The sequence below is a fragment of the Neisseria sp. 74A18 genome, from assembly GCF_001308005.1.
In the GTDB taxonomy this organism is placed as follows: Bacteria; Pseudomonadota; Gammaproteobacteria; order Burkholderiales; family Neisseriaceae; genus Neisseria; species Neisseria dumasiana.
In genome coordinates this window covers 1-53,154 of sequence record NZ_LGZA01000016.1, presented here as the reverse complement: position 1 = coordinate 53,154, position 53,154 = coordinate 1, and the positions used below count along the sequence as shown (strand labels likewise).

General features: G+C 49.4%; 52 protein-coding genes and 2 pseudogenes. 27 read left to right on the top strand and 27 right to left on the bottom strand.

The features are described 5' to 3' along the window. Nucleotides 1-537 (top strand): hypothetical protein (locus AKG43_RS06525; protein ID WP_231718121.1); only part of this gene is annotated, 537 nt, incomplete at its 5' end. Between the two features lie 410 nt (nucleotides 538-947). On the opposite strand, the gene ychF is transcribed toward AKG43_RS06525, so the two are convergent. The 7 genes from ychF to AKG43_RS12760 all read right to left on the bottom strand — a co-directional run bounded on the left by ychF (nucleotide 948) and on the right by AKG43_RS12760 (nucleotide 6,763). Then, nucleotides 948-2,039: a redox-regulated ATPase YchF gene (ychF, locus tag AKG43_RS06520; protein WP_054599757.1), complete on the bottom strand. Its 1,092-nt coding sequence runs from the start codon at nucleotides 2,037-2,039 to the stop codon at nucleotides 948-950. A 432-nt stretch (nucleotides 2,040-2,471) separates the two neighbouring features. Continuing rightward, nucleotides 2,472-3,299, bottom strand: coding sequence for a symmetrical bis(5'-nucleosyl)-tetraphosphatase (locus tag AKG43_RS06515; protein ID WP_054599756.1), 828 nt, complete (start codon nucleotides 3,297-3,299; stop codon nucleotides 2,472-2,474). 80 nt (nucleotides 3,300-3,379) lie between these two features. Then, nucleotides 3,380-3,769 carry a RidA family protein gene (locus AKG43_RS06510; protein ID WP_054599755.1) on the bottom strand — a complete coding sequence of 130 codons (390 nt, stop codon included), beginning with the start codon at nucleotides 3,767-3,769 and terminating at the stop codon, nucleotides 3,380-3,382. Then, a complete protein-coding gene (locus AKG43_RS06505; protein WP_054599754.1) occupies nucleotides 3,762-4,445 on the bottom strand; it encodes a hypothetical protein in 684 nt (227 codons plus the stop codon). Before AKG43_RS06505 ends, AKG43_RS06510 begins: the two co-directional genes overlap by 8 nt. 198 nt (nucleotides 4,446-4,643) lie before the next feature. Continuing rightward, nucleotides 4,644-5,573 (bottom strand): bifunctional riboflavin kinase/FAD synthetase, encoded by a 930-nt coding sequence (gene ribF, locus AKG43_RS06500; RefSeq protein ID WP_054599753.1) that lies wholly within the window; start codon nucleotides 5,571-5,573, stop codon nucleotides 4,644-4,646. A 223-nt stretch (nucleotides 5,574-5,796) separates the two neighbouring features. Continuing rightward, entirely contained in the window at nucleotides 5,797-6,393 is a 597-nt protein-coding gene (locus AKG43_RS06495) for a hypothetical protein (RefSeq protein WP_054599752.1), read from the bottom strand. Between the two features lie 211 nt (nucleotides 6,394-6,604). Next, nucleotides 6,605-6,763 (bottom strand): hypothetical protein, encoded by a 159-nt coding sequence (locus AKG43_RS12760; RefSeq protein WP_156300630.1) that lies wholly within the window; start codon nucleotides 6,761-6,763, stop codon nucleotides 6,605-6,607. A 186-nt stretch (nucleotides 6,764-6,949) separates the two neighbouring features. Between AKG43_RS12760 and AKG43_RS13530 the strand changes: the two genes are divergently transcribed. Then, entirely contained in the window at nucleotides 6,950-7,291 is a 342-nt protein-coding gene (locus AKG43_RS13530; RefSeq protein ID WP_197273128.1) for an IS3 family transposase, read from the top strand. Between the two features lie 75 nt (nucleotides 7,292-7,366). On the opposite strand, the gene AKG43_RS06485 is transcribed toward AKG43_RS13530, so the two are convergent. Continuing rightward, nucleotides 7,367-7,750: a nuclear transport factor 2 family protein gene (locus AKG43_RS06485; RefSeq protein WP_054599751.1), complete on the bottom strand. Its 384-nt coding sequence runs from the start codon at nucleotides 7,748-7,750 to the stop codon at nucleotides 7,367-7,369. A 203-nt stretch (nucleotides 7,751-7,953) separates the two neighbouring features. Between AKG43_RS06485 and AKG43_RS06480 the strand changes: the two genes are divergently transcribed. The 3 genes from AKG43_RS06480 to pcaF are packed head-to-tail and all read left to right on the top strand — an operon-like array spanning nucleotide 7,954 to nucleotide 10,501. Continuing rightward, nucleotides 7,954-8,613 (top strand): 3-oxoacid CoA-transferase subunit A, encoded by a 660-nt coding sequence (locus AKG43_RS06480; RefSeq protein WP_054599750.1) that lies wholly within the window; start codon nucleotides 7,954-7,956, stop codon nucleotides 8,611-8,613. Between the two features lie 14 nt (nucleotides 8,614-8,627). Beyond that, complete coding sequence (locus AKG43_RS06475; protein WP_054599749.1) at nucleotides 8,628-9,290, top strand: 3-oxoacid CoA-transferase subunit B; 663 nt, start codon at nucleotides 8,628-8,630, stop codon at nucleotides 9,288-9,290. 2 nt (nucleotides 9,291-9,292) lie between these two features. Next, complete coding sequence (gene pcaF, locus AKG43_RS06470; RefSeq protein ID WP_197273129.1) at nucleotides 9,293-10,501, top strand: 3-oxoadipyl-CoA thiolase; 1,209 nt, start codon at nucleotides 9,293-9,295, stop codon at nucleotides 10,499-10,501. Here the strand turns inward: pcaF and AKG43_RS06465 are convergent. Further along, on the bottom strand, nucleotides 10,421-11,431 hold the full coding sequence (locus AKG43_RS06465; RefSeq protein ID WP_082403003.1) for a LysR family transcriptional regulator: 1,011 nt from the start codon (nucleotides 11,429-11,431) through the stop codon (nucleotides 10,421-10,423). The genes pcaF and AKG43_RS06465 overlap by 81 nt on opposite strands. A gap of 136 nt (nucleotides 11,432-11,567) precedes the next feature. After that, nucleotides 11,568-12,563 carry a PhoH family protein gene (locus AKG43_RS06460; RefSeq protein ID WP_054599747.1) on the bottom strand — a complete coding sequence of 332 codons (996 nt, stop codon included), beginning with the start codon at nucleotides 12,561-12,563 and terminating at the stop codon, nucleotides 11,568-11,570. Between the two features lie 329 nt (nucleotides 12,564-12,892). Here AKG43_RS06460 and AKG43_RS06455 point away from each other — a divergent pair, with 329 nt between their 5' ends. From AKG43_RS06455 to AKG43_RS06440, 4 genes are all read left to right on the top strand, one after another. Further along, nucleotides 12,893-15,100 (top strand): TonB-dependent hemoglobin/transferrin/lactoferrin family receptor, encoded by a 2,208-nt coding sequence (locus tag AKG43_RS06455; RefSeq protein WP_054599746.1) that lies wholly within the window; start codon nucleotides 12,893-12,895, stop codon nucleotides 15,098-15,100. Nucleotides 15,101-15,178: 78 nt separating this feature from the next. Next, nucleotides 15,179-15,835 (top strand): class I SAM-dependent methyltransferase, encoded by a 657-nt coding sequence (locus tag AKG43_RS06450; protein ID WP_054599745.1) that lies wholly within the window; start codon nucleotides 15,179-15,181, stop codon nucleotides 15,833-15,835. An 83-nt stretch (nucleotides 15,836-15,918) separates the two neighbouring features. Continuing rightward, nucleotides 15,919-16,956, top strand: a complete 1,038-nt coding sequence (locus tag AKG43_RS06445; protein ID WP_054599744.1) for a hemin-degrading factor — start codon at nucleotides 15,919-15,921, stop codon at nucleotides 16,954-16,956. A gap of 69 nt (nucleotides 16,957-17,025) precedes the next feature. Then, complete coding sequence (locus tag AKG43_RS06440; RefSeq protein WP_054599743.1) at nucleotides 17,026-17,817, top strand: hemin ABC transporter substrate-binding protein; 792 nt, start codon at nucleotides 17,026-17,028, stop codon at nucleotides 17,815-17,817. Nucleotides 17,818-18,299: 482 nt separating this feature from the next. On the opposite strand, the gene mutL is transcribed toward AKG43_RS06440, so the two are convergent. Continuing rightward, entirely contained in the window at nucleotides 18,300-20,282 is a 1,983-nt protein-coding gene (gene mutL, locus AKG43_RS06430; protein ID WP_054599741.1) for a DNA mismatch repair endonuclease MutL, read from the bottom strand. 481 nt (nucleotides 20,283-20,763) lie between these two features. On the opposite strand from mutL, the gene AKG43_RS06425 reads away from it, so the two are divergent. Further along, nucleotides 20,764-22,077 carry an anaerobic C4-dicarboxylate transporter gene (locus AKG43_RS06425; RefSeq protein ID WP_054599761.1) on the top strand — a complete coding sequence of 438 codons (1,314 nt, stop codon included), beginning with the start codon at nucleotides 20,764-20,766 and terminating at the stop codon, nucleotides 22,075-22,077. A 78-nt stretch (nucleotides 22,078-22,155) separates the two neighbouring features. After that, a pseudogene (locus AKG43_RS13275) lies at nucleotides 22,156-22,296 on the top strand (lipoprotein signal peptidase); the annotation flags it as partial. A 25-nt stretch (nucleotides 22,297-22,321) separates the two neighbouring features. Here AKG43_RS13275 and ribBA read toward each other — a convergent pair. From ribBA to AKG43_RS06410, 3 genes are all read right to left on the bottom strand, one after another. Then, nucleotides 22,322-23,689 carry a bifunctional 3,4-dihydroxy-2-butanone-4-phosphate synthase/GTP cyclohydrolase II gene (gene ribBA / locus AKG43_RS06420; RefSeq protein WP_054599740.1) on the bottom strand — a complete coding sequence of 456 codons (1,368 nt, stop codon included), beginning with the start codon at nucleotides 23,687-23,689 and terminating at the stop codon, nucleotides 22,322-22,324. A 128-nt stretch (nucleotides 23,690-23,817) separates the two neighbouring features. Further along, the gene (locus AKG43_RS06415) at nucleotides 23,818-24,276 is read right to left on the bottom strand and encodes a DMT family transporter (protein WP_054599739.1); all 459 of its coding nucleotides are present in this window, start codon (nucleotides 24,274-24,276) and stop codon (nucleotides 23,818-23,820) included. Between the two features lie 21 nt (nucleotides 24,277-24,297). Then, a complete protein-coding gene (locus AKG43_RS06410; RefSeq protein ID WP_054599738.1) occupies nucleotides 24,298-24,651 on the bottom strand; it encodes an arsenate reductase in 354 nt (117 codons plus the stop codon). A gap of 119 nt (nucleotides 24,652-24,770) precedes the next feature. Here AKG43_RS06410 and AKG43_RS06405 point away from each other — a divergent pair, with 119 nt between their 5' ends. Together AKG43_RS06405 and AKG43_RS06400 are read left to right on the top strand one after the other, a co-directional pair. Continuing rightward, nucleotides 24,771-25,406 (top strand): hypothetical protein, encoded by a 636-nt coding sequence (locus AKG43_RS06405; protein ID WP_054599737.1) that lies wholly within the window; start codon nucleotides 24,771-24,773, stop codon nucleotides 25,404-25,406. Nucleotides 25,407-25,472: 66 nt separating this feature from the next. Then, a complete protein-coding gene (locus AKG43_RS06400) occupies nucleotides 25,473-26,156 on the top strand; it encodes an energy-coupling factor ABC transporter permease (RefSeq protein WP_082403002.1) in 684 nt (227 codons plus the stop codon). A gap of 67 nt (nucleotides 26,157-26,223) precedes the next feature. Here AKG43_RS06400 and AKG43_RS06395 read toward each other — a convergent pair whose 3' ends face one another. The 3 genes from AKG43_RS06395 to AKG43_RS06385 form a co-directional block, all read right to left on the bottom strand. Continuing rightward, complete coding sequence (locus AKG43_RS06395; RefSeq protein WP_054599736.1) at nucleotides 26,224-27,069, bottom strand: 23S rRNA (adenine(2030)-N(6))-methyltransferase RlmJ; 846 nt, start codon at nucleotides 27,067-27,069, stop codon at nucleotides 26,224-26,226. 374 nt (nucleotides 27,070-27,443) lie between these two features. Then, a complete protein-coding gene (gene ubiE, locus AKG43_RS06390) occupies nucleotides 27,444-28,181 on the bottom strand; it encodes a bifunctional demethylmenaquinone methyltransferase/2-methoxy-6-polyprenyl-1,4-benzoquinol methylase UbiE (protein WP_054599735.1) in 738 nt (245 codons plus the stop codon). A 56-nt stretch (nucleotides 28,182-28,237) separates the two neighbouring features. After that, nucleotides 28,238-28,603: a gamma-butyrobetaine hydroxylase-like domain-containing protein gene (locus AKG43_RS06385; RefSeq protein ID WP_054599734.1), complete on the bottom strand. Its 366-nt coding sequence runs from the start codon at nucleotides 28,601-28,603 to the stop codon at nucleotides 28,238-28,240. A gap of 139 nt (nucleotides 28,604-28,742) precedes the next feature. Between AKG43_RS06385 and AKG43_RS06380 the strand changes: the two genes are divergently transcribed. The 3 genes from AKG43_RS06380 (at nucleotide 28,743) to AKG43_RS06370 (ending at nucleotide 30,939) form a co-directional block, all read left to right on the top strand. After that, nucleotides 28,743-29,303, top strand: coding sequence for a hypothetical protein (locus tag AKG43_RS06380; RefSeq protein WP_054599733.1), 561 nt, complete (start codon nucleotides 28,743-28,745; stop codon nucleotides 29,301-29,303). A 134-nt stretch (nucleotides 29,304-29,437) separates the two neighbouring features. Next, the gene (gene trxB / locus AKG43_RS06375) at nucleotides 29,438-30,385 is read left to right on the top strand and encodes a thioredoxin-disulfide reductase (protein ID WP_054599732.1); all 948 of its coding nucleotides are present in this window, start codon (nucleotides 29,438-29,440) and stop codon (nucleotides 30,383-30,385) included. 62 nt (nucleotides 30,386-30,447) lie between these two features. Beyond that, nucleotides 30,448-30,939, top strand: a complete 492-nt coding sequence (locus AKG43_RS06370; protein WP_054599731.1) for a peptidylprolyl isomerase — start codon at nucleotides 30,448-30,450, stop codon at nucleotides 30,937-30,939. A 119-nt stretch (nucleotides 30,940-31,058) separates the two neighbouring features. On the opposite strand, the gene htpX is transcribed toward AKG43_RS06370, so the two are convergent. Next, nucleotides 31,059-31,901, bottom strand: coding sequence for a protease HtpX (htpX, locus tag AKG43_RS06365; RefSeq protein ID WP_054599730.1), 843 nt, complete (start codon nucleotides 31,899-31,901; stop codon nucleotides 31,059-31,061). A 799-nt stretch (nucleotides 31,902-32,700) separates the two neighbouring features. Here htpX and AKG43_RS06360 point away from each other — a divergent pair. Beyond that, a complete protein-coding gene (locus AKG43_RS06360) occupies nucleotides 32,701-33,564 on the top strand; it encodes a folate-binding protein YgfZ (protein WP_054599729.1) in 864 nt (287 codons plus the stop codon). 89 nt (nucleotides 33,565-33,653) lie between these two features. Beyond that, on the top strand, nucleotides 33,654-34,148 hold the full coding sequence (locus AKG43_RS06355; protein WP_054599728.1) for a DUF4442 domain-containing protein: 495 nt from the start codon (nucleotides 33,654-33,656) through the stop codon (nucleotides 34,146-34,148). 82 nt (nucleotides 34,149-34,230) lie between these two features. On the opposite strand, the gene AKG43_RS06350 is transcribed toward AKG43_RS06355, so the two are convergent. Further along, nucleotides 34,231-35,913 carry an FMN-binding glutamate synthase family protein gene (locus AKG43_RS06350; protein WP_054599727.1) on the bottom strand — a complete coding sequence of 561 codons (1,683 nt, stop codon included), beginning with the start codon at nucleotides 35,911-35,913 and terminating at the stop codon, nucleotides 34,231-34,233. Nucleotides 35,914-36,145: 232 nt separating this feature from the next. On the opposite strand from AKG43_RS06350, the gene AKG43_RS06345 reads away from it, so the two are divergent. Next, complete coding sequence (locus AKG43_RS06345; RefSeq protein ID WP_054599726.1) at nucleotides 36,146-36,922, top strand: 1-acylglycerol-3-phosphate O-acyltransferase; 777 nt, start codon at nucleotides 36,146-36,148, stop codon at nucleotides 36,920-36,922. Nucleotides 36,923-37,003: 81 nt separating this feature from the next. Here AKG43_RS06345 and AKG43_RS06340 read toward each other — a convergent pair whose 3' ends face one another. Then, complete coding sequence (locus AKG43_RS06340; protein WP_054599725.1) at nucleotides 37,004-37,753, bottom strand: nitroreductase family protein; 750 nt, start codon at nucleotides 37,751-37,753, stop codon at nucleotides 37,004-37,006. Between the two features lie 252 nt (nucleotides 37,754-38,005). Between AKG43_RS06340 and AKG43_RS06335 the strand changes: the two genes are divergently transcribed. Beyond that, nucleotides 38,006-38,230 (top strand): YdcH family protein, encoded by a 225-nt coding sequence (locus AKG43_RS06335; RefSeq protein WP_054599724.1) that lies wholly within the window; start codon nucleotides 38,006-38,008, stop codon nucleotides 38,228-38,230. A 78-nt stretch (nucleotides 38,231-38,308) separates the two neighbouring features. On the opposite strand, the gene AKG43_RS06330 is transcribed toward AKG43_RS06335, so the two are convergent. Continuing rightward, complete coding sequence (locus AKG43_RS06330; RefSeq protein WP_156300631.1) at nucleotides 38,309-38,851, bottom strand: lipocalin family protein; 543 nt, start codon at nucleotides 38,849-38,851, stop codon at nucleotides 38,309-38,311. A 300-nt stretch (nucleotides 38,852-39,151) separates the two neighbouring features. Here AKG43_RS06330 and AKG43_RS06325 point away from each other — a divergent pair, with 300 nt between their 5' ends. Then, nucleotides 39,152-39,628, top strand: a complete 477-nt coding sequence (locus tag AKG43_RS06325; protein ID WP_054599722.1) for a hypothetical protein — start codon at nucleotides 39,152-39,154, stop codon at nucleotides 39,626-39,628. A gap of 351 nt (nucleotides 39,629-39,979) precedes the next feature. On the opposite strand, the gene argG is transcribed toward AKG43_RS06325, so the two are convergent. After that, nucleotides 39,980-41,329: an argininosuccinate synthase gene (argG, locus tag AKG43_RS06320; protein WP_054599721.1), complete on the bottom strand. Its 1,350-nt coding sequence runs from the start codon at nucleotides 41,327-41,329 to the stop codon at nucleotides 39,980-39,982. A gap of 261 nt (nucleotides 41,330-41,590) precedes the next feature. Here argG and AKG43_RS06315 point away from each other — a divergent pair, with 261 nt between their 5' ends. Beyond that, nucleotides 41,591-42,391 carry a molybdopterin-binding protein gene (locus AKG43_RS06315; protein WP_054599759.1) on the top strand — a complete coding sequence of 267 codons (801 nt, stop codon included), beginning with the start codon at nucleotides 41,591-41,593 and terminating at the stop codon, nucleotides 42,389-42,391. Nucleotides 42,392-42,710: 319 nt separating this feature from the next. Continuing rightward, nucleotides 42,711-43,256: a hypothetical protein gene (locus tag AKG43_RS06310; RefSeq protein WP_054599720.1), complete on the top strand. Its 546-nt coding sequence runs from the start codon at nucleotides 42,711-42,713 to the stop codon at nucleotides 43,254-43,256. 159 nt (nucleotides 43,257-43,415) lie between these two features. Here AKG43_RS06310 and AKG43_RS06305 read toward each other — a convergent pair whose 3' ends face one another. Then, nucleotides 43,416-44,861, bottom strand: coding sequence for a dihydrolipoyl dehydrogenase (locus AKG43_RS06305; protein WP_054599719.1), 1,446 nt, complete (start codon nucleotides 44,859-44,861; stop codon nucleotides 43,416-43,418). 272 nt (nucleotides 44,862-45,133) lie between these two features. After that, the gene (locus AKG43_RS06300; RefSeq protein ID WP_054599718.1) at nucleotides 45,134-45,871 is read right to left on the bottom strand and encodes a glutathione peroxidase; all 738 of its coding nucleotides are present in this window, start codon (nucleotides 45,869-45,871) and stop codon (nucleotides 45,134-45,136) included. A 357-nt stretch (nucleotides 45,872-46,228) separates the two neighbouring features. Between AKG43_RS06300 and AKG43_RS06295 the strand changes: the two genes are divergently transcribed. Both AKG43_RS06295 and metW read left to right on the top strand, forming a co-directional pair. Then, nucleotides 46,229-47,371, top strand: a complete 1,143-nt coding sequence (locus AKG43_RS06295) for a homoserine O-acetyltransferase (RefSeq protein WP_054599717.1) — start codon at nucleotides 46,229-46,231, stop codon at nucleotides 47,369-47,371. Further along, complete coding sequence (gene metW, locus AKG43_RS06290; protein ID WP_054599716.1) at nucleotides 47,364-47,948, top strand: methionine biosynthesis protein MetW; 585 nt, start codon at nucleotides 47,364-47,366, stop codon at nucleotides 47,946-47,948. The genes AKG43_RS06295 and metW overlap by 8 nt, the downstream gene beginning before the upstream one ends. A 65-nt stretch (nucleotides 47,949-48,013) precedes the next feature. Here metW and trmB read toward each other — a convergent pair whose 3' ends face one another. Beyond that, nucleotides 48,014-48,730 (bottom strand): tRNA (guanosine(46)-N7)-methyltransferase TrmB, encoded by a 717-nt coding sequence (gene trmB / locus AKG43_RS06285; RefSeq protein WP_054599715.1) that lies wholly within the window; start codon nucleotides 48,728-48,730, stop codon nucleotides 48,014-48,016. Between the two features lie 70 nt (nucleotides 48,731-48,800). Further along, the gene (gene gyrA, locus AKG43_RS06280; protein ID WP_054599714.1) at nucleotides 48,801-51,599 is read right to left on the bottom strand and encodes a DNA gyrase subunit A; all 2,799 of its coding nucleotides are present in this window, start codon (nucleotides 51,597-51,599) and stop codon (nucleotides 48,801-48,803) included. A 294-nt stretch (nucleotides 51,600-51,893) separates the two neighbouring features. On the opposite strand from gyrA, the gene AKG43_RS06275 reads away from it, so the two are divergent. Beyond that, the gene (locus AKG43_RS06275) at nucleotides 51,894-52,502 is read left to right on the top strand and encodes a CNP1-like family protein (protein WP_054599713.1); all 609 of its coding nucleotides are present in this window, start codon (nucleotides 51,894-51,896) and stop codon (nucleotides 52,500-52,502) included. 201 nt (nucleotides 52,503-52,703) lie between these two features. Further along, a complete protein-coding gene (locus tag AKG43_RS13270) occupies nucleotides 52,704-52,907 on the top strand; it encodes a signal peptidase (RefSeq protein ID WP_231718122.1) in 204 nt (67 codons plus the stop codon). Between the two features lie 140 nt (nucleotides 52,908-53,047). On the opposite strand, the pseudogene AKG43_RS12755 reads toward AKG43_RS13270, so the two are convergent. Then, nucleotides 53,048-53,154 (bottom strand): annotated as a pseudogene (locus AKG43_RS12755) (IS1595 family transposase); the annotation flags it as partial.

Below are 53,154 nucleotides of genomic sequence, written 5' to 3'. Positions count from 1 at the left end.
TATTTATTCTTATCTCTATTTTTTTATATAAGCGCATGTTCTCCAATGGAGATAGATAACTCTTATCCTAATCAAAAAATCGAAAATCCAAAACCTAAATTTGAACATTCTAAATTTTTCTTAAATGGAGTTGGTGATATTCATATTGGGGATACATTTAATAAAAAATCTTTTGTAAAAGCTGAGGAAGAAATTGAAGGATGTTTTCATGCTGAAAATAAGGAGTATCCAGATTTTTCTTTTAAATTTATAGATAATAAATTAGTAGAAATAGAATCGTATTCAAAAAATCAAGTCATTTCACCGTATGGGATAAAAATAGGAGATATGCCGAAATTAATATATCAAAAACATAAAGGAGAAAAAGAAGAAATAATGAATCATCCTTATGGTGATGAAAATGATAAAGTTATTTTTTATTGGTACAAAGTTAATGATGAAGATTTAGGTATTAAATATGTTATTATGAACAACAAAGTAGAGAGTATTAGTGTGGGTAAAAAAGAACAATTACCTTATATGGAAGGTTGTTTGTAATTTAGGATCTAATTTACAGATAATCAAGAGTTGAAGAAATATACTGATACATTGATGATATTTTGAAGCTAAAGGTAATTTACATAAAAATGTAAGTTACATGGTTCAAGATAATATTGTCACAAATGTTAGAATATCTGAAAGCAATGTTGCTTTGCCTTATGGTGTGAAGCGATATAGTTACTTATATTTCTATCGGTCTCAAAGATTCTCTATTGTTGATGGAAGGCTGCGCTTAATTGATCTCTATATGTTGATGCCGTCTGAAAGTATATTTCAGACGGCATTTACTTTTAGTCGATAGATATAGGAAAGTTTTTTTCTGATGAAGAGTTCAATATTTTTAGTTTAGCGGTTTGAAAAGCAAAATCACCAAACATGATGATAAGTGGATTTTGCTTCCAAGTGTCTTATACATTGAACAAGAAATGAATCACATCGCCATCCTGCACCACATATTCCTTGCCTTCGGCACGCATTTTGCCGGCTTCTTTGGCTTTGGCTTCGCCGCCTAAAGTAACGAAATCGTCGTAAGAAATCACTTGGGCGCGGATGAAGCCGCGTTCGAAATCGGTGTGGATCACGCCGGCGGCTTGCGGGGCGGTGTCTCCTTTGCGGATGGTCCAAGCGCGGACTTCTTTTACGCCGGCGGTGAAGTAGGTTTGCAGGCCGAGCAGGTCGTAGCCTGCGCGGATCAGGCGGTTGAGGCCGGGTTCTTCCAAGCCCATTTCGGCGAGAAATTCGGCTTTTTCTTCATCTTCGAGTTCGGCAATTTCGCTTTCCAGTGCGGCGCACACGGCAACTACGGGGGCGTTTTCTTTGGCGGCCAATTCTTTCAGGCGCTCTAAGTGCGGGTTGTTTTCAAAACCGTCTTCGGCCACATTACCTACATACATGGCGGGTTTGGCGGTGAGCAGAAACAGGGGGCGCAGCATGGCAAGTTCTTCTGCATCAAGGCCGAACGAGCGCACGGGTTTGCCTTCGTTGAGATGGGGCAGTAGTTTTTCGCACAGGGCAACGAGTTTTTGTGCGTCTTTATCGCCTGATTTGGCGCGTTTTCCTTCACGGGTGATGGCTTTTTCTACGCTGGCAAGGTCGGCCAATGCCAGCTCGGTGCCGATGGTTTCGATGTCGGCAATGGGATCGACTTTGCCGGAAACGTGCACGATATTGTCGTCGTCGAAGCAGCGAACCACGTTCACAATAGCATCGGTTTCGCGGATGTTGGCGAGAAACTGGTTGCCCAAACCTTCGCCTTTGCTCGCGCCTGCTACCAAGCCTGCGATGTCGACAAATTCGACAATGGCGGGTTGCATTTTTTGCGGATTAACGATTTTAGCCAGCTCGGCCATGCGTGGATCGGGCACTTCGACGATGCCGACGTTGGGTTCAATCGTACAGAAGGGATAGTTGGCCGCTTCGATACCGGATTGGGTTAAGGCGTTAAACAAGGTGGATTTGCCGACGTTGGGCAGGCCGACGATGCCGCATTTTAAGCTCATGGAGTTTCCTGAAATTGCTGAATATAATAAACGGGCGATTTTACCATATTTCAGACGGCCTCAAGCCGCTATCTTTGATAGGTTTTTAGGTGGAATAGGGTAACGCTTCGGCATCATGTACCGCAAATTCCGCTATATCCTGTCGGTCTGATTCGGTTTGCCAAAAGTGCCGGTACTGAGCCATCTGAAAGCGGTGTGCTTAAACCTGTTTCAAAACAGCCAAGAGGCTTATTGTAGCTGTTGCTGTTTAAAAGGCATCCGATTGCTTGAAAAACAGGCAATCCAAAAAGAAAACAGAAAAGCTTAGGCAAAACCGGTGTTTCTCAATATACGATATACGGATTTTAAAAGCTGTCGTTTGAATCTGATTGTTTTGAAAAAAGAAAAAGTATTCCCGCCGCAGCGGGAATACTAACGGATGATTGAATCTGTTCACAAAGCCGTTGCCCAATGCAGCTTGCTTTGGGAAGAGACTTGGGTAACTTCGTTGGTGTCTAAATTAATGGCGGTAAGTTGGCCGCCCCACAGCGCGCCGGTGTCGAGCGAGATGACGCGGTAGTTGTTGAGATAGCCGAGTGCCGACCAATGGCCGAATACGATGGTATGGCTCAAGTGTTGGCGTTCGGGTGCTTCAAACCACGGGCGCAGGTCGTCGGGCATGTCTTTAAGCCCGCCTTTGAAATCATAGTCGAGCTTGTTTTTGAAGGTGAGCGCGCGCATACGGGTAAAGACGTTGGTAATCATGCGTAGGCGGTCGTAGCCGGTGAGGCTGTTTTTCCATTTTTTAGGTTTGTCGCCGTACATGTTGAGAAAATAGTCTTTGGCGCGGTCGCTTTTCAATTCGGTTTCAACTTCGAGCGCGAGGCTTTCGGCTTTGTCGATATCCCATTTGGGCAGCAGCCCGGCGTGCACCAAAACATGCTTGTCGCCGCGGATCAAGAGCGGTTGGGCGCGCACCCAATCAAGCATTTTGCGGTTGTCGGGGTGTTCGAGAATCGGTGCGATGGTGTCGCCGCGTCTGATTTTGCCGAAGCCGTAAGATACGGCCAGCATGTGCAGGTCGTGGTTGCCGAGCACGGTGCGGATGCTACTTTCGTGCTTCATCACAAATTGCAGGGCCTCGAGCGACTGTGGGCCGCGGTTGACGATGTCACCCGTGAGCCACAGAGTGTCGGTGCCGTGGTTAAAGCCTATTTTGGCGAGCAGGGCGTTGAGTTCGGCAAAGCAGCCTTGAATATCGCCGATTGCATAATGTGCCATGTGTGTGAATCCGTGTGGTTGGATGAGGTGTGTGAGGCCGTCTGAATCATGTTCAGACGGCATTATCATTATATTTTAAATCAGCTGTTCAGCACCAATACGGCTTCCGCTTCCACTTGCACGCCTTTGGGTAGGCCGGCAACTTCGACAGCGGCACGGGCGGGAAAGGGTTGGCTGAAGTATTCGGCCATCACTTCGTTGAATACGGCGAAGTTGCCTAAGTCGGTGAGGTAGGCGTTGACTTTGACGATGTCGTCTAAAGAACCGCCCGCCGCTTGCGCCACGGCTTGCAGGTTTTTAAATACTTGGTGCGCTTCGGCGCGGAAATCGCCGTTGCCGACTACGGTCATGGTGGCGGGGTCGAGCGGGATTTGGCCGCTCATGTAAACGGTGTTTCCTGCGCGAACGGCTTGGCTGTATGCGCCGATGGCGGCAGGGGCGTTGTCGGTGTGGATGATGGTTTTAGCCATGGGGAGATTCCTTTTCTTCAGAAGATTGTTCGGGTTCGGATTTTGTAGTATCGGTTTGATTATTTTCAGTAGTGTTCTCCGCTTGTTCGTTTTTTGATTCGGATTTGTTAAAACGAGTCTTAAAATTAGTTAAATGGGTACGAATTCGATTCAAAAATCCAGGTTCTTCACGATAAGAAAGTATAAATCCAGCTAAAGAGCCAATAGCAATAATTTCGAATAATTTACTAATAAATTTTAGAAATGAATCCCAAAATTCATTGTTATTAGTTGATTTTGAAGATGTTGCTCCATTTTTGGGGTTGTTAGGTAATTTATTGTTTTCTGCTGATACTTTTTCCTCTGTTGCTGATGGAGCTGTTTTAATTTCATTAGCAGTATATTCTGCTTGAGATGAATTTTTATTTTCAAGGTTATCTTCAATTGTGATATGAATTCCTATGAGAAACACTAGAGCGACAGTTACCCTAATCAAGTTTTGGCAATTTTTTTTAAGATTTATTGCGGTTATTGCAAGTCGAATAATAAAAAAAGTTGATATGAATATTATGAAATTGAAACATATAAATTCTAATAGAGATGTATATGGATATTGATTTTCAAGATCACTAACTATGTAAACCGTAGCAGAATAAAAAACAAATGAAATTAAAAATATACGTGTAATTAAATTCACATTGGGTTTTTCAAAAAAATTTTTATTGAATTTTTATATTTGTTATAGAAAGCAGGAAAGTAAGAATAAAATGCGATAATCAAAATAATTAATGTAATTATAATCATAATAACAGTAATATTGTTTAAGGCCATCTGGGCTTCTCCTATATTTTATTTCTCAAAATTTTCAGCATTTTATAAATTCAGGAGAAACGAATCAATCAATTACCCAATTCCTCGCTGCATCCATATCCGCCCAAATCTGTTTTTTCAAATCGTCGATGTTGTCGAACTTGGCTTCGTCGCGCAGTTTGTGCAGGAAACGCACGCGGATGCGTTGGCCGTATAAATCGCCGTTGAAGTCGAACAGATGCACTTCGAGCTTTTGGCGGCGGGTTGCGGATACGGTGGGGTTGAAGCCGAAGCTGGCTACGCCGCGGCGGGTGCCGAAGCTGCCTTCCGCTTCGACCACAAACACGCCGCTGAGGGCGTAGTGGTGTTGGGGAAGCTGCACGTTGGCGGTGGGGCAGCCGATGGTGCGGCCGAGCTTGGCGCCGTGTTTGACTTTGCCGCTGAGTGCGTAGTCGTGGCCGAGCAGTTTGCCGGCATATTCCAAGAGGCCGTCTGAAAGGGCTTTGCGGATGGCGGTGCTGCTGGCGCGGATGTTTTCCACCAGCACGGAAGGGGTGCGCTCGGTAACCATGTCGGGCTGGCTTTGCAGCAGGGCGAAATCGCCTTCGCGCCCTGCGCCGAAGCGGAAATCGTCGCCGATGAGCAGGTATTTGGTGTTGAGGGTTTCGCGCAGCAGGCGGCTGATGAAGTTTTGGGCGTTGATGTCGGCAAAGGCTTGGTTGAAACGCAGCACCCACACAGCATCGACGCAGCCGGTTTCGCGCAGTAGGTGCAGTTTGCTGCGCAGCGGGCTGAGGCGGTAGGGCAGTTCGCGTCCTTGTTTGCGGGCGAAAAATTCTTGCGGCTGCGGCTCGAAAATCACGGCAACCACGGGCAGGCCGCGGCTTTGTGCTTCTTGTTTGAGCCGTTGCAGGATGTGGCGGTGGCCGAGATGCACGCCGTCGAAATTGCCGATGGTAACGGCTGAGCCTTGGGGAAAGTCGGGGCGGCTGCCCAAACCGAACCAGATTTTCATGGGTAATGTCTGTGTGTGTGAAAAAACGGAGTATTGTAAGCTGAATCGGCGGCGGGGGGAATGCTGCGGTCAATAGCTTTTTTTGATGTATGTGGTTTATTTCGGTTAGTTTGTTATATGGGCGCAGCGGTTTGGCGGGGAATGGTGTGAGGCCGTCTGAAAGCGGGTAAAGTGGGTTTTGTTAAAGTTCACTAAAGTCTGTTTTCAGACGGCCTTAAACAGATTAGCCGTCGCCGCGTTCCAGCAGCATCAGCAGCATAGCGGCGTTCAGCACCAACACATCGTCTTCTGCCGGAGCTTGGGCGGTTTTTTCCAAGCTGAATTTGCGTTCAAGAAACGAAGCGTTTTTCTTGAGAAGGTAGGTTTCGCGTCCGTCGGGCGTGGCGATGGTGTAGGTCGGGTTGAGGAAGTAGCCGGTGAGCATGCCGATAAAGGGAATTTCGCCGACGATGCCGTCCACCACGGCTACCCACGGATTGGCTTCGTGCAGGGTGTAGCGCAGGTTGCCCGCTGCGTCGCTGAGGGTATAGCTGGTTTTCCACAATGATTTCATGCCGCTGCGCTTGATGCTGCCGATGGTTCGGCCTGCCGCGTCGCGCACGGTGTAGCTGGCATTGAAGTCGATAATGCGGTCGGCGTCGATGGTGTAGAGCTTCTCGTTGCGGCTGCTGTTGCGGAAAATTTCGATGGATTCTTTGATCTTAAAAATCTTCTGCCGCGTGTAGGCCACTTCTTCGCCTTGCGCGTTGAATACGGTGAAGTCGTTGGACGGCGTGAAGATTTTGAAGGTGAAGTTAAGGGGGAATTGAAGGTTTTGCATGTGTTGTTTCGAGGAATCAAGAGGTTGCCGATTATAGCAAATTTTGATTCGTTATGACGGAGTTATGTTTGAAGAGGCCGTCTGAAAACGAACTTTGTGAGTTTCGCCAAAACCTGCAAAGCTAGTTTTCAGACGGCCTTATTTAAGTTAAGCAAACAGCCCGCCGGATGTGCGGGCTGCGGGGAAAGCTGTATGTTTTCAGACGGCCTGATCAGCCTTTTTTAAGATGGAGGACAAAGGCTACTACGGCGGCCACGGCAAAGAAATAGCCTAGGTAAGGCGTGCTGTTCGGCTTATGGACAACCACAAAATTGATAACTGAAAGCACTACAAACACGATGGAAAGTTTTAAATAGTATCCTTTTTTCATTTTAAGCCTTTCTTTTATTGGATGAAAAACATTTCAATGTCGGATGCCGAAGCAGCGTTGTTATCTTGAGCTTCACGGCAAGCCTGCATGTGAAGACAGCTTTTGCCGATAAAGGTTCTTATGCTGTTGATATTTTTATGAGATTTCAGAAAAAAAGGCCGTCTGAAAATTGAAATGGTAACGCAAATGCCGGATAACGCATTCGGCCGTCTGAAAGGGGCAACGCCGCTGCTGCATTCCGACCAAGGCGTACTGTATCGAACCGGTGCTTATCGGGCGAAATCGGCGGAGAACGGGATTGAGCAAAGCATTTCGCGCAAAGGCAACTGCCGGGACAATGCGCCGATCGAGAGTTTCTTCGGCACATTGAAAACGGAAAGCTTTTATGAAGAAGGTGTACTATCGGTGACCGAGCTGACAACGGTGATCAATGATTACATCCATTACTACAATCATAAACGCATTAGTTTAAACTTAAAAAAGCTGAGCCCTGTGGCCTATAGAACTCAGCTTGAAGAGGCTGTTTGAGAAAAATTCTTAACTTGTCCAGGGATTGGGGGACAGTTCATTTTTTTCAGACGGCCTGATTAAAGGGTGCGGCGGTTATTTGGCTATGGGCGTCGCTTGATAGAAAGCCAGTTTCAACTCGCCGTTTTCGATTTCCCAAACCGATACGGCGCGGTTGTTGAGCTTTCTGGGCTGCCCGTCCACCAATATATCGGCTTGGAAATCGGCGCGCACCAAAATGGCCGTGCCCAGATTCCGGATTTCGTGAATGGGATAATGAATGGCTTGGTAAACGTAAAAACCGGAATGCAGCTTGCCCATTAAAGCATCCAAGTCATCTACGGTGCCGCTGGTATGCACATAACAGAGGTTGGGGCTGCACATGGCGGCAAATTCTTCGTAACGTTGGTTGATCAGGCAATCGGCTCTTTGCTGTTCGGCGGCGCGGACGGCTTCCTGCCAATTTTGTTCTGTGTTCATCAATCTTTCTCCTGTTCGGTTTGCGTTGTTAATTATTTTGCTGCCGTTGCATCTTAATTCTAATTTGTGCGTTTTATTGTTCTAAATTCCAAAACATTGTATTTGCCCGCAGCATGACTACAGTTGGGTTCAAACAGAATAGAATAATGACGGACTCTACCTTACGGTAAGGATTAGATTTATTTTCAACAAGGCAAACCACCATGATAGACAAAACAACCCGTTCTCTGGAGGATGTGCTGGCTCAAATTTCAGACGGCGCCCGTATTATGATCGGCGGTTTCGGTACGGCAGGGCAGCCTGCCGGATTGATCGACGGCCTGATTGAAACGGGAGCGAAAGATTTGGTCATCATCAACAACAATGCAGGCAATGGCGATTACGGTTTGGCCAAACTGCTGAAAACCGGTGCGGTGCGCAAAATCATCTGCTCTTTTCCGCGCCAATCCGATTCTTGGGTTTTCGACGAGCTTTACCGCGCCGGAAAAATCGAGCTGGAACTGGTGCCGCAAGGCAACCTTGCCTGCCGCATTCAGGCGGCGGGCATGGGGTTGGGCGCGGTGTTTACGCCTACCGGCTACGGCACCCTGTTGGCGGAAGGCAAAGAAACCCGCCATATCGACGGCAAAGATTATGTGCTCGAGTATCCCATCAAAGCGGATTTTGCGCTGATTAAAGCTTTCAAAGGCGACCGCTGGGGTAATTTGGTTTACCGTAAATCGGCGCGTAATTTCGGCCCGATTATGGCGGCGGCAGCCGATGTAACCATTGCCGAAGTGTCGGAAATCGTTGAATTGGGGGCTTTAGATCCCGAACACATCATCACACCGGGAATTTTTGTCCGGCACGTCGTTAAAATTTGATAAGGAGAGCAGCGGTGAACTACCAAAAACTCAACCGTGAACAAATCGCCATGCGCGTTGCCGCAGATATTCCCGACGGTGCTTACGTTAATCTCGGCATCGGGCTACCGACCAAAATTGCGGCATATCTGCCCGAAGACAAAGAAATCTTTCTGCATTCCGAAAACGGCCTGCTGGCATTCGGCCCGCCGCCCGCTCCCGGCGAAGAAGACCCCGATTTGATTAACGCCGGTAAAGAATACGTTACGCTGCAAACTGGCGGATGCTACTTCCACCACGGCGACTCTTTCGCCATGATGCGCGGCGGCCATCTCGATATTTGCGTATTGGGTGCGTTTCAAGTGTCGGCCAATGGAGATTTGGCCAACTGGCACACCGGTGCGCCCGATGCCATTCCGGCGGTAGGCGGTGCAATGGACTTGGCCGTCGGTGCCAAAAAAGTGTGGGTAACGATGGAGCACACAAGCAAGCAGGGCGAGCCTAAAATTGTGCAAAACCTCACTTATCCGGCAACCGGCCTGCATTGCGTTAACCGCATCTACACCGATTTATGCGTTATCGATTTGGACGGAGAGTGTTTGCGCGTGATTGAAAAAGTCGACGGCTTGGACTTTGAAGAACTGCAAAAACTGACCGATGCCCCCTTAATCGACGCCACAGCAGGAGCAAAGAAATGAAACTGAACGACGTTTATATTATTGATGCCGTGCGCACGCCTTTCGGACGCTACGGCGGCGGCCTTGCTGCGGTGCGCACCGATGATTTGGGTGCCGTGCCGATTAAAGCGTTGATGCAGCGCCATCCCCAAGTAGATTGGGCAAAAGCCGACGACTTGATTTACGGCTGTGCCAACCAGGCGGGCGAAGACAACCGCAACGTGGCCAGAATGTCTGCTTTGCTGGCGGGCATGCCGCCTTCCGTGCCGGCAACCACCATCAACCGCTTGTGCGGTTCGTCTTTGGATGCGGTGCTTACGGCAGGCCGTGCGATTCAAACCGGCGATGCCGATTTATTGATTGCGGGCGGCGTGGAAAATATGTCGCGCTCGCCTTATGTGATGGGTAAATCGGAGCAGGCTTTCGGCAGAAATCAAAAAATCGAAGATACCACGATGGGTTGGCGTTTTGTCAATCCGGCTATGAAGGCGCAATACGGCGTGGATACCATGCCGCAAACCGCTGAGAATGTGGCGGAGCAATTCGGTATCAGCAGGGAAGACCAAGACCGTTTTGCCCTTGCCAGCCAGAAGAAGGCGGCGGCGGCACAGCAGCGCGGTTTTTTCGAGCGCGAAATCGTGCCCGTGGAAATCCCGCAGCGCAAAGGCGGCAGCATTGTGGTAAATCAAGACGAGCATCCTCGCCCGGATACCGATGCGGAAGGTTTGGCAAAACTCAAGCCGGTGGTGTTTGAAGGCGGCACGGTAACGGCAGGCAATGCTTCGGGCATCAACGACGGTTCGTCTGCCGTTTTGCTGGCTTCTGCCAAAGCGGTGGAAGCCTACGGACTGAAGCCGCGCGGTCGTTTGATTGCCGGTGTAACGGTGGGCATCGAGCCGAGGATTATGGGTTTCGCCCCCGCACCGGCAATTAAAAAACTGCTGGCCAAAACAGGCGTGGCTTTGGCCGATATTGATGTGATCGAATTGAACGAAGCGTTTGCCGCCCAAGCTTTGGCATGTACCCGCGATTTGGGTTTGGCCGACGATGATCCGCGCGTCAACCCTAACGGCGGTGCCATAGCCATCGGCCATCCTTTGGGTGCTTCGGGCACGCGCTTGTTGGCAACTGCGCTTAACCAGCTGGAAGTTTCAGGCGGTCGTTATGCGGTGTGCTCGATGTGTATCGGTGTCGGGCAAGGCATTGCGGTGCTCATTGAGCGATGCGACTAGGGGCGACAAGCAGCCTTTGGCAATCAGTTGTTCGTCCCATTCGGGCAGTTTGCTGATATGTTCCGATAAAAAGTCGATGATGTGTCTGACTTTTTTGATGTTTTTGGAATTGGGCGGAAACACCGCCCGCAAGCTGTAAGCCGGAACGGGATAATCGGTCAACACCGATACCAGCCTGCCTTCGAGCAGGCTTTCTTTTGCCACGATGGTCGGCAGGCAGACGATACCGCCGCCGGTTAATGCAAAGTCGTGCAATAGGTGGATGGAAGAAGAATTGATGCGCGCCGAAATCGGCGTTTCCTGCAATTTGCCTTGGCTGAAAAATTTGATGCGGTTGCGTTCGGGATAACCCGAATAATAGCCCAGTTCAAAACGCGAAAGTTCGGCAGGGGTTTGGGGTTCGCCGAAGCGGGAAATGAAATCGGGCGAGGCGCAAAATACACGGTTAACATGGAAAATTTTCCGATCGATCAGGCTTTCGCCTTTGGGCGGAAAAATCTGAAAGGCCACATCGAAGCCGCACGATACCGGATCGACCACTCTATCGCTCACCACCAAATCCAGCTCGATATCGGTATAAGCTTGAGTGAAAAGAGAAAGCTTTTTGCTGAAATAACCCAAACCGAAACCGGGCACCAGATGGATACGCAGTTTGCCTTTCAAATCGTTTTTGGCCATTGCCATGGCATCAACCAAAGTATCGAAGCGGTTTAACAGATCAACGCATTCGTCGTAATACTTTTCGCCGATGTCAGACAGGCGCACGGAGCGGGTGTTGCGGTGGAATAGCGGCGCGTCGACAAATTTTTCCAGCTGCTGGATGCGCGTGCTGATAACCGAACGCGCTACGCCCAGCTGTTCGGCCGCCTGAATGAAACTCCCGCTTTGTGCTACGCGCACAAAGGCCTCCATACATTGTAGTTTGTCCATGTGTTCCTCCTCTTAAAACCGGTGCGTTGAAATGATTATATAGACCCGCATCGATAAATTAACGGTTTGGCAGGTTTTTGCCAAACCGTTTTTTTCAGACGGCACGAAAACCGACTGATATAGCAAATAAAGCGGGTTAGGCCAACTGCCGGCCTTGCGGCAAGCGTTTTTGTTTTTCTTCTTGTTCGTCCGCCGCATCGTAGGCTTCGACGATTTTTTGTACAAGCGGATGGCGCACAACATCTTCGCTGGTAAAGGTGTGGAAATACAAACCGTCGATGCCGCTGAGTTTTTCTTTGGCATCTTTCAAGCCCGATTTGATATTACGGGGCAGGTCTATTTGGCTCAAGTCGCCGGTAATCACGGCTTTGGCACCGAAACCGATGCGGGTAAGAAACATCTTCATCTGTTCGGGCGTGGTGTTTTGCGCTTCGTCGAGAATCACATACGCGCCATTCAGTGTGCGGCCGCGCATGTAGGCCAGTGGAGCGATTTCGATTAAGCCTTTTTCCAAGAGCTTGGTAACGCGGTCGAAGCCCATTAAATCATAGAGCGCATCGTAAAGCGGGCGCAGGTAGGGGTCGACTTTTTGGGCGAGGTCGCCGGGCAGGAAGCCGAGTTTTTCGCCCGCTTCAACGGCGGGGCGCACCAAAACGATGCGTTCGATTTGGTGCTTTTCCATCGCATCTACGGCGGCGGCTACGGCCAGATAGGTTTTACCCGTACCGGCAGGCCCAAGCCCGAAAACAACATCGTGGTTGAGCAGCGCACGGATATAGCCGTTTTGGCGCGGTGTACGCCCGCCGATGCTGCCGCGCTTGGTGCGCAGATAATATTGCTGGTCGTGGTGTTTTTCTTCGTGCTGCGCATCTGCGGTTTTGGCTTCGACGGCGGCAAGCTGGATGTCGCTGTCTTCCAAATCGCGGCTTTCGGCGATGTCGGCCAAAGCAAGCAGGGCACGGCGGCCTGCGTGGGCAAGTTCGCCTAAAAAGGTGAAGCTGGAAAAACGGCGGCTGATTTGGATATCAAGGGCTTTGCCTAAGGTGTCGAGATGACTGTCGAGCGCGCCGCACAGGCGTTGCAGCACGGTGTTGTCGATGTCGTCGAACTGTAAATGCACGGTATGGGTCATCTGTTTTGTATTCTTCCTGAATAAAATGAATCGGATAGTGGGTTTATAAGGTTTTAAGTGCTGAAAATCAAGGCCGCCTGCACAAGATTTACCGTTTTTCAGACGGCATTTTTAATGATATGGCGGTTTCCTATTTTCTCAAAACTATTTATACTAATCTAAATCATTCTCAAATATATTTTTATTTTGTTGAATTATTCGCATTGTTAAATAGTCACAGCATGATGCGTGCCGGAACCGGCCTGTGTGCCGGCCTCGTTTGATTCGGATAAACGGGGCGATTTTGGTGCGTTTTGATGCTTTGCAAACCCATTTAATCAGGAAAAGAGATGAAACTGAATCCCACCGTATATGCCGTTGCTTTGGCTTTTGCCGCGCCGGCCGTTTATGCCGATACGCCGTATGTTCATAAGGCAAAACTGGAAACCGTTACCGTAACCGCCGACCGCCACGCGCAGGCTTTGGATAAGGCAGCGCCGAATGTGGCGGTGGTTTCGCGTAAAGAGCTGGATAGTGCGGCGGCGGCCAATTTGGATGATGTGGTGCTGTACGAGCTGGGCGTGGACGTGCCGACCGACAACAGCCGCCGCGGTAATGCGGGGGTGAATATCCGCGGTATCGGCGGCAACCGCATTTTGATGATGGTGGACGGTATCCGCGTTCCCGAAGCCTATGCGGGCGGCGGCAGCAATGCGGCGGTGTCCGGCCGCGATTTGGTGGAAGCCGATACTTTGAAGCAGGTGGATATCGTGAAAGGCCCGTATTCCGCGCTGTACGGCAGCGATGCTTTGGGCGGCGTGGTCAATTTTTCCACTTATTCGCCCGCTGATTTTGTCGATGCCGAAAAACCGTTCCATTTCGGCCTGAAACACGGCTACCGCAGCCGCGACCGCAGCCACGGCGTAACGGCAACGGCGGCGGGCTATACGGAAAATGCGCAAGGTTTGCTGATGCTCACGCACCGCCAAGGCCATGAAAGTAAAAACCGCGGCGGCGTGGATACGCGCAACGGCCGCCGCACTAAGCCGAACCCGCAGGATTTCCGCAGCTACAACATTCTGGCCAAAGGCGATGCGGGCAATGAAAACCACCGTGTGGAAGCCTTGTTCGAGCATTTTTACCGCAAAAAAGAGACTGATTTGCTCAATACTTTGGGCACGGGTGCGCCGCGCGGCCCAAGCATAACCACAACGCATTCCAATATTTCAAACGACCGTGCCCGCCGCCAGCGTATCGAGTTGGGCTACCGCTACCGCGGCGATTCGGCCTTGAAAGAAGCCAATGTCCACGTTTATCGGCAGAAGCTGAAATCGGAAGACGATGCGGTTACTGATGAAACCGCCCGCATGGCTGGGCGCATCACTGAAGACGGTATCCGCTATTCCGATTACGGTTTCAACCAAACCACCCAAGGCATCAATACCCGCGGCGTGTTTGAAGCCGATACAGGCCGTCTGAAACACACCATTGTGGCGGGTGCGGAATTCAAGCAAACCGACACCGAACGCCCGCGCGAAAGCACCACGGTGGGGCGCGACGGCCGCATCAGCCATATGTATGCCGGTGCGCTGTATCCCAATAAAACCTTCCCCGATTCGCGCCGCCGCACACTTAGCCTTTACGCGCAAGACAGCTTGGCGTTTCCCAACGGCATCGTGTTGACACCGGCCTTGCGTTTCGAGCATGAAAAGCTCAAACCGCAAATCGACCAAGCCTATCTGAACAGCCAGCCCGACAGCCTGCCGAAAGATTTCAGCGACAGCTCGTTCACGCCCAGCTTGCGTTTGAGCGTGCCGTTCGGTGAGGCGTTTACCGGCTTTGCCACTTATTCACGCGGCTTCCGTACGCCGCCGTTCGATACCGCTACGATGTCGTTCAACAACAGCCAGCACGGCTATAAAGTGATTCCAAACAACAACTTGAAATCGGAACATTCCGACAGCTTCGAGCTGGGTTTGAAATATAAAGACGAACGCACCAAAGCGCAGATCACCACGTTCTACAACCGTTACCGCGATTTCATCAACCGCACGCAGGTTAGGGTTGAACAGGGCGCAGGCGGCCGTCCGATCCGGGTGTTTAAATACGACAATCTGGATAAAGTGAAAACCTACGGCATCGAAGCCGCTGCCGCCGTGAAACTTGACGACAACTGGCAGGTCGGCACCAGCATCGCTTGGATGCGCGGCAAAGACGGCGAAGGCAAACCGCTGGACACCGCCTATCCGCTCAACGGCGTGCTGAGTGTGGACTACGCACAAGAAAAATGGGGCGCAGGCACCAAATTGCGTTGGGCAACGGCACAGAAACGCACCAGCAACCCCGCCTTTTTCAAAACACCCGGCTATGGCGTGTGGGATGCGGGCGTGTGGTACAAACCGCTTAAAAACCTTTCGCTCGGCTTAAACGTGTACAACCTCGCCAATAAGAAATACTGGCAGCATGCCGATGTAGCGGGTGCGGAAGACCTCGGCACGATGGATACCTACACCCAGCCCGGCCGCAATGTTGCCGCTTCGTTGCAGTTGAAGTTTTAAGCACAATTTCAGACGGCCTCGGCTTGGGTTTCAGAAAGGCCGTCTGAAAAATACGGCCTTAGTGTTTAAGGAATAAGCATGGAACCCACTTTAGAACAAACCGCCGCCCAGCTCCGATGCCCGCATGGCGAGACGGGCAGGGCGTTCGGCCAAGTGATGAATTTGCGTAATCTGCCGCTGATTGTGAACGCATTTTCCGCCTTGGGCTTGAACGACGGCGACCGTGTGCTTGAATTGGGTTACGGCAACGGCGGCTTGCTCGGTTATGTGTTGTCGCTGGCGGCGCGGTTACACTATACGGGCGTGGAAACTTCGGCTTTAATGCACGAAGAAGCGTTGGCATTCAACCAAGCCTTTATCAATGCGGGGCTTGCCGATTACCGTCTTTATGACGGCGTAAAGCTGCCGTTTGCCGACCTTGCGTTCGACAAAATCGTCAGCATCAATACGCTTTATTTTTGGGAACGCCCGGCAGAGTTGATGCGGGAAATCTGCCGCGTGCTCAAAACCGGCGGGCGTTTGTGCCTGAGTTTTTGCGAGAAAAACTTTATGCAGACGCTGCCGTTTTGCGCTTACGGGTTCACGCTGTACGAACCGCATGATGTCGCGGCGTTGGTACACGGCCTGCCTTTGCGCCTGTGCGGGCAGAACGTCAGACAGGATAAGGCCGTGGATAAAAGCGGTAATCTGACCGACCGCATTTATATCGAAATGCTGTTTGAAAAAACGGCATAATGTCATCTTTTTCAGACAGGCGTTTTGGCATCTTCTAAAGAGGCCGTCTGAAAAGCAGAAAGTCATAAAAGGAGCAGAATCGAATGAATCTTTGGGAGCAATACCAAGCCAACAAAGCCCAAAAACAGGGCATGTATTTCCCGCGCGAAGCCGCCGCCGATTTGGGCGTGAGCGAAGGTGCGCTGATGGCCGACGCGCCGGAAACGGTTTACCTCGGCGGCAAAAACCATGTGCGCGGTATCGTGCTGAAACTGCATACGCTGGGTTTGGTGCAGTGCATCGTGCGCAACAGCGTGTGCGTACACGAAAAGCAGGGTATTTATGAAAACGTGAGCATGTCGGAAACATCAGGCATTGCCGTGAATGTAGGCGGCATCGACCTGCGGATTTTTCCGGCGCGCTGGCATCATGTGCTGGCCGTTACCAACCGCGACGGCGAAAAAGTGTCCCGTTCGGTTCAGTTTTACGACGAATTCGGCGTATCCGTGCAGAAAGTGTTCATGCGCGAAGAAGGCAAAGAAGCCGAGTGGCAGGCATTGCTTGATACCTTCCGCACCGAAGGCAAGCCGGCATTCCAAACCGGCGAACTGCCGCCCGCAACCGCCACGCCCGCGCTGCCGTCTGAAAAAGAAGCCGCGTTTCAAGAACGTTGGAACGAGTTGAAAGACGTGCACCACTTCGGCGGCCTGTTGGAAACATTTGAAGTCGACCGTCAAACCGCCTACCGCCACGCCCCCGAAGGCGCAACCAAACTGCTGAACCACAGCGCATGGCAGGAAGTGCTCGAAGCCGCCCGCGACCGCGGCATCGACATCATGATTTTCGCCGGCAACCGCGGCCTCGTGCAGATTCAAACAGGCAAAGTGCACAACGTCGTGCGCGCCCGCGGCTACCTTAACGTGCTCGACGGCAAAGAAGAAGGCTTCAGCATGCACTTGAAAGACGACGAAATCGTAGAAACTTGGGTGGTGCGCCGCCCGATACGCGACGGCTTCGTTACCTGCGTGGAAGGTTTCGACAACCGCCGCAAAACCGTGCTTCAGATTTTCGGCAAGCGTAAAGAAGGCGAACCCGAACTCGAAGCATGGCGCGAGATTACCGATAAGCTGCTGGCAGGTTGATGCTTAGTAAGGTTTTCAGACAGGCATCGAGGCCGTCTGAAAACCCCCATATCCAAAAAGGAAAAACACATGAAAAAAACCATCTTCGCCGCCGCCATATTGTGCGCCGCCCTGCAAACCGCTTACGCCCAACGCATCGTGGTGATGTCGCCCGACGTGGCCGATATCGTTGTGGCGTTGGGTGCGACCAACGAAATCGTCGGCCGCGACCAAACCGTTCAAAACCCCGCCTTGAAAAGCAAGCCCAGCATCGGCATCCACCGCCAATTAACCGTAGAGCCGATTATCGCCGCCAAACCCGACGTGGCCATCGGTTCGTGGATGGTGCAGCCGGCCACCATTTTCGCCAACCTGAAAAAAGCCGGTGTCAATGCCGTGAACGTTGCCCCCGACGACAGCATCGCCGCCTACCCGCAAAGCATCCGCGCCGTGGGCAAACTGATTAACAAAACCGTCCAAGCCGACGCATTGGCAGGCAAATGGCAGGCCGAGATGAAACAGCAGCCGCAAAACGGCAAACTCTACCTGTTCAGCTACGACGGCCGCATCGTCGCCGGTAAAAACACCGCCGCCGACGAAATCATCAAACGCGCAGGCGGCATCAACGCGGCAGCCAACCTCGACGGCATGAAACCGCTCAACCGCGAAGCATGGATTGCCGCCAAGCCCGACGTGATCATCATCGCCGACCATCATGAAAAACTGATCGGCGGAGTCAAACAATTCGCCGCCCGCCCTGAAATCGCCGGCAGCAACGCCGCCAAAAACGGCAAGATTTATTTGTGGCAGGCCAACGATATGTTCCGCTACGGCTTGGATACGCCGCAGGTGGTGAAGAAGTTGAACGGGTTGGCGAAATAAGGCGGCCTGTTTTCAGACGGCCCAATCAGTAATCGATCAGTAATATAGTCATCAACTTAAAAAGAGTACATTCGTCATACTCGGGCTTGACCCGAGTATCTCCCAAATTGACTGAAACCCAAGATACTCGGGCCAAGCCCGAGTATAACGGTTTTGTTATGAATTTAAGCGGATGAACTATGAAGGCCGTCTGAAAAAGCGGATTGAAATTTTGAATGACATTTTTCACAAATAAAGCGGGCATCTCTGCCCGCTTTATGTCGTTGCTGCTTATAGCCAATCAGCACATTTATACTACCGCGCCGCTGCGCTTTAGCTCAAAACGAACGATTGTGTAAGCCCTTAAAGGGGCAACAGAATCGGTTTCGTAGTGCTTGCACCGTTTGTGGCTTGCTGTCTCGTATCAAAAATGTGTTGATTGACTATATAGAGCCTTCTTCTTCTCACTTCACATATTGTTTCAACAAACCGACTTTCCTCAATCATTGCCCGCGCAAAAACAGCGCGTCCAATTCTTTCAAAGTGAGCTTCACCCAAGTGGGCCGGCCGTGGTTGCATTGGTTGCTGCGCGGGGTGTTTTCCATGTCGCGCAAAAGGGCGTTCATTTCCGGCAGGGTCAGCTGGCGGCCGGCGCGCACGGAGCCGTGGCAGGCCATGGTGGAAAGGATTTGGTTTTCACGCGCCTCGATGGTTTGCGAACTGCCGTTTTGGGCGATTTCGCGCAGCATGTCGCGGGCGAGCGAGGCCACGTCGCTTTTGCCGAGCATGGCGGGCACGGCGCGCACGGCGATGGTGTTGCCGCCCATGTCGGAAAGCTCCAAGCCGAATTCGCGCAAGGCTTCGGCGTGGTCGGCAAGGGCGGCGGTTTCTTCGTGGCTGGCGGCAAAGGTTACGGGAATCAGCAGGCGTTGGGTTTGCAGGCTGCCGAGGGTGTTGCGCTGGGTTTTCATTTTTTCGTAGTTGATGCGTTCGGCGGCGGCGTGCATATCGATAAGCAGCAGGCTGTCTTCGGCTTGGGCGAGGATATAGATGCCTAAAAGTTGCGCGATGGCAAAGCCTAAAGGCGGCAGTTCGGCTGCTTGGGGATCGTGCTTTTCAGCATCGGTGCTGCTTGGCTGTACTGCCGTTTCGGGCTTGATTTCAGACGGCCTTTGGCTGCCGAAACGGGCTTGCTCGAACTGGCTAAGTTCGATGTCTTCATCCGATTCGGTTTTGCGGTACAGCTCAGCGTAAGTATTTAAGGCGGCACGGCTTTCGCGCAGGGATAAGGTGCGCTGTTGCGGTACGCGGGCGGCGGAGTAGGGTGCGGGTGCGGATTTGTCTCCAAAGCCGCCGAAATGTTGTTGCTGCGGCTGCGTAGTCAGCTTGAGGCCGTCTGAAAGGCTTTCCGGTACGCTTGGGTTTTCAGACGGCCTCGTTACGCCCAGCATGTCGTGCAATACGCTGCCGGCGTTGCTCACGCTTTCGGTTTGGTCGGCACGGGTGCCGGCCAAGGCTTTGTTGAGGGTATGGAACACCAGTTGGTGTACGGCTTGGCTGTCGCGGAAACGGATTTCGGTTTTGGTGGGATGCACGTTTACGTCCACCGCTTCGGGCGGCAGATCGAGAAACAGCACGAAAGCGGGCGTGAGGGCGTTGTGCAACACGTCGCGGTAGGCTTGTTTCACGGCATGCAGCATCACTTTGTCGCGCACGAAACGGCGGTTGACGAAGCAGTATTGTTTGTCGGTTTTGCCTTTGGCAAAGGTGGGTTTGGCGATGAAGCCGTGAAGCCGCATGATGCCTTCGCCGCTGTCGATTTCCAAAGAGGCCGTCTGAAAATCGTCGCCCACGATGGCGGCAATGCGTTCTTTGAGGCTTTGTGCGGGCAGTTTAAAGATGCTTTTGCCGTCGCGTTTGAGTGAAAAGGCAATATGCGGATGCGCCAGCGCAAGGCGTTCGAGCATGGTGGCGCAGTGGGCGTATTCGGTGTTTTCGGATTTTAAAAACTTGCGCCGCGCGGGGGTGTTGAAAAACAGCTCGGCCACTTCCACGGTGGTGCCGACTGGGTGTGCCGCCGCGCCGCTTTCGCTGAGTTTGCCGTCTTCCGCTTTTACCTGATTGGCGTGCGCGCTGCTTTCGGTGCGGCTGGTAAGCGTGAGGCGGCTCACCGATGCGATGCTGGCCAAGCCTTCGCCGCGAAAGCCCATGCTGGCAACGTGTTCCAAATCGGTGAGCGATTTGATTTTGCTGGTGGCGTGGCGGTGCAGGGCGAGGGAAATGTCGTCGGCATGGATGCCGCTGCCGTTGTCGGTTACGCGGATCAGCCTGATGCCGCCGCCGGCAAGCTCCACATCAACCGCCGTCGCGCCTGCGTCGATGCTGTTTTCTACGATTTCTTTCAAGGCGTTGGCAGGGCGTTCCACCACTTCGCCGGCGGCGATTTGGTTGACGAGATGGTCGGGCAGGGCGGCGATGCGGTTCATGGAGCGGCTCTTTCTTTATGCATATCTTCAGACGGCATTATAGTCAATCAACACATTTTTTAATACAAGGCAACAAGCCGCAGGCAGTACAGAAGGCAAGGCAACGCCGCAGTAAAAGTTAAATTGTTCGCCATATATATAGCGGGTAGGCCGTCTGAACGTTTCGGGCTACGGCTTGCTTAATGATGTCTTCTCAATCATCTGCTTCCGAAAGGAAATTACGCAAATCAGCATGGTTCTATATAAGGCAGGTTGCCGTGGTTTTATCAATCGGCAATATTTTTGCCATTTTAAGGGTGCGCAAATATTTAATACATTGAATTTAATCAAATTATTTTTATTTGTGGGATATTTTTGTCAACAAAATAGGTGTAAGCTGTTTTTGAAACAATCTTACATATGTATAATATCCGGCTCGCTATATACTAATAAATACCTTGATTTCGGCTTTGCAAATATTTAGGGAGCAGTTTTGATGATGATGTTTTTGATTCAGTTTGCCATTGTTTTATTGTGCATTCTTGTGGGTGCGCGGGTGGGCGGCATCGGCTTGGGCGTGTTCGGCGGCATCGGTTTGGCGGTATTGTCGTTCGGTTTCGGCTTGCAGCCCACCAGCCCGCCGATTGACGTGATGTTGATGATTATGGCGGTGGTTTCTGCCGCTGCCGCCATGCAGGCTTCCGGCGGTTTGGATTATATGATTAACATCGCCACCCGTGTTCTGCATAAAAATCCGAAATACATTACTTTTATCGCCCCGGCTGTTACCTACACGTTTACCGTGATGGCGGGCACCGGCCATGTGGCGTATTCCGTATTACCCGTGATTGCCGAAGTGAGCCGACGCAACGGTATCCGCCCCGAACGCCCGCTTTCTATGGCGGTGATAGCCTCGCAATTTGCTATTGTGGCCAGCCCCATAGCCGCAGCCGTGGTGGCCTGCGTGGCTTATCTCGAACCCCAGCACATCACGTTGACAGTCGTTTTGAAAGTAACCATACCGGCAACCCTGCTGGGCATCGCGCTGGCATGCGTGTTTGTGAACAAAATGGGTAAGGAGCTTAAAGACGATCCGCATTATCAGAATTTGCTGAAAGACCCGGATTATGTGCGGATGAACGAGCAGCAAGCGGTGGCGGCAACTCGGCAAGTCGGTACAAAAGCTAAGATTTCACTGGGTATTTTCCTGTTTGCCGCGTTTCTAGTGGTATTTATGGGTGCTTTTCCTGAATTGCGCCCGATGTTCGACGGCAAGCCGATGGGAATGGCACACACCATTGAAATCGTGATGCTTTCTGCGGGCGCACTGATTATTTTGTTTTGCAAACCCGATAGTGATGAAATTACCCAAGGCTCGGTGTTCCATGCGGGAATGCGTGCCGTGATTGCGGTATTCGGTATCGCTTGGTTGGGCGATACGCTGATGCACGGGCATCTGGCCGAAGTGCAGGAAGCGGTATCGGGCTTGGTGCAAACGGCACCGTGGACTTTGGCATTTGCTTTGTTTGTTTTATCGATTTTAGTGAACAGTCAAGGGGCAACGGTTGCCACGCTGTTTCCCGTTGCCATTGCTTTGGGCGTGCCCGCACCGATTATTATCGGCACTTTTGTTGCGGTGAACGGTTATTTCTTTATTCCCAACTATGGCCCGATTATTGCGGCAATCGATTTTGATACGACCGGCAGCACACGCATCGGAAAGTTTATTTTTAACCACAGCTTTATGATACCGGGGCTGTTGAGCATGGCATTCAGTTTGGCCTTCGGCTTATTGTTTGCCGAGATGTTTTTGTAGGCGCAACGGGATTTAATAAAATAAAATGGAAAGGCCGTCTGAACACATAAAGATGCGTGTTCAGACGGCCTGAGATCTTTGCAAAACCCCCATCTGCGGCGCATTTCTGCGTTGTGCGCGGCTCGCTCGTTTGCCTATCTGTATGATATGTCTGCACTCGCTGTGCTGCTACGCCTTGAACTGCATCCGCATCTGAGGGTTTTGCAAAGGTCTCAGCCTTTGTTTTATAAAGCTGCTTTCCCCGTTATTTGCTTTCCGGAGCTTCTTCAAAACCGACCACTTCCAAACCGAAACCTGCCAGGCCGTTCATGGAAGAGGGTTTGCCCATCACGCGCATTTTCTGCACTTTCAAACCGGCCAGAATCTGCGCACCGATGCCGTAGGTTTTTCTGTCCCACTTTTTCACTTGGAAGCTGTTTTTCGGCAACGTTCTGTCTAACAGTACCGCGCCGTCTTCGGTACGGTGTAGCAGAATAATCACGCCTGCGTCGGCTTTTTGGATATGTTCCAGCGCTTTGGGTAAAGGCCAAGAATGATTGGGATCGGCTTGGATAAAGTCCATTACGCTAAACGGCTCATGCACGCGCACTAAAGTTTCTTTTTCGGGCGACAATTCGCCTTTTACCAAAGCCAAATGCGTTTCGCCGGAAAGTTTATCAACATAAACATGCTGCTGAAATTCGCCCCACGGCGTGTTAACGGTGGTGTCGCCCATTTCTTCGAGCAGGCTTTCGGTACGGCTGCGGTATTCGATTAAATCGGCGATGGTGCCGATTTTGAGATCGTGTTCTTCGGCAAACTTCATCAGTTCGGGCATGCGCGCCATCGTGCCGTCGTCATTCAGAATTTCGCAAATCACACCGGCGGGAATCAGGCCGCTCATTTGTGCCAGATCGACTGCGGCTTCGGTGTGGCCTGCTCGTACCAATACGCCGCCTTTCTGGGAGCGCAAGGGGAAAATATGGCCGGGTTGCACGATGTCTTCGGGCTTAACGGTGGGCGATACAGCCGTCTGAATGGTTAAAGCACGGTCGGCGGCGGAAATGCCGGTGGAGATGCCGTTGGCGGCTTCGATGGATACGGTGAAGTTGGTGCCGTATTGCGCGCCGTTTTTCTGCGTCATTTGAGGCAGATTCAAGCGGTCGACCAATTCGTCGTTCATCGGCAGGCAAACCAAGCCGCGGGCGTGTTTGATCATAAAATTAATGGCTTGCGGCGTTACAAATTGCGCTGCCATAATTAAATCGCCTTCATTTTCGCGGTCTTCGGCGTCGGTAATGATAACCATCTTGCCGGCTTTGATGTCGGCAAGAATATCGGAAATAGGGGAGATATGGCTCATTTTGGGCTTGTTTTCCAGAGGTGTTTGAGAGTGTGTAAGGGTAGGGGATTCGGCAGGATTGCCATGAACGGTGTCCAGCCACATGTGCGGCATACCCACGGATTGCTCAATTTTTCGGGCCTTTTTTTCACCGAATGATTTGTTTTTCAACAGTGAAGATAATTCGCCCTGATTGATGGAGGCCGCTGCGGCAAACTGAACCTGCTGCCCGCCGTATTGCTCGATAATCCATTGGCGCAAATTATGGCGGCGCAAAGCGGCAATATCCATAACTAAAGCTTTCAGAAAGTAGGTTGGGCTGAAGTATATTACTAAATTTACCAAATGGCAATTTTATAAATATATTAAAATTTACCTTTTGGTAAATTTATAAGAGTTCAGGCCGTCTGAAAATATATTCAGCCCAACCAACGTCTGCCAAAAAAGAATACCGCCAAACCCAGCCCCACCATCAACAAGCCGAGCACATGCCAAATATGAAAAGGCCGTGCCGCCATACCGATAAGCCCGAAATGGTCGATAACGGCGGCGGTAAGCAGTTGCCCGACAATCACAAAAAACAGCATATTGGTAATGCCGAGTTTGGGCGCAAGAAAAATTGTGGTAAATACAAAGCCCGCTCCCAATAATCCGCCGAGATATTTCCACCACGGCTGCTGCGGCATCTGCTGCCATGCACCGCTTAAATCTGCTTTCCACACACATAAAGCCAGCAGCAGTATGGTGCCGACGGCAAAAGAAACCGTGGCCGCTACCAAAGGCTGAACCAGCAATCCTTTTGCAAGTTGGCTGTTGATGGCCGCTTGAACGGCCAATGCCGCACCGGCTGCCAGTGCCATGCAAATAAATATAACCATGAAAATCGCAATGCCGGTATTTTATGCAGAAAGAAACAGCTTGGCGTATCCGTCGGCCTGAAAACCGGCCGAATAGCGGTCTTGATGGCAAAGAATAGGGCGTTTGATCAGGCTGGGATTGGCGGCCATCAGCTCAACCGCCCCGTTAGTGCTTGCGGCGGCGGCCTGCTCTTCGCTGCTGAGTTTGCGCCAAGTGGTTCCGCGTTTGTTAAGCAGCGTTTCCAAAGGAATATCCTTCAGCCAACGCTCAATCAAAGCAGCATCGGGCGGGGTTTTCTTGAAGTCTACAAATTCATAACCGATATTGTTTTCTGCCAGCCAGGTGCGTGCTTTTTTAACCGTGTCGCAATTGGGAATGCCGTATAGAATGGTCATAGCGTTTATCCGTGTTTTCAGACGGCCTCTATTGTAAGGGCGCACGCAAGGTTTGTCATGAATGCCAAAAAAGGATATGCTGTTTTAACTGTAAAATTGAAATCCGCAAGGAGCCTGAAATGTATAAAACCGCTTTAACCGTTGCTTCCGCCTTATTGCTCGGTGCCTGCTCCGGCAGTACGCCCAGCAAATCGACTTTTGAAAAGGCCATCAACCATTACGTTTCTCAAAAAGGCGTATGCGTGCCTTTGGCTGTCAAAATCGAAAACAACGGAATCACCGGTCAAACTTTGCTGGGTGTCAGCCAAATTAAAATTCCCGAGCGAAATGTTAAAGGGGAAAAAATCAATGAAACGGCTATCGCGCAAATGCGTGTGCTGGATAACGAAGGTTTGTATAAAAAACAAACATCCGAAACCTTTGAATTTCCGGGCACAACAGCCAAAACCGGCGTTTATGTTTACGAGTTGACCGAAAAAGGCAAAAACAAAATCGAAGCGGGCGGGCTGGAGCCGCGTTTCTGCATCGGCAGTCAAAAAGTTGAAAAAATCAACTGGTACACGGAGCCAACCCCTTCAGACGGCCTCACTGTCAGCAAAGTATCGTATGAAGCACGTTTTGTAACGGAAAAATGGGCTGAAAAATTATTTAAAGAAGCCGGAAGCGACTGGAAACATCCCGAAACAACACGCACTAAAATGGCTACTTTAGTTAAAACCAACGACGGCTGGCGCGATATCCGCGAGCTCCGTTAACTTTTTCAGACGGCCTTAAAGCACATTATCATCAGGCCGTCTGAAAACTTGGAAACAAACACATTAATGAATTTTCTCACTCAATGGTTTCCGACCGAATGGATGTTTGCCGCTCATTTTATTTGGGCGGCTTTTCTGCTGTTTACCGCCCGCAGGGCATCGGTTACGGCTGCCGCACAACCTGCCGCAGTAGGTGTTACCACCGTTTGTTTGGCCGTTTTGTGGACATTGAATGCCGATTTGGGCAGCGGGCAATTGGCCGGCATGAGTTACCATCTTCTCGGCATGAATTTGGCGGCCTTAATGCTGGGCATACCAACCGCCTTATGGTTGGGATTTATTCTGCTGATTCCCTACACAATGCTGAACGGAACTGAAAATCTGAATGCCGTCAGCCTGAATGCCTTGTTTTTACTGTTGCCGGCTTTAAGCATAAATATGCTCATGCGCAAAGTTGCACAAAAACTGCCGCCAAACTTATTTGTGTATATTTTTCTCAACGGCTTTATTTCGGCTGCTTTGGGTATGCTGTTTACCGGATTTCTGATTGTGATACTGTTACAAACAGCCGGTGCATTTCCCGCTGAAATTTTATGGTCGTCGGCATTTCCCGTGTTTTTTCTGCTCTCTTGGGGAGAAGCATTTTTAAACGGCATTTTTACCGCCATCTTCGTGGCACTTCGCCCTCAATGGCTGGCAACTTTCGACGATTCGCGCTATTTGCACACGGAAAACAGCATTTGGAAATAATCCGCACCTCGTATTTGAAGCCGTCTGAAAAATGTTTGGTGAACGATATACGTTAAACGAAACAAACCTATTTAATCTGAAAGTCCAACACAAAACGGGCAGAATTATCTTGCCCTAAGATTTTTACCAACTCAGGCAAGGTCTGTTGCAACTGCTCGGCGAGCAAATAGGGGGGATTTGCCACAAACATGCCGCTGCCATGCATACCGAAGCCGTCTGAACGGGGCGCATGTACATGAAGCTCGGCGTTCAGATAATTATCGGAATAAATTTTCTTAAGCTGAACAGATAATTTTTTGCTCTCTTCACGGTTCAAACAAGGATACCAAATCAAATAGCAGCCTGATTCAAAACGCTTTTGGGCTTCTTTCAATACATTTGCCACACGGGTATAGTCTTGTTTTTCTTCATAAGGCGGGTCAATTAAAACAACTGCCCGGCGGGTCGGCGGAGGGAGCAGGGCAACCAGCCCTTGAAAACCGTCATCCTGTATGATTTGCCCACGTTTTCCCAGCCCGGCTTCCTGCAAATTATTATGCAAATGCTTAAAATCGGCCGGATGCAGTTCAAACAAACGCAGTTTATCGCTTTGCCGTGTCAAATCCTGTGCAATCCAGGGTGAACCGCAATAAAGATCTTCGCTCGGCAACATATTTTTCAGACGGCCTCTGAACGCCTGAAGCAAAGCCGGAAGTTTGTCGGCCCGATTCAATCGTTCGATACCTTGCTTGTATTCGCCAACTTTTTGAGATTCACCGCTGCGCAAATCATACATACCGGCACCGCTGTGGGTGTCGATGTACCAATAAGGTTTATCTTTACGGTTAAAATAATCCAAAACCAAATACAGCACAAAATGTTTAAGCATATCGGCATGATTGCCGGCATGAAACGCATGTCGGTAGCTCAGCATAAAAATAAAATCCGCTAAATGTTCATGAACAATCTGAGACCTTTGCAAAAACCCATTTGCGGCGCAACCCACTATGCTGTCTACGCCTTAAACTGCATCCGTATTTGGGGATTGTGCAAAGGTCTTGATCTTTTTATTTTAAGCCAATTACAGGGCTTAAAAAATAGCTGTGCAGGAATATCAGCTTCAAAAAAGTTTGGGAGAATTCTTTATTAAAACTTGTATTCTATTTCTATTTTAAAATGCGCATAATCATAATTATGTTAAATTATATACAGTAAATAATGTGAGATTTGTTCTTTACCGCTTAAACCGCTTAACTCTTACAAAGAACAAGTCCCACATTATCGACGGCATTCAAAACGGTATAACCATCAATATTTAATGCCTTTGTGTAATGCCACCACGCCGGCGGTCATATTATGATAATCCACGCTGTCGAAACCTGCGTCGAGCATCATGTGTTTCAATGTTTCTTGATCAGGATGCATGCGGATGGATTCTGCCAAGTATTGGTAGCTGTCTGCATCTTTGGCAATCACTTTACCCATGAGCGGCAGCAATTTGAAGGAATACAAGTCATAAGCCGGCTCTAGAGGTTTGAATACTTTTGAAAATTCCAAAACCAATAAAGTACCGCCGGGCTTCAATACACGGTACATTTCTTTAAGTGCGGCTTCTTTATGCGTCATATTGCGCAAACCGAATGCAACGGATACGAGATTGAAATAGTTATCCGGGAAAGGAAGTTTTTCCGCATCAGCCAAGGATACGGGAAGAATGATGCCTTCATTAAGCAGCCGGTCGCGCCCTACGGAAAGCATGGAGGAGTTGATGTCGGTAAGCCATACTTCGCCCTCCTTGCCTACTCGTTTGGCCCAACCGCGCGACAAATCTCCGGTACCGCCTGCGATATCCAATACTTTATCGCCTTTATTCAGGCGGGCGGTATTGATGGTAAAGTGCTTCCAAACACGATGCAGCCCGCCCGACATGACGTCATTCATGATGTCGTAGTTTTTTGCTACCGAGTGAAAAACTTCTGCTACTTTTCCGGCTTTTTCACTTTCATTTACGGTTTGGTAGCCGAAATGGGTTTTGTTGTCGCTCATGTTTTGGCTTTCTTTTCTGAATTTTAAATAAATTAGGTGGTTATTTTTACAGACGGCTAAACGTTTAAAGGCTTGCGGGAAGCGCCCTGCTCTTCGATTTTTTTCAAATAGTCGGCCCACATTGTATCGTATTCGTGTGCCAATTTATATAAATAATCCCAGTCGTACAAACCACTGTCGTGGCCGTCTGAAAAAGTGATTTTTAAAGCATAATGTCCGACAAATTCTAAATCGGTAATCGTTACTCCCGATTTGCCGGTTTGTAGAATTTCTTGGCCGGGTGCATGGCCTCTCACTTCTGCACTGGGTGAATATACGCGCAGATATTCGGCCGAAAGTGTTTTGGCTTCGTCGTTATATAAGAGGGTTAATGTGGTGCGGTCGTGTTGGAGGCGTATTTCTTGCGGGGCTTCGTGTTTCATTGAGACGGAGAAGTAATAAAATAGATTTTCGCTATTTTAACAGCAAATGTTTCAGACGGCCTTGAATAAATCCTGCCCTACCCTATATTATCTATTCGAGCGTTCTGCTTTTCCCTCTTTATATCAAAACGGAAAAACGATGAAAAAAATCATTATTCTGACGGTTGCTTCTGCTTTTGCCCTTACTGCTTGTAAAGATGACACTCAGGCAAAATTGGAGCAGCAGCAAAAGCAAATCGAGGCTTTACAGCAGCAATTGAGCCAACAAAATGCCCAACAAGACAATACGGTTTACGAGCTGACGGCCAGCGCGGTTAAAGACACCATTCCCGCAGAGTTTTTGGCCAACGGTAATAACGGCGAGCCTGTTACCGGCACAGACGGGCAACAGTATATTTATGATCAGGCAAGCGGCAGCTGGCTGTTGCAGAGCTTGGTCGGTGCTGCGGCCGGTGCGTTTATCGGTAACGCTCTGGCCAACAAGTTCCAAAAGGCGCGGGCAGACACTCCGGCCGTACGCCGTGCCCAAGCCAATTATTACCAATCGGCTCAAGCCCAACAGCGAACCAGCCAACAGTTAAATACGAAAACCGTTCCTGCCCAAAACCGGGCGGCTCAACCCAATTACCGCCAAACCAATAAAGCACAGCCGAACCATCGTGCACCGGCCCGCCGCAGCGGGGGGTTCCGTCGCCGCTAACTATTTAAGGCCGTCTGAAAACAAATTGAATGCTTTCAGACGGCCTGTGTTCAATACCCTATCCTTTCGATTGCCGCCGAGCAGTTGATAAATTTAAGAAATTGTTTAAAAACCATTTTTCTCAAGGAAATTCCATGAGTAAGCACCATAAACTCATCATTTTGGGTTCCGGCCCTGCCGGATACACCGCTGCCGTGTATGCTGCCCGCGCAAACCTGCAACCTGTGATTATTACCGGCATTGCCCAAGGCGGCCAATTGATGACAACCACCGAGGTAGACAACTGGCCTGCCGACCCCGACGGCGTGCAAGGCCCTGAATTGATGGCTCGTTTTCTTGCTCATGCCGAGCGTTTCGGCACAGAAATCGTTTTTGATCAAATCCACACCGTTGATTTGCAAAACCGCCCTTTTACGCTTACCGGCGACATGGGCGAATATACTTGCGACGCATTAATTGTTGCTACGGGCGCGTCGGCAAAATATTTGGGGCTGCCGTTTGAAGAAAAGTTTGCGGGTAAAGGTCTTTCGGCTTGCGCCACTTGCGACGGATTCTTTTATAAACAACAGGATGTTGCAGTAGTGGGTGGAGGCAACACTGCGGTTGAAGAAGCATTATATTTGGCCAATATCGCCAACACCGTTACCCTTATCCACCGCCGCGATACCTTCCGTGCCGAAAAAATTATGGTCGACAAGTTAATGCAGCGCGTGGCCGAGGGCAAAATCATCTTGAAACTGAACGCGGTTTTAGAAGATATTACCGGAGATGATAAAGGTGTGAACGGAGCGCAGTTGAAATACAATGACGGTAAAACCGAAAATATTGCCGTGCAAGGCGTATTTATCGCTATCGGCCATAAACCCAACACCGATATTTTCAAAGGCCAGCTCGATATGGATGAAACCGGTTATCTTATTACCAAGGGCGGCAGCGCCGATAATGTAGGTGCAACCAATATCGAGGGAGTATGGGCTGCGGGTGATGTAAAAGACCATACCTACCGTCAAGCCATTACCAGTGCGGCATCGGGCTGCCAAGCTGCATTGGATGCGGAACGCTGGCTGGACCGCCAACATTAACAAGCCGGCCGTCTGAACGTTTCAGACGGCCTAAATGATGATTAACCAGAAAGGAATAAACCATGATTAAACTGCATACCAACTTCGGTGTTATCGGCATTGAACTCGACCATGAAAAAGCGCCCGTTACGGCAGCAAATTTTGAACAATATGTGAAAGACGGTTTTTACGATGGTTTGATATTTCACCGTGTTATCAAAGGTTTTATGATTCAAGGTGGCGGCATGGATGAAAACATGAACGAAAAAGAAAACCGTGATCCGATTCAAAACGAAGCGCAAAACGGCCTGAAAAACGATAAATACACCATCGCTATGGCTCGCACGCAGGCACCCCACTCTGCTTCTTCACAGTTTTTCATCAACACCAAAGACAATACCTTTCTGAACCACACGGAGCCCAGCCTTCACGGTTGGGGTTATGCCGTATTCGGCAAGGTAGTTGAAGGTACAGATGTGGTTGATGCCATTGAAAATGTACAAACCAAACGTCATGGCTATCACGACGATGTGCCGGTAGATGCCGTGGTGATTACCAAAGCCGAAATCGTGTAATGGCCTAACAAAATAAGCAGATAAAAAAGAACGCCGTCTGAAAGTATTTTCAGACGGCGTTCTTTTCAAGTTTCGACTTATTAAAGTTAAAGCGCGATATGATTTACAAACCCGTTCATTTACAACTGTTTCAAACGGGCAATACGATTGTCTAAAGTAGGATGCGTACTCAACAATGAATCGCGCGCTTCACTGGCGATACCCATTGCCGCCATTTCTTTCGGCAAATCGCTTGTATTGCCTTTCAAACGCTGCAAGGCGGCAATCATTTTAGGCGCACCAACCAAGCGTGCCGCACCGGCATCGGCACGGTATTCGCGCTGGCGGCTGAACCACATCACGATAAAGCTGGCCAAGAAGCCGAATACTACCTGCAATACCATACTCACCAAGAAATAGGTGCCTTGAGAGGTTTCTCCGCTGTCGTTACGCGCTACCATGCCGGAAACCACGCGGGCTAAGAACACAACAAAGGTATTGACCACGCCTTGAATCAAAGTGAGCGTAACCATATCGCCGTTGCCGACGTGCGCCATTTCGTGCGCCAACACGGCTTCGACTTCGTCGCGGGTCATGCTGTCGAGCAAACCGGTGCTAACGGCAACCAATGAGTTGTTTTTACTCGCTCCCGTGGCAAAAGCGTTAGGCTCGGGAGAATGGTAAATGGCAACTTCAGGCATTTTCAGATTCCATTGCGCAGCTTGATTGGCAACGGTTTGGAGTAACCATGCCTCCGTTTCGTTGTGCGGCTGGGTAATCACTTCGGCACCAACCGAACGCTTGGCGATGGTTTTGGACATCAAAAGCGAAATGATGGAGCCTGTAAAACCGATAACTGCCGAATATATCAGCAAGCTGACCATATCATTGGGATTACTGCTCACGCCCAATATGCTCAATATGATGCTGATAACAACCAATACGGCAATATTGGTTAACAAAAATAAGAAGATACGTTTCACAGAGTTTCCTTTGGATATGTGGTTGTGTGTTGTTGTTTTCGGCCTAGGGTACTTCATCATTCGGTTTAAAAACAGTATTTCCACCGGCAATACCGTTTTCATCCTAAATGAAGAGATAACTTAGTGTTCCCAAGAACGGAGATATTTTCGCAAAAAGCCCAACCCGCGCAAAGGTGCTGCATAGAAAAGGTATGCAAATTTATGAATATCGGGCGCACACATTAATTTACTTAAGTATTAGTGATTACTGTTACTATATCAATAGAAAAATACACATATATTGAAACAGATATGGAAAGTAAGCTTGCAAAAATCAACCCTTGCCAAAAATTCGGCCATCTTTTTTTATTTTTCAGCGTGTTTTTTTATCGGATTTAGAATATGACTAAAGGTTAAATGAAATACAGGCCTAGCCTTTGGCGGTTACTCACATGAGTTGTGGATAAGTTTGTGGAAAGTTTGTGAGAATTTGATTGTTTTCCCGTAAAATCAGGGTTTGCACAGTGTTGCACAAAAAATAAGCCGAATAATAATATTTATAAAAATCATAAATTTATATTAAACATATGCTTGTCAAGCATCTTGTGCGCAGCGGTCTTTTATCAAGATGCGGAAAGTGTGGATAAACCGTTTACTGCTTGACAGAATCGATGGAAATAATAACCTTCTTTCAGTCAATGGCTTAAACTGTTCAGCACAGGAACATTATTGTTTTCGAATTCCAACACGGCCTGCCTGCAACACGTTAAAATACGCCACCCGTTTTTGAGAAGCCGCACATTCGCCCAAAGGATAATTCATGTATCAAACCCGCCTTCCCTTTTTCAGCGTTATCCGCGTTAGCGGAGACGACCGCGCCGGATTTTTGCACACCCAGCTTTCTAACGACATTAATCATTTGGCTGTGGGTGAAGCTTGTTATGCTACCTACAACACGCCCAAAGGACGGGTAATTGCCAATATGTTGGTTTTAAACCGCGGCGATGATGTGCTGTTGGCGGTGGCTGCCGATTTGGCGGAAAGCCTGATGAAAAGGCTTCGCATGTTTGTGCTTCGCGCCAAAGTGGTTTTCGAACCCCTTCCCGATTACGCCGTTGCTTGCGGGCTGCCTGAAAATATCGAACCGGCAAATGCCGACACACCCGCTTTGTCTTTTGCCGCTCAGCAGGAAAGCAACGGGGTGTGGCGTGTTGACCTTCCCCATGGAGGCCGTCTGAAAATCGGGTTGTCTTCCGACTTGCCCGACTATGATGCGGCTGTTGAAAATACTTGGAAGGCACATGAAATTGCCAGCGGTTATCCGTGGATTTCAGCCGCCACAAGCGAAAGCAGCGTTGCGCAAATGCTCAACCAACATGTTATCGGTGGCGTTCATTTCAAAAAAGGCTGTTATCCCGGCCAAGAAATCATCGCACGCGCCCAATATCGCGGACAGGTTAAACGCGGCTTGGCGGTACTCGAAGGCCCGTCGCCCGAAGCTGAAGGAATAGCGGTAAAAAGCGGAGACGAAGAGGCCGGCATCATTATCAACAGCGCACTGACGGCAGCAGGCAGCATCAATCTTGCCGTTATTAAATTTTCTGCGGCAGAAGGCGAATTAACCGATGCCGACGGCAATGCCTTAAAACAAACCAAACTGTTTTTTAACACCGAAAAAGAATAACCATGATGTTCAGACGGCCTCGCCTTTGGCCGCGATATCCGTTTGCACAATTACATTTTGGATAAAACACAAGCCGGCAACACTACACCATGTTTAGAATGAGAATCCGCACCGACAGTGCGAAATTTACCCGCATCATGCTCAATTTTTGGCCGCCTTTGTTTTTCAGCGGCATCCGCATACTCAAGCTTTCCGATGATTTCCGTTACATGAAGGCAACGCTGAAAGATTGGGCAAGCACGCGCAACGTACACGGCGCGCAATTCGGCGGCAGCCTGTTTGCGCTGACCGATGCCTCTTATTCGGCCATGCTCAACGGCATGATCGGAAAACGTTATTATGTGTGGGATAAAGCTGCCCATATCGACTTTATCAAACCCGGGCGCGGCGCGGTGTTTATCGAATGCCATATTACCGATGAAATGCTGCATGACATTTATGAGCACACCAAAAGCGGGGAAAAGTATCTGCCGGAAATTCCGGTTCGCGTATTCGATAAAAACGGTGAAACGGTTGCGGTTGCCACGCGTACGCTGTACATCAGGCTCAAGCCGACCTTCAGACCGAAAACCAAAGAAGCTTAAGATTAATTTCAGCCAAAACAGATGCCGTCTGAAAATTTTCAGACGGCATCTGTTTTTATTTAATGCTTTTCAACAACCCGGCCTAACATTTACTGCGCATGTTTTCAGCATTGATGATTTCATCGGCTATGCCCATGGCTTGAAAACTGTCGGGGTCGGCAAGTTTCCACATGTCATCAAGAACTCTGCGGCCGCATTCACCGCTAAGCAAGGAACCGGATTGGATAAATTGATAATGTTCCGACAAGAGTTTAATCCATCCGTCCGGCTGGCGGCGCACGATGTGGTGCGGTTTAAGCTGCATGGGATGATCCAATCCCGCGCTGCCGACGATATCGGCAAGGGCTTTTAAGGTGTTGGCATGGAAATTTTTCACACGCTGCGACTTATCGGGCACATCAAGTGCTTTTTGGCGCGACGGGTCTTGAGTGGCAACGCCGGTCGGACACTTATTGGTGTGGCACGAACGCGATTGGATACAGCCAACGGCAAACATGAACCCGCGCGCGCTGTTGCACCAGTCGGCGCCCAATCCCATCATTTTGGCAATGTCGAAGCCGCTGACCAGTTTTCCGCTTACGCCGACTTTGATTTTGTCGCGGATGCCGGCACCGACCAATGTATTTTGCACAAAAATCAAAGCGTCAACCAAAGGCATACCGATGGAATCCATAAATTCTACCGGTGCTGCGCCGGTGCCGCCTTCGGCACCGTCCACCACAATAAAATCGGGATAGTTGTCTTCTTCTATCATGGCCTTCACAATGGCCATAAACTCCCACGGCATGCCGATGCAGAGCTTGAAACCTACCGGTTTGCCGCCTGAAAGTTCGCGTAACTGCTGCCAGAATTTCACCAACCCGCGCGGGGTGGAAAAGGCAGGATGGCTGGCCGGAGAAATACAGTCCATTCCCATGGGAATATCGCGGGTTCGGGCAATTTCTTCGGTAATTTTAGATGCAGGCAGCACCCCGCCTTTACCCGGCTTTGCGCCTTGCGAGAGCTTGATTTCAATCATTTTTACCTGCTCGAGCGCAGCGCGTTCGGCAAAGGTTTTGGGATTGAAATTACCGTGTTCGTCGCGGCAGCCGAAATAACCCGTGCCCAGTTCCCAAATCAGGTCGCCGCCGTGTTTTTTATGGTAAGGGCTGATGCTGCCTTCGCCAGTATCGTGGGCAAAACCGCCCATTTTCGCCCCTTTGTTCAAGGCTTCGATAGCGGCGGCGGAAAGTGCGCCAAAACTCATGGCGGAAATATTAAACACCGATAAATCATAAGGTTGAAGGCAGCGCTCGTTCCCTACTCTCACACGGAAATCGTAATTGTCGATCTTGTGGCTGTTGCCCGAATGTAAAAACCACTCGCTGCCGGTTTTATTTAAATCATTGATACTGCCGAAAGCGGTTGTGCTGTCGAGATTTTTTGCCCGTTGGTAAACCAGCGAACGCTGCTGGCGCGAAAACGGCACTTGCTCCTGATCATCTTCCAAAAAATATTGGCGGATTTCGGGGCGGAAGTTTTCCAACAGAAAACGGATGTGTCCGCCAATAGGATAGTTGCGCAGAATCGCATGGCGTTTTTGGGTGATGTCGTGTATGCCGAGTGCCGAAAATACCAAAGATACGGCAAACAGCCACCAAATCTGCAACAGCAGGCTGATAACGGTTAACGCGCCGAACAACCACAGCAAACCGTAGCGCGGCATAATCAAAAATCCGTAATTGGCAGAATGGGTGTTGGTAGGTTTTGGGTCTTCTTGAGCCATAGAACACGGTTCCTGAACGATTATTCTTAAAACTCTGATTATACCTGCTTATCTCTACAAATACCGCATGTTGAAAAGCCGATGAATAAAGGCAATAAACCTTCTTAATGAATATTCAGACGGCCTCAAAAACTGCCTTCTTGCAATGCACTGCCTAATCCGCAGATTCCACTAAGTACCGCCGCTTGTTATAATCGCCGCCACATCTTCAAATGCACATGCAGCGATATACATGTCCCAACATAAAGCCCCTTTTACCCTGCGCATAGCCCGCTTAGCCAAACTCGCGGTATGGCTGTTTAAGACAGGCCGCAATCTCAGCAACATCGACGGCAACAATCTCCGCGAACGCGAACAGGCATTGATTACCCTCGGTTCCACCGCATTACAAGCTGTGGGCGCGAAGCTTAACGTAACCACGCCTCCCGAACATTTTCACGTTAGCGGCACGTTGGTTGTAGCCAACCATGTATCGTGGTTGGATATTTTTGCCATGAGTGCCCTATTCCCGAGCAGTTTCATTGCCAAACAAGAAATCAGCAACTGGCCGGTATTGGGGAAAATGGGTAGGAATGCCGGCACGGTGTTTATCAACCGCAATTCCCGCAAAGATGTCGAGCCGATTAACCAAGCCATTGCCGCCGCATTAAAAAACGGGCAAAACGTCAGCTTTTTCCCTGAAGCCAAAACGTCTTCGGGTATGGACGTATTACCTTTCAAGGCTGCTTTGTTCCAATCTGCCATCGACAGCGGCGCGCCTGTGCAAACCGTAGTGCTGCGTTATTACGATCATTTGGGACGGCGCACCACCCTGCCTTCTTATGCCGATGTTAGCCTGCTCGTTTCGCTTTGGCGCGTGGTATCCATGCCCGAGCTGCACATTCATGTTGATTTCGGCAAGCCGATTACCAGTGAAGAATATCAAGAGAAAGACCGTTTCGCTTTAAAAGAAGCGGCCGAAAACTATGTGCGTAAAAAAGTATTGGAAGACAGCACCGAAAATCTTTAATCATCTTCAATCTTTAAGCCATGAGGCCGTCTGAAATATTCAGACGGCCTCATGGCATGATAAGGAATGGTAAGGTGAAAGCTATTCCGAATCACCGGTTGTTTGGGTCAGCCAGCCTTGCTGCTTCATCAAAGGTATGTTGTTAGGCGCATAGGTGTTGCTGTAATAACGGGCAAATTTTTCACGATAAGGCAGCTTCTCGCGTGCTTCTCCAAATTCGGTCATGGTTTGTTCATAGTGCATAAGGCCGTCTGAAATCACCGTATCGGCAGGATAAACGTTTTCCGCATAAACCACCTGTTCGGGCAAACGCGGTTTCAGTTTCATTTCAATATCCGGTTCACCGATACACAGCCCCACAATCGGAAAAGTATTTTTCGGCAGCTTGAGCAAATCAACCAATTCAACCGCAATATTTCTGATTCCGCCTGTATAACAGGTGGCGTAGCCCAAACTTTCCGCAGCAATAACAGCGTTTTGGGCGGCCAATGCCGTATCGGTTACTGCCGTAATCAGGCTGCCCGGCTCACCCGCTGCGCTGTAAGAACCGCCTGCCGCACGGCTGCATAAATCGGCACGGTGAAGATCTGCCACAAAAATCAGGTAAGTACCGCAGGTGCCGATTTGCGGGTTGGCAGGCTGCAATTCTGCGATTTTACGGCGCAATTCGGGCGACGTAATGTTGATAATCGCATAGTGTTGCCCGTTCATCCAAGAAGGTGCCTGTCTGGCGCAATCGATAATGGTTTGAACATCGGCGGCAGGCAGCGGAGTGCTTTTGAAGTGGCGGTAAGTGCGGTGGTTTTTAATGGTTTCAACAGCATTTTTCATGGCAGGCATTCCTTGGTTGAAATGGAGGGGAAAATTGTATGGCTGTCGGCACAAAACGTCTATAGTCAATCAATTTAACTTTACTGCGGCTTGCTGCTTTTTATTGGAAATAAGTTGATTGACGATATACCGCATCAAACCATGCGGTATCAAAAAGCTGGATGGCATTGCTGCTTTGTTATAGAATGTAATCCAACTCAGGTAAGCAATTATTTGCTTAAATTTTTCATTCAATTGTAAGAGGAAAACGACATGTTTCCAGAGTATCGAGAATTAATTTCAAAATTAAAACAAGAAGATGCGCACTTTGCCCGTTTGTTCAACGAGCACAATGAGCTTGACGACAAAATCACCGGCCTGACCAACAACCCGGTTACCGGCGGCTTGGATGAAATCGAAGAGCTGAAAAAACAAAAATTACACTTGAAAGACCAGTTGTACGCCATCTTGTTGAAGGCTGATAAAGAAGGTAAATAAGCCGTAAAATGTATCGGGCCGTCTGAAACTTTGCGTTCAGACGGCCTTTATGCATGATTGAATAAATCCGATCACACTTTATTTTGTTTGCCCGTGTTTTGTGCGGATTAAAGCCGAAAGATCATAACCCTGCTCTTGTGCCTGTTTCAGATAAGACTCATACACCGTTTCATCCATCTGGGGTTTGCGCGACAACAGCCACAAATATTTTCTGTCCGGTTGCCCTACCATCGCATATTGGTAATCACTGTCTAAAGCCATTACCCAATAAGGTGCTTTGCCCACAGGCAGCCAGCGTATCGCCTTCGGCAGAAAAGTCACACTCAACTTGGTATTCTCAGCATTGTGCGCACGAGCCAGCCCCTCTGCTACCGACCATTTACCGTCTGATTTCAAACAACGGTTGGTTACGCTGATGGTATCGTTGCTGTTTATTCGGTAAGTAGCCGTTACATCCGAAACACACTGGTCTTGATAAGGCATAGGCAACCGCGCAATTTCATACCACTGGCCGGCATAACGCTGAACATCCACTTGAGGCACGGTTTTCAGCGGCGGTAAATCTGCAGCTTGAACCGATAAAGCACCGCACATTGCACCTGCAAACAACATATATTTCATGTTCACAATATAATCTCCCTCCGTTTAAAAGCTAAATCATATATCAACGCTTAAAAGCCTCGTGCCAATTTAAGTAAAGAAATCGGAAATATTGATTCAGGTTTTCATGCCTTGTTCAAGCAATGAACTTTAATATAGAGTTGATTGACCATATACATCCAGATCCGTTGGTTTTATATAAAATCTCATGCGGTTGAAAGATATTGACGAAACCCTAATGCTGCCAATGTTTCATTTTTCGTCCGATTCGCTATATACTGCCGATATCTGTTTGTTTTACCGTTCATTTAAGGACAAATGATGAAAAATATTTTATTTGCAGGATTGCTAGTTTCCGTAGTCTCCGCCTGCTCGGTAGGAACGCCGGGAATGTCGGTAGGCTTAGGTGTCGGTACGAATATCGGCCGCCATGTGGGTTTGGGCACTTCTATCAACATACCCGTAGGCATCGACCGCAATCATAAACAATCCGGTGTAAATGTTGTTGAAGAACAGATTGTTACCTACTTCGACAGCAACGGCAAAGCCGGAAACCAACCTGTTCAAGGCGGATTTTACCGCCAGCTGATCAGCAGACGAGGCAACGAATACATCGTGCAGGATTTTTACTACGACAACAGTAAGAAACGCACCGATCCCTATACGCTATCGCGCAAGCAGTTGCTTGATTTTCATGCTTATCCTGAAAACGGCGCACTCACTATTTATGCCTATAACGGCAATTTGATGCAGCAGAAAGTTTATCGCAACGGTAAGCTGATTAACGCCAAATATTAACCGGCAGATGCTTTTTACAAAGGTTTTGATAGGTTTAAACCTTTACGAATCAGTTTGATACAAAAAATCGAAGCAGGTAAAGATGCCCGCCCTACTTGGTGCAACACCATTCAAATTTCCAACCCGCTTTTCAGACGGCAGCAGATTCGGATTTGAGGTGCAATGTTCCACTAAACGGATTTTTGCAACATTCAGCCATCGGGCGACACTCAGGGTTCAGAATGGGCTGAACCACCGGCAAAGAAAAAAACTTGGCTATAAACGCCAAGCGTTTTATTTCGAATCTAAGGCCGTCTGAAAATTTCAGACGGCCTTCTGCTTAAGAAAACAATATATCAGCGTATATCCGCTTTATTTCTCGTTGTTACCCAGTTGGGGCAACACCGAACCTTCGCCCAAAGCCAAAAGGCCGGTCTGTGAATACAAACCGAGTTTATTGCGCGTATCGACAATATCGAGATTACGCATGGTCAGTTGGCCGATGCGGTCGGCAGGGGTGAAGGCGGCGTTCTCTACTTTTTCCATGCTCAAACGCTCTGGCTGGTAAGTCAGGTTCGGCGATTCGGTGTTCAGAATCGAGTAGTCGTTGCCGCGGCGCAGCTCCAGCGTTACTTCGCCCGTAATCGCTTTGGCCACCCAGCGTTGGGCGGTTTCGCGCAGCATCAATGCTTGTGAATCAAACCAGCGGCCTTGATACAGCAAGCGGCCCAAGCGCAAGCCGTTGATGCGGTATTGTTCGATGGTGTCTTCGTTATGGATTCCGGTCAGCAAACGCTCGTAAGCGATGTGCAGCAAAGCCATGCCCGGTGCTTCGTAAATACCGCGTGATTTGGCTTCGATGATGCGGTTTTCGATTTGGTCGCTCATGCCCAAGCCGTGGCGGCCGCCGATGCGGTTGGCTTCGAGAAACAGCTCCACAGGGTCGGCAAACTCTTTGCCGTTCAAGGCTACCGGTATGCCCTCTTCAAAGCGCACGGTCACTTCTTCGGCTTTAACGGTTACGTTTTCATCCCAAAACGCTACGCCCATAATCGGTTTGACGATTTTGATGCCGCTGTTTAAAAATTCTAAATCTTTGGCTTCGTGGGTGGCGCCGAGCATGTTGGAATCGGTGGAATAGGCTTTTTCAACCGACATTTTGTAGTCGAAGCCGTTGGCGATGAGAAATTCGCTCATTTCTTGGCGGCCACCGAGTTCGTCGATAAAGGTTTGATCGAGCCACGGTTTGTAAATACGCAGGTTCGGATTGGTCAGCAGGCCGTAACGGTAGAAACGCTCGATGTCGTTGCCTTTATAGGTGGAACCGTCGCCCCAAATGTTGACGTCGTCTTCTTTCATGGCCGATACCAGCATGGTGCCGGTTACGGCGCGGCCTAAAGGTGTGGTATTGAAATAGGTGGCACCGCCGGTGGTGACATGAAACGCGCCGCATTGGATGGCGGCAATGCCCTCGTGCGCAAGCTGGCTGCGGCAGTCGATCAGGCGGGCTTCGATAGCACCGTATTCTTTGGCTTTTTTGGGAATGACGTTGTAATCGTCTTCATCGGGCTGGCCGAGATTGGCGGTGTAGGCATAAGGCAAGGCGCCTTTGAGTTTCATCCACAGCAGGGCTGCCGAAGTATCAAGGCCGCCTGAAAAGGCGATGCCCACTTTTTGACCTGTTGGTAGGCTTTGTAGAATAGTATGATTATGCTGGCTCATCGGGAAAATCCTGTTGATTATGATTATGCCGTTTCAGACGGCCCGAAAACGGGTTATTATTGTATGAATCGGCTGATTCGTCCAGCCTGAAATGTTCCTGAAGATGTGTTCGAGTGCTTTGGCTTTGAGCTTTCACTTCAGGGTGTACCGTCGGAAGGCATTGCGGCGGTTTGCCCTGCTGTGATGCCCCGATCGGAACAAGAAACGATGCGGCAGAAAGCGGGCTTGATCCGACCTTATTACCTTATCAAAGTAAACATTATGATCGATTTCAACCTCATCATTATCGGCGACGAGATTCTGCACGGCAGCCGCATAGATAAGCATTTTGCTTTTTTCAAACATCTGTTGGAATCTCGCGGATTGCGTTTAAACCAAGTGCAATATCTGCCCGACAACTATACCTTTTTGGTTAAGCAGCTTCGCCGCAGTTTTTCAGACGGCCTGCCTACATTTGTTACCGGAGGCATCGGCTCCACCCCCGACGACCATACCCGTCAGGCCGCTGCCGAAGCGTTGGAACTGCCTATCGTCCGACATGCCGAGGCCGTGCCGTTTATCGAAGAAACGTCCCTCAAACGCGGCGACGGCTTGGACTCGCCTTCGCACCGGCAGCGTTTGCTGATGGCTGATTTCCCCGAAGGAGCAGAACTTGTTCCCAACCCTTACAACAAAATCGCCGGATTTTCGATTAAAGAGCACTATTTCTTCCCCGGCTTTCCCGTGATGGCGCACCCGATGGCCGAATGGGTGTTGGAAACCTATTATGCCGACCGTTTCAATACCGTAAACAGCGCCCAACGCAGCGTATGGATATTCAGCATGCCCGAATCCCATGTCGCCCCGATTATGCGCGATGTGGAGGCGCATTACGAAGGCATCCGTTCGTTCAGCCTGCCCAGCGTAGGTTGGACAAAAGAGAACGGTGAAGTCGTTCCGCCGCACATCGAATTCGGCATCAAAGCCGTTGGCGAAGCCTGCTCGCAGATTGAACAGGCTTGGAGCGAAGTATTAGGCCGTCTGAAAGACATCGGTGCCGTTATCCGGCATGAAGCGCCGTAAGCTGCCAATTAAAACAAACCCACAGGCCTTCTGAAAGCCCAAACAGGTTTTCAGACGGCCTTATGCTATTTTTACTTGATTTGAATTGTTTTTTCATGACAGATAAAAAAATCATGAAATCAAAAGCATAAAAATTAACAACATCATTCGGATGCCTTTGCGCAAGCACTCCGCCAGGCTTATTGCGGCTGCAACAAAGACAAGGAACTTTTTATCTGTTATGGTTGACCAAATGAAATCCGTGCCTTGCGCACTTAGCAGCCACTTTCTGCTTTTATCACTTTTTTATTACACTTCCACTTTCACAACGGAGTAATCTATGACACATTTGAAAACCATCGTTCCGGTATTGGCATTGACTGCAACGCTGAGTGCTTGCGGTATGTTCGGCAAAGACCAACCTAAAGCCCAAGCCGCCCAACCTGCGCCTGCAGTTCAACAACAAGCACAACAACAGGCTCCGCAAACCAAAGTTCAAGCGCCGCAAACCGTACAGGTTGATTCTATCGACGGCAAAAAAGAAGTGGCATACAAATGCAGCAACAAAAATCCGCTGCATGTTATGTACGGCTTCAAAAACGGAGAAGTTGTCATTGCCCAAGTGAAATATCTGAACAAATTGTCTCCGGGGCTGTTCCGCGTAACCGGCAATCAAGACTCCAACATGTTTACCGGCAACGGCATTACTTGGGTGGCTGAAAAAGCCAATGCCGCCAATGTAGATAAAGTAAACGGAAACATGCTGACCCAAGAAGGTATTGAAACGGTAAACGGCAAGCAACACCAAGTATCTCAAATCGTTGCACGCTCTTGCGTGCTTGATAAAGCCGCTACCGCCAAGTTGAACAAACAAGCGAAAAAATAACCGCAACACATTTGCCGTACCCGCGTCATATTTCGGTTTAAAGTACGGCAAAGCATAAAAAACGGTTAACCGATTCTATCGGATTAAAAATAACCATGCCGTCTGAATGTTTCAGACGGCATGGTTATTTTTCGTATTATGCAGAGCAAGCCGAACCGATTATTCACCCGGGCATTCGGCACATTCGCTATGCAACTCTCCCAGCTTTAACTGGCTGTTCACGCTGCGTAAAGCGGTACGCAAACCTTCTTCAATAACAGGATGATAGAAAGGCATATCCAGCATTTGCGGAATCGTCATCTTTTGCTGGTGCGCCCATGCGAGCAAATGCGCCAAGTGTTCGGCCGCAGGGCCCACCATTTCTGCTCCGATAAACAAGCCGGTGCTTTGTTCGGCATAAACGCGCATGTGGCCTTTGTTCACCAACATCACACGGCTGCGCCCTTGGTTTCGGAACGATACTTCGCCGATTACCACGCATTCCGGATTTTTGTAACGCTCCATCACTTGTGCATATTTCAAACCGACAAAAGCAATTTGCGGGTTGGTAAACACCACACCAATGGTGCTGCGGCGCAAGCCTTTGTGAATATCGGGGTATCTGCCGGCGTTGTCGCCTGCGATTTTACCTTGGTCGCTGGCTTCGTGGAGTAACGGCAGTTGGTTGGACGCATCGCCCGCAATAAAAATGTGGGGAATGCTGGTTTGCATGGTTAACGGATGGGCTTTGGGCACACCGCGTTCGTCTAATTCTATCTCTATATTTTCAAGGCCGAGATTATCGGTATTCGGGCGACGGCCTATCGCAGACAGCAAGTAGTCGGCGGTAAAAACGCCGCTTTTATCGTTTTCTGACCAATGGATTTCCACTTCGCCTTTGTCATTCAGTTTGGCTTCGGTGCGCACATTAAGATGCAGCACCAGTTCTTCTCCGAATACGGATTTAGCTTCCTGCAATATAACCGGATCGGAAATGCCGCCCAGCGTGCCGCCCACACCGAAAATTTCTACTTTTACACCCAAACGGTGAAGTGCCTGCCCAAGCTCCAAACCAATCACACCGGGGCCGAATACGGCCACCCGCTCAGGCAGCGTATCCCAAGAAAACACATCATCGTTAATGATCAGCCGATCACCCAAGGCTTCCCATTGCGGCAATACAATAGGACGCGATCCGGTTGCAATCACAATCCGATCAGCTTCAATTTGAGTGTGGTCGTCAATTTGAACGGTATGCTCGTTAACGAATTTGGCCGCACCCATGATCCGTTTGTCGGCCGGCCATTCTTCCACATCGCTTACCACAAAGCCGACAAAACGGTCGCGCTCAGATTTCACGCGATTCATCACTTCTTCGCCGTTAACGGTAACGCTGCTTTTATCCAAATGAACACCAAACGGTTCGGTGTGCAAAGCATGATGACGCGCTTCGGCAGCCGCAATCAGCAGCTTGGAAGGCATACAGCCTACGCGGGCACACGTTGTGCCGAACACATGGCTTTCAACCAAATAAACATTGTCGGTATGCTGCCGGGCACTGCGAAACGCCCCCATACCGGCAGTACCGCCACCGATAACCACCACATCAGCTTGGATTTTTTTCATAGTTATTTTTCCTTTTAAAAACCGTTGCAAACGGTTCTAAATTTAGAGAAACAAATAAAGGGAATAAGGCAATCTTACAAAAACAAAATATTCACATTATCTTGTTTGTGTAAAATTGCCGAAAAGGATTTTTCAGACGGCCCGATACAATAGATTTCTTTGAATATATCTAAAGCGTGCCGTTCTGATCGATTATCATCACGGCACGCTTTACCCGATCAAACATAAGGGAATGGTTTTAATCCCTCAGCTCAATCATCCTATTGGTTAAGTTAGTTTTTAGACAAATAAACTTCCAAGTCTTCACTACCGCCAATGTATTTACCGCCGATAAAGATTTGCGGAGCAGTTGCCTTACCGGTAATGGCACGCACGGAAACAATGCTGGCATCTTTGCCCAATACGATTTCTTCGTAAGACAAGCCTTTTTCTTCCAAAGCTTTTTTAGCTTGGGCGCAAAATTGGCAACCGGGCTTGGTAAAGATGGCTACCGATTCCTGTGCTTTCCAGTTAGGAGCGATATATTTCAGCATGGTGTCGGCATCGGAAACTTCAAAGGGATCGCCTTCTTTTTCCGGCTCGATAAACATTTTTTCGATTTTTCCGTCATTCACCAGCATAGAATAACGCCAAGAACGCTTGCCGAAGCCCAAGTTGTCTTTATCTACCAGCATGCCCATGCCTTCGGTAAATTCACCGTTGCCGTCGGGAATCATGGTGATATTGTCAGACTCTTCATCAGCAGCCCAAGCATTCATAACAAACGTATCATTTACAGATACGCACAAAATATCGTCCACACCGTTTTCTTTAAACGCTTTAGCCAGCTCGTTGTAACGCGGCAGATGGGTAGAAGAACAAGTGGGGGTAAATGCGCCGGGCAGAGAAAATACCACTACTTTTTTACCTTTGAACAATTCATCGGTAGAAACATCTTTCCAAGAATCGCCGACGCGGGTGTGGAATACTACGCTCGGTACTTGCTGACCGGTACGATCTACTAAAGCCATATTGATACTCCTGTTTTAAAAAACGTTTAATCAAACGAAAATCGAGATGAACTTGTCATTATAACCAATATTACATTTAACGGATATAAAACATCTGCTGCATTGAAAATCGAAAAGCCGTTCGTGTTCTGCTTCGATTATCCGATAATGCAATGTCTCGAAAGCTTATTCTAAAACATGAACAACCGCGATATAAGCCGGTTTTACTGCAAAGCAGAATTGCTTTACAGAAATTTACACCAATTGCAGTCGCGCTTTTCTACCCTTGCATCCCTAAAAATAAACGCTGCCTGCGGTTGTGCACAAACCACAATCAAACGGCTATAATAACCGCTTTACCAAGTTTTGCTTATTACCATGACACACGATCACGATGCGTGGATTGTTTTTCCCCAGAAAATACCGTTTGAAGTTCCGCTTGTTCTGCAAAGCGGCCAAACCCTTCCGCGTTTCGATTTGATGGTGGAAACCTACGGCAGTTTGAATGCCGACAAATCCAATGCCGTATTAATCTGCCATGCCCTTTCCGGCAATCATCATGTTGCGGGAAAACATACTCCCGAAGACAAACATTCCGGCTGGTGGGACAGCATGGTCGGCCCCGGCAAACCGGTTGATACCAATCGTTTTTTTGTGGTCGGTTTGAATAATTTGGGCGGATGCCACGGCAGCACGGGCCCTTTGAGCATCAATCCGGAAACCGGAGAAGAATACGGCGCTGATTTTCCTGTGGTAACAGTGAAAGATTGGGTAAAAAGCCAAGCCCTTCTGGCTGACCATTTCGGTATTAGGCAATGGGCGGCCGTGATGGGAGGAAGTTTGGGCGGCATGCAGGCTCTGCAGTGGACGATAGATTTTCCCCAACGGGTCAGGCATGCGTTGGTTATCGCCTCGTCCACCCGCTTGTCTGCACAAAATATTGCGTTTAACGATGTGGCGCGTCAGGCCATTATTACCGACCCGGATTTTCATGACGGCCATTACCGCCGCTACAATACCGTTCCCCGCCGCGGTTTGCGTATCGCCCGTATGATGGGGCATATTACCTATCTTGCCGAGCAAGGTTTGGGTAAAAAGTTCGGACGCAACATGCACAGCAACGGCTACCAATACGGCTATGACGTAGAATTTGAAGTGGAATCCTATTTGCGTTATCAGGGAGACAAATTTGCCGAGCGTTTTGATGCCAACACTTACCTGCGCATGACCAAAGCTTTGGATTATTTTGCCCCTGCCGCCGAATTCGGCAATGATTTGGTTGCCGCTTTAAAAACCGCTCAAGCCCGATTTTTTATTGCCAGTTTCAGCACCGATTGGCGGTTTGCACCGGCGCGTTCGCGTGCGTTGGTGAAACATTTGGTAAAAGCCGGCAAGCATGTCCAATACATCGAAGTCGAATCCCACCACGGACACGATGCTTTTTTAATGACCGACGAGCCTTACATCCGTGCCGTGCGCGCTTATATGAACAATGTTGCCGAGGAATGCAAGCATGACTGAACTACGCGACGACCTACAGTTGATTTACGACTGGATTCCGCAAGGCAGCCGGGTATTGGACTTGGGCTGCGGTAACGGCGAATTGCTGTCGGCACTGATTAACCGGAAACAGTGTTCCGGTTACGGTGTGGAAATCGACACCGAAGGCGTTATCGCTTCGATAGAGCGCGGCATCAGCGTGATTCAGGCGGATTTGGAGCAAGGCTTGCAAGATTTCGATGACAACAGTTTCGATATACTCGTGCTGAGTCAAACCATACAGGCCATGCAGAATACGGAAAATATTTTGCGGGATCTTACCCGCGTGGCCAAGCAAGCCATTGTTTCTTTCCCCAACTTCGGCTATTGGCGCAACCGTTTGCAAATCGGCCTTCTCGGCCATATGCCCGTTTCCGAACGTATGCCTTATCAGTGGTATAACACACCCAATATTCATTGGTGTACTTTGCAGGATTTCGACCGCTTGTGTGCCAAAAACCATATCCGTGTGTTGGAACGCACGGTTATGACTGCCGGGAAACGTATTAATATTCTCCCTAATCTTTTGGGCAGTTTGGCTTTTTACCGTGTCGGCTGATAAAGATATTAGAAAAGCTGCCTTAAGGCAGCTTTTTGTATGGTTATAAATAACGCACCAACACATTATTTTTTTACAAACACCAAATCCCACACACCATGCCCCAAACGTTTTCCACGCGCTTCAAACTTGGTTTCGGGTCGGTATTCAGGTGTGGGCGCGTAATCTGCGGCCGTATTGCTCAAATGATCGAAACTGCTTAACACTTCAAGCATTTGAACCGCATATTCTTCCCAATCTGTTGCCAAATGGATATAGCCGCCTGTTTTTAATTTGGGTAACAGCTTGGCAACAAACGGTATCTGCACCAAACGGCGCTTGTTATGGCGCTTTTTGTGCCACGGATCGGGAAAGAAAATATGAATGCCGTCAAGTGAACCGTCGCTTAACATATTTTCCACTACTTCCACAGCATCGTGGCGCATCACCCGGATATTCGTTATCTGTTCTTCTTCAATCAGTTTAAGAATATTGCCTACGCCGGGGCCGTGCACATCAATAGCTAAAAAGTCTTTTTCAGGCAGGCATTTGGCAATTTCTACGGTAGCCGTGCCCATGCCGAAACCGATTTCCAACACCTTCGGATTATCACGGCCAAACATTTTGTTCAAATCTGCCGGGTCTGCTTGATAGTCGATCCCGAATTGAGGCCACATGGTATCAATGGCACGCTGCTGGGCGGCAGTCATATGTCCTTGGCGCAAAACAAAGCTGCGGATGCTGCGTTTGTGTTGCTCGGGAACCGTTTGGTTGTTAGATTGATTTACTTCGTTGTCAGTCATTATTTGTCTCATCGGTAAAGGCCGTCTGAAAGAATGAAGCTTTCAGACGGCCTCTTAATACATGTTTTGATTACTCGGAGATATCATCACCAGCTTGGTCTGCATCTACCGCCGTATCGTCAGATGCGTTTGCTTCTCCGCTATTTGCTTCTTCAAGGGGAGCTTCTGCCTCTTCGGGTTCTTCCGCCACACGCTCCAAGCTCACTAATGTTTCGCCTTCATCCAAATTAATCAGTTTCACACCCGCTGCGGCACGGCCGGTTTCGCGGATTTGGTCGACTTTGGTTCTGATTAATACGCCGCCGCTGGTAATCAGCATTAAATCGTCGGTTTCGGCAACCAATGTCGCCGCCACCAGTTCGCCGTTGCGCTCGCCGGTATTGATGGCAATGTTACCCTGCCCGCCTTTACCTTTGCGGCTGTAGTCGGCAATCGGGGTACGCTTGCCGTAACCGTTGGCCGTGGCAGTCAACACTTGCAGGGTTTCGTCTTGTTCGCATTCGGGATAAAAGGTAATCAGGCTGACGATGCGGCCGTCTGAAGGCAGGCGCATACCGCGCAGGCCGCCGCTGCCACGTCCGCTCGGGCGCACACCGTTGCCTTTCAAGGCCGGTGTTTCGCCGTTTTCGTCGCTGTTGTCTTCCGCTTCATTGAGGCCGTCTGAATCTTCGTTTTCCGCTTCATCGACATCACCGTTGCGCTGTTCGTAGTATTCATTAAAGCGGATGGCCTTACCCAAGTTGGAAAACAGCATAATATCGCTGGTGCCGGAGGTGCGGGCTACGCCCACCAGTGAATCGCCTTCTTTGAGGGCGATGGCTTTAATGCCTTGCGCGCGCACGTTTTTGAAGGCGGAAAGCTGCACTTTTTTCACCATACCTTGTGCGGTGGCGAAGAAAACGTATTCGTCTTCCGGGAAGTCGCGCACGGCCAGAATCGCGCTGACTTTCTCGCCTTCGTCAAGCTGAATCACGTTATTAATCGGACGGCCTCGGCTGTTGCGGCCGCCTTCGGGCAGTTTGTACACTTTGATCCAATGGCATTTGCCGAAATTGGTAAAGCACATCAGATAATCATGCGTGTTGGCAACAAACAGGGTTTCGATAAAGTCTTCGTCTTTAGTGGCTGCAGCCTGTTTGCCGCGCCCGCCGCGACGTTGCGCTTGATAATCGGTAGTCGGCTGGGTTTTGATATAACCGCCGTGCGTCAGCGTTACCACCATTTCGCGCGGCGGAATCAGGTCTTCATCGGCAATATCGCCGCCAAACGGATTGATTTCGCTGCGGCGTTCGTCGCCGAAATGGGTTTTGATTTCTTCCAATTCTTCGTGAATGATTTGGGTAATCCGCTCGGGTTTGGCCAAAATATCCAAGAAGTCGATAATCTGCGCCATGATGTTTTTGTAGTCGTTGACAATCGTATCTTGGTCGAGACCGGTCAGGTTACGCAGGCTCATGCGCAAAATGGCATCGGCTTGGATTTCGCTCAGGAAATAGCCGCCGCTTTGCAAACCCAATCCGGCAGGCAAACCTTCCGGGCGGGCCATCTGCATATCCAAATCGGTGCGGGACAACATTTCTCCAACCAAGCCCGACTGCCACGGACGCGCGAGCAGCTTTTCTTTGGCTTCGGGCGCATCGGCAGATTCTTTAATCAGCTGAATCATTTCGTCGATATTCGATAAAGCCACGGCTTTACCTTCGGCGATATGGCCTTCATGACGCGCTTTTTTGAGGCGGAACAAAGTGCGGCGGGTAACCACTTCGCGGCGGTGACGCAGAAACTCGCTCAAAATCTGTTTCAGGTTCAGCAGGCGCGGTTGGCCGTCGACCAAAGCCACCATATTGATGCCGAAGCTGTCTTGCAGCTGGGTGAGCTTATAGAGCTGGTTCAATACCACTTCGGCGTTTTCGTTGCGCTTCAGTTCGATAACCACGCGCATACCCGATTTGTCGGATTCGTCGCGCAGATCGGAAATGCCTTCCAACACTTTGTCGCGCACCAGCTCGCCGATTTTTTCCACCAGCTTGGCTTTATTTACCTGATAGGGAATTTCGTCGATGATGATGGCTTCGCGCTCGCCGTTTTTGCCTATGGGTTCGATATGCGTTTTACCGCGCATTACCACGCGGCCGCGGCCGGTTTTATAGCCTTCGCGCACACCGCCCAAACCGTAAATGGTTGCACCGGTAGGGAAATCGGGGGCTTTGATGATATTGATTAACTCGTCGATACCTGTTTCGGGGTGAGCCAGCAATTGCAGGCAGGCATCAATGGTGTCGGGCAGATTGTGTGGCGGAATATTGGTGGCCATACCGACGGCAATGCCCGAAGAACCGTTAACCAGCAAAGCGGGAAAACGGGTCGGCAAAACCAAAGGCTCGCTCTCGCTGCCGTCGTAGTTGGGGCCGAAATTAACGGTTTCTTCTTCGATATCTGCCATCATTTCATGGGCGATTTTTGCCATGCGGATTTCGGTGTAACGCATGGCCGCCGCGCCATCGCCGTCTACCGAACCGAAGTTGCCCTGCCCGTCGACCAACACATAGCGCATCGAGAAATCTTGAGCCATGCGCACAATGGTGTCGTACACCGCGCTGTCGCCGTGCGGATGGTATTTACCGATCACGTCGCCGACGATACGGGCAGACTTCTTATAAGCGCTGTTCCAACTGTTTTTCAACTCGTGCATGGCATACAGCACGCGGCGGTGAACGGGCTTCAGGCCGTCGCGCACATCGGGCAGCGCACGCCCCACAATCACGCTCATGGCGTAATCGAGGTAGCTGCGGCGCATTTCGTCTTCTAGGCTGATGGGAATGGTTTCTTTGGCGAAGTGGTGGTCGTTGCGGGTGGTTGCGTCGGTCATGGTGATATTTGGTATTTCACAGAAAAAATTTCGTGCGATTTTAGCATAAAACGGGCTTGAATTGGCGTATGCGGCGTCGGGTTCGTTTGTTTGCGGATGTTTCGGTCGGTAAGGCCGTCTGAAAACGATTTTGGCAATCCGGTATGTGCAACCGCATTCTTCAGACGGCCTGATACTTTTGCGGAGCTTTGCGGGTAAAAAGCTGTGAAGTTAAGGAAGATTACACGCTTGCAAGTTGCAGGCCGTGTGCTCTAACCCTACAATGACGCGAGTTTAACTTAAGAGAGAATCTTTATGCGTTTTCTGCTATTGCCCTTACTTTTGGCGGTTTCAGCCGTTTCTACGGCGGCTCCGCGACACGACAAAGATACTTTGGTCAACACCCGCTATCAAGAAAGCGAGGCCGAAAAAGCCGCACGCGAGTTTAAAGAAGCCGACATCGGATTGCCGCCTTTCCCCGACCTTCAAAACGGGCATTGGTTTGATATTTATGTGGGCAATACATACGATAAAAAGCCGAAAATCCTGCTCAACAGCATCAGCATCGCGCCCGATACTTCTGTGCGTTATGTGCTGAACATCCAATCCAAACAAGGTTATGACAATTTGAGTGCCGAAGGTTTGTTTTGTACCGACACTACGTTTTCAACCAAAGAAAGCAAACGCTCTTCATTCAAAATTTTCGGCTACGGAGACACCGTAAACAAACGCTGGATTACACCGCGCAATGCCGATTGGAAGCCGATAGGTGCGATTTTGAACAGCGCCGATCCCGTTCGCGGCGTGCTTTACCGTGCCTTCTGTGAAGACGGCAAACCCGGCAGTGCGGAAGTTCTGCGCCAAAGAGTGACGGAACGCTCGGGCAAACATTCTCGTTCGATGACCAATCTTAACAAAAAGTAAAACAACAAACCGTAAGGCCGTCTGAAATTTCAGACGGCCTGAGACCTTTTAAATAACATAAGTTACCAAAATTTTATACTCAATAAAATTCTCAAAATGAAAAATCTTTCTGATTTTGCCTACTTTTTACTCAGAATCGGAAAGGTTTTAGTCAATTGAAAATTTTTAGCATATTTTTATGCGTCAAATTTTGTTAATAGACTGAGACCTTTGCAAAACTCCCATCTGCGGCGCATTTCTGCGTTGTGCGCTGCTCGCTCGTTTGCCTATCTGTATGATATGTCTGCACTCGCTGCGCTGCTACGCCTTGAACTGCATCCACATCTGAGGGTTTTGCAAAGGTCTCAGACTATTTGCCTTTTGTCATGTGCAAATTGCTCATGCAATGGGTTTCTTAATTTTTAGGTTCGAATGAGAAAAGAGCATTAAACTGATAAGAGGCAGGCTTATGTTTTGACGTGTAACAAAGATGATTCAAAAGTTTTATAAACTCTGAGGCCGCCTATTAAATCGTCTAAAAATAAAGGGGCTGAAGTAGATTAGCCCTAAACACCACACCAAAGCCGCAAAGTTTTTAACTGCTGCTTTGGTGTCCCGAAGTTAAAACGAAACTCACATTCTTTCAAGAACAGAGGAAAAGATTTTCGGTCGA

What these genes read in the sequence shown, in the direction of transcription:
- ychF (WP_054599757.1), bottom strand. Translation starts at nt 2,039, where the DNA reads ATGAGCTTAAAATGCGGCATCGTCGGCCTGCCCAACGTCGGCAAATCC.
- AKG43_RS06515 (WP_054599756.1), bottom strand. Translation starts at nt 3,299, where the DNA reads ATGGCACATTATGCAATCGGCGATATTCAAGGCTGCTTTGCCGAACTC.
- AKG43_RS06510 (WP_054599755.1), bottom strand. Translation starts at nt 3,769, where the DNA reads ATGGCTAAAACCATCATCCACACCGACAACGCCCCTGCCGCCATCGGC.
- ribF (WP_054599753.1), bottom strand. Translation starts at nt 5,573, where the DNA reads ATGAAAATCTGGTTCGGTTTGGGCAGCCGCCCCGACTTTCCCCAAGGC.
- AKG43_RS06495 (WP_054599752.1), bottom strand. Translation starts at nt 6,393, where the DNA reads ATGCAAAACCTTCAATTCCCCCTTAACTTCACCTTCAAAATCTTCACG.
- AKG43_RS12760 (WP_156300630.1), bottom strand. Translation starts at nt 6,763, where the DNA reads ATGAAAAAAGGATACTATTTAAAACTTTCCATCGTGTTTGTAGTGCTT.
- AKG43_RS13530 (WP_197273128.1), top strand. Translation starts at nt 6,950, where the DNA reads ATGCCGGATAACGCATTCGGCCGTCTGAAAGGGGCAACGCCGCTGCTG.
- AKG43_RS06485 (WP_054599751.1), bottom strand. Translation starts at nt 7,750, where the DNA reads ATGAACACAGAACAAAATTGGCAGGAAGCCGTCCGCGCCGCCGAACAG.
- AKG43_RS06480 (WP_054599750.1), top strand. Translation starts at nt 7,954, where the DNA reads ATGATAGACAAAACAACCCGTTCTCTGGAGGATGTGCTGGCTCAAATT.
- AKG43_RS06465 (WP_082403003.1), bottom strand. Translation starts at nt 11,431, where the DNA reads ATGGACAAACTACAATGTATGGAGGCCTTTGTGCGCGTAGCACAAAGC.
- AKG43_RS06460 (WP_054599747.1), bottom strand. Translation starts at nt 12,563, where the DNA reads ATGACCCATACCGTGCATTTACAGTTCGACGACATCGACAACACCGTG.
- AKG43_RS06455 (WP_054599746.1), top strand. Translation starts at nt 12,893, where the DNA reads ATGAAACTGAATCCCACCGTATATGCCGTTGCTTTGGCTTTTGCCGCG.
- AKG43_RS06450 (WP_054599745.1), top strand. Translation starts at nt 15,179, where the DNA reads ATGGAACCCACTTTAGAACAAACCGCCGCCCAGCTCCGATGCCCGCAT.
- AKG43_RS06445 (WP_054599744.1), top strand. Translation starts at nt 15,919, where the DNA reads ATGAATCTTTGGGAGCAATACCAAGCCAACAAAGCCCAAAAACAGGGC.
- AKG43_RS06440 (WP_054599743.1), top strand. Translation starts at nt 17,026, where the DNA reads ATGAAAAAAACCATCTTCGCCGCCGCCATATTGTGCGCCGCCCTGCAA.
- mutL (WP_054599741.1), bottom strand. Translation starts at nt 20,282, where the DNA reads ATGAACCGCATCGCCGCCCTGCCCGACCATCTCGTCAACCAAATCGCC.
- AKG43_RS06425 (WP_054599761.1), top strand. Translation starts at nt 20,764, where the DNA reads ATGTTTTTGATTCAGTTTGCCATTGTTTTATTGTGCATTCTTGTGGGT.
- ribBA (WP_054599740.1), bottom strand. Translation starts at nt 23,689, where the DNA reads ATGGATATTGCCGCTTTGCGCCGCCATAATTTGCGCCAATGGATTATC.
- AKG43_RS06415 (WP_054599739.1), bottom strand. Translation starts at nt 24,276, where the DNA reads ATGGTTATATTTATTTGCATGGCACTGGCAGCCGGTGCGGCATTGGCC.
- AKG43_RS06410 (WP_054599738.1), bottom strand. Translation starts at nt 24,651, where the DNA reads ATGACCATTCTATACGGCATTCCCAATTGCGACACGGTTAAAAAAGCA.
- AKG43_RS06405 (WP_054599737.1), top strand. Translation starts at nt 24,771, where the DNA reads ATGTATAAAACCGCTTTAACCGTTGCTTCCGCCTTATTGCTCGGTGCC.
- AKG43_RS06400 (WP_082403002.1), top strand. Translation starts at nt 25,473, where the DNA reads ATGAATTTTCTCACTCAATGGTTTCCGACCGAATGGATGTTTGCCGCT.
- AKG43_RS06395 (WP_054599736.1), bottom strand. Translation starts at nt 27,069, where the DNA reads ATGCTGAGCTACCGACATGCGTTTCATGCCGGCAATCATGCCGATATG.
- ubiE (WP_054599735.1), bottom strand. Translation starts at nt 28,181, where the DNA reads ATGAGCGACAACAAAACCCATTTCGGCTACCAAACCGTAAATGAAAGT.
- AKG43_RS06385 (WP_054599734.1), bottom strand. Translation starts at nt 28,603, where the DNA reads ATGAAACACGAAGCCCCGCAAGAAATACGCCTCCAACACGACCGCACC.
- AKG43_RS06380 (WP_054599733.1), top strand. Translation starts at nt 28,743, where the DNA reads ATGAAAAAAATCATTATTCTGACGGTTGCTTCTGCTTTTGCCCTTACT.
- trxB (WP_054599732.1), top strand. Translation starts at nt 29,438, where the DNA reads ATGAGTAAGCACCATAAACTCATCATTTTGGGTTCCGGCCCTGCCGGA.
- AKG43_RS06370 (WP_054599731.1), top strand. Translation starts at nt 30,448, where the DNA reads ATGATTAAACTGCATACCAACTTCGGTGTTATCGGCATTGAACTCGAC.
- AKG43_RS06360 (WP_054599729.1), top strand. Translation starts at nt 32,701, where the DNA reads ATGTATCAAACCCGCCTTCCCTTTTTCAGCGTTATCCGCGTTAGCGGA.
- AKG43_RS06355 (WP_054599728.1), top strand. Translation starts at nt 33,654, where the DNA reads ATGTTTAGAATGAGAATCCGCACCGACAGTGCGAAATTTACCCGCATC.
- AKG43_RS06350 (WP_054599727.1), bottom strand. Translation starts at nt 35,913, where the DNA reads ATGGCTCAAGAAGACCCAAAACCTACCAACACCCATTCTGCCAATTAC.
- AKG43_RS06345 (WP_054599726.1), top strand. Translation starts at nt 36,146, where the DNA reads ATGTCCCAACATAAAGCCCCTTTTACCCTGCGCATAGCCCGCTTAGCC.
- AKG43_RS06340 (WP_054599725.1), bottom strand. Translation starts at nt 37,753, where the DNA reads ATGAAAAATGCTGTTGAAACCATTAAAAACCACCGCACTTACCGCCAC.
- AKG43_RS06335 (WP_054599724.1), top strand. Translation starts at nt 38,006, where the DNA reads ATGTTTCCAGAGTATCGAGAATTAATTTCAAAATTAAAACAAGAAGAT.
- AKG43_RS06330 (WP_156300631.1), bottom strand. Translation starts at nt 38,851, where the DNA reads ATGAAATATATGTTGTTTGCAGGTGCAATGTGCGGTGCTTTATCGGTT.
- AKG43_RS06325 (WP_054599722.1), top strand. Translation starts at nt 39,152, where the DNA reads ATGAAAAATATTTTATTTGCAGGATTGCTAGTTTCCGTAGTCTCCGCC.
- argG (WP_054599721.1), bottom strand. Translation starts at nt 41,329, where the DNA reads ATGAGCCAGCATAATCATACTATTCTACAAAGCCTACCAACAGGTCAA.
- AKG43_RS06315 (WP_054599759.1), top strand. Translation starts at nt 41,591, where the DNA reads ATGATCGATTTCAACCTCATCATTATCGGCGACGAGATTCTGCACGGC.
- AKG43_RS06310 (WP_054599720.1), top strand. Translation starts at nt 42,711, where the DNA reads ATGACACATTTGAAAACCATCGTTCCGGTATTGGCATTGACTGCAACG.
- AKG43_RS06305 (WP_054599719.1), bottom strand. Translation starts at nt 44,861, where the DNA reads ATGAAAAAAATCCAAGCTGATGTGGTGGTTATCGGTGGCGGTACTGCC.
- AKG43_RS06300 (WP_054599718.1), bottom strand. Translation starts at nt 45,871, where the DNA reads ATGGCTTTAGTAGATCGTACCGGTCAGCAAGTACCGAGCGTAGTATTC.
- AKG43_RS06295 (WP_054599717.1), top strand. Translation starts at nt 46,229, where the DNA reads ATGACACACGATCACGATGCGTGGATTGTTTTTCCCCAGAAAATACCG.
- metW (WP_054599716.1), top strand. Translation starts at nt 47,364, where the DNA reads ATGACTGAACTACGCGACGACCTACAGTTGATTTACGACTGGATTCCG.
- trmB (WP_054599715.1), bottom strand. Translation starts at nt 48,730, where the DNA reads ATGACTGACAACGAAGTAAATCAATCTAACAACCAAACGGTTCCCGAG.
- gyrA (WP_054599714.1), bottom strand. Translation starts at nt 51,599, where the DNA reads ATGACCGACGCAACCACCCGCAACGACCACCACTTCGCCAAAGAAACC.
- AKG43_RS06275 (WP_054599713.1), top strand. Translation starts at nt 51,894, where the DNA reads ATGCGTTTTCTGCTATTGCCCTTACTTTTGGCGGTTTCAGCCGTTTCT.